At 37.4% G+C, this 57,671-nt stretch carries 50 protein-coding genes, 1 rRNA gene and 2 pseudogenes (1 of these 53 running past the window's edge); 11 read left to right on the top strand and 42 right to left on the bottom strand.

The genetic code is table 11. The features are described from left to right. From N0O92_RS20400 to N0O92_RS20425, 6 genes are all read right to left on the bottom strand, one after another. Positions 1-118, bottom strand: a 16S ribosomal RNA gene (locus N0O92_RS20400); the annotation flags it as partial. A gap of 1,138 nt (positions 119-1,256) precedes the next feature. Further along, positions 1,257-2,630, bottom strand: coding sequence for an MFS transporter (locus tag N0O92_RS20405; protein ID WP_315616487.1), 1,374 nt, complete (start codon positions 2,628-2,630; stop codon positions 1,257-1,259). A gap of 381 nt (positions 2,631-3,011) precedes the next feature. Beyond that, on the bottom strand, positions 3,012-4,556 hold the full coding sequence (locus tag N0O92_RS20410; RefSeq protein ID WP_315616488.1) for an ATP-binding protein: 1,545 nt from the start codon (positions 4,554-4,556) through the stop codon (positions 3,012-3,014). A 353-nt stretch (positions 4,557-4,909) separates the two neighbouring features. Beyond that, a complete protein-coding gene (locus tag N0O92_RS20415; RefSeq protein WP_315616489.1) occupies positions 4,910-6,643 on the bottom strand; it encodes a solute:sodium symporter family transporter in 1,734 nt (577 codons plus the stop codon). Between the two features lie 219 nt (positions 6,644-6,862). After that, positions 6,863-7,888: an inositol 2-dehydrogenase gene (gene iolG / locus N0O92_RS20420; protein ID WP_315616490.1), complete on the bottom strand. Its 1,026-nt coding sequence runs from the start codon at positions 7,886-7,888 to the stop codon at positions 6,863-6,865. Positions 7,889-8,333: 445 nt separating this feature from the next. Continuing rightward, a complete protein-coding gene (locus N0O92_RS20425; protein WP_315616491.1) occupies positions 8,334-9,779 on the bottom strand; it encodes a DEAD/DEAH box helicase in 1,446 nt (481 codons plus the stop codon). Between the two features lie 227 nt (positions 9,780-10,006). Here N0O92_RS20425 and N0O92_RS20430 point away from each other — a divergent pair, with 227 nt between their 5' ends. Then, positions 10,007-11,851, top strand: coding sequence for an SLC13 family permease (locus tag N0O92_RS20430; protein ID WP_315616492.1), 1,845 nt, complete (start codon positions 10,007-10,009; stop codon positions 11,849-11,851). Between the two features lie 150 nt (positions 11,852-12,001). On the opposite strand, the gene N0O92_RS20435 is transcribed toward N0O92_RS20430, so the two are convergent. The 5 genes from N0O92_RS20435 to N0O92_RS20460 form a co-directional block, all read right to left on the bottom strand. After that, positions 12,002-12,118, bottom strand: a complete 117-nt coding sequence (locus N0O92_RS20435; protein ID WP_315616493.1) for a DUF6254 family protein — start codon at positions 12,116-12,118, stop codon at positions 12,002-12,004. A gap of 422 nt (positions 12,119-12,540) precedes the next feature. Then, a complete protein-coding gene (locus N0O92_RS20445; protein ID WP_315616494.1) occupies positions 12,541-13,986 on the bottom strand; it encodes a glycoside hydrolase family 1 protein in 1,446 nt (481 codons plus the stop codon). A gap of 197 nt (positions 13,987-14,183) precedes the next feature. Then, entirely contained in the window at positions 14,184-15,542 is a 1,359-nt protein-coding gene (gene brnQ / locus N0O92_RS20450; RefSeq protein WP_315616495.1) for a branched-chain amino acid transport system II carrier protein, read from the bottom strand. Positions 15,543-15,875: 333 nt separating this feature from the next. Further along, positions 15,876-16,112: a hypothetical protein gene (locus N0O92_RS20455; protein WP_315616496.1), complete on the bottom strand. Its 237-nt coding sequence runs from the start codon at positions 16,110-16,112 to the stop codon at positions 15,876-15,878. 35 nt (positions 16,113-16,147) lie between these two features. Continuing rightward, a complete protein-coding gene (locus N0O92_RS20460; RefSeq protein WP_315616497.1) occupies positions 16,148-16,453 on the bottom strand; it encodes a hypothetical protein in 306 nt (101 codons plus the stop codon). Between the two features lie 206 nt (positions 16,454-16,659). On the opposite strand from N0O92_RS20460, the gene N0O92_RS20465 reads away from it, so the two are divergent. Together N0O92_RS20465 and katG are read left to right on the top strand one after the other, a co-directional pair. Continuing rightward, positions 16,660-17,820 (top strand): dicarboxylate/amino acid:cation symporter, encoded by a 1,161-nt coding sequence (locus N0O92_RS20465; protein WP_315616498.1) that lies wholly within the window; start codon positions 16,660-16,662, stop codon positions 17,818-17,820. Positions 17,821-18,335: 515 nt separating this feature from the next. Continuing rightward, positions 18,336-20,549, top strand: a complete 2,214-nt coding sequence (gene katG / locus N0O92_RS20470; protein ID WP_315616499.1) for a catalase/peroxidase HPI — start codon at positions 18,336-18,338, stop codon at positions 20,547-20,549. A 65-nt stretch (positions 20,550-20,614) separates the two neighbouring features. On the opposite strand, the gene N0O92_RS20475 is transcribed toward katG, so the two are convergent. From N0O92_RS20475 to kynU, 10 genes and pseudogenes are all read right to left on the bottom strand, one after another. Beyond that, entirely contained in the window at positions 20,615-21,058 is a 444-nt protein-coding gene (locus tag N0O92_RS20475) for an ASCH domain-containing protein (protein ID WP_315616500.1), read from the bottom strand. A 295-nt stretch (positions 21,059-21,353) separates the two neighbouring features. Continuing rightward, complete coding sequence (locus N0O92_RS20480) at positions 21,354-22,649, bottom strand: DUF2254 domain-containing protein (protein WP_315616501.1); 1,296 nt, start codon at positions 22,647-22,649, stop codon at positions 21,354-21,356. A 265-nt stretch (positions 22,650-22,914) separates the two neighbouring features. Further along, the gene (locus N0O92_RS20485; protein ID WP_315616502.1) at positions 22,915-24,882 is read right to left on the bottom strand and encodes a methyl-accepting chemotaxis protein; all 1,968 of its coding nucleotides are present in this window, start codon (positions 24,880-24,882) and stop codon (positions 22,915-22,917) included. A gap of 133 nt (positions 24,883-25,015) precedes the next feature. Beyond that, positions 25,016-25,631, bottom strand: a pseudogene (locus tag N0O92_RS20490) (FMN-binding negative transcriptional regulator). Between the two features lie 21 nt (positions 25,632-25,652). Then, the gene (paiA, locus tag N0O92_RS20495) at positions 25,653-26,171 is read right to left on the bottom strand and encodes a spermidine/spermine N(1)-acetyltransferase (protein ID WP_315616504.1); all 519 of its coding nucleotides are present in this window, start codon (positions 26,169-26,171) and stop codon (positions 25,653-25,655) included. Positions 26,172-26,195: 24 nt separating this feature from the next. Further along, entirely contained in the window at positions 26,196-26,648 is a 453-nt protein-coding gene (locus N0O92_RS20500; protein WP_315616505.1) for a MarR family winged helix-turn-helix transcriptional regulator, read from the bottom strand. Between the two features lie 141 nt (positions 26,649-26,789). After that, entirely contained in the window at positions 26,790-27,377 is a 588-nt protein-coding gene (locus N0O92_RS20505; RefSeq protein ID WP_315616506.1) for a hypothetical protein, read from the bottom strand. Positions 27,378-28,218: 841 nt separating this feature from the next. Further along, positions 28,219-29,052 carry a tryptophan 2,3-dioxygenase gene (gene kynA / locus N0O92_RS20510; RefSeq protein WP_315616507.1) on the bottom strand — a complete coding sequence of 278 codons (834 nt, stop codon included), beginning with the start codon at positions 29,050-29,052 and terminating at the stop codon, positions 28,219-28,221. Positions 29,053-29,067: 15 nt separating this feature from the next. Beyond that, on the bottom strand, positions 29,068-29,700 hold the full coding sequence (gene kynB / locus N0O92_RS20515) for an arylformamidase (protein WP_315616508.1): 633 nt from the start codon (positions 29,698-29,700) through the stop codon (positions 29,068-29,070). A gap of 13 nt (positions 29,701-29,713) precedes the next feature. Continuing rightward, positions 29,714-30,988 carry a kynureninase gene (kynU, locus tag N0O92_RS20520; protein ID WP_315616509.1) on the bottom strand — a complete coding sequence of 425 codons (1,275 nt, stop codon included), beginning with the start codon at positions 30,986-30,988 and terminating at the stop codon, positions 29,714-29,716. A 178-nt stretch (positions 30,989-31,166) separates the two neighbouring features. On the opposite strand from kynU, the gene N0O92_RS20525 reads away from it, so the two are divergent. After that, positions 31,167-31,784: a TetR/AcrR family transcriptional regulator gene (locus N0O92_RS20525; protein WP_315616510.1), complete on the top strand. Its 618-nt coding sequence runs from the start codon at positions 31,167-31,169 to the stop codon at positions 31,782-31,784. 225 nt (positions 31,785-32,009) lie between these two features. Here N0O92_RS20525 and N0O92_RS20530 read toward each other — a convergent pair whose 3' ends face one another. Then, entirely contained in the window at positions 32,010-32,279 is a 270-nt protein-coding gene (locus N0O92_RS20530; RefSeq protein WP_315616511.1) for a DUF4190 domain-containing protein, read from the bottom strand. A 526-nt stretch (positions 32,280-32,805) separates the two neighbouring features. After that, positions 32,806-34,011, bottom strand: a complete 1,206-nt coding sequence (locus N0O92_RS20535) for a Gfo/Idh/MocA family protein (RefSeq protein WP_315616512.1) — start codon at positions 34,009-34,011, stop codon at positions 32,806-32,808. A gap of 196 nt (positions 34,012-34,207) precedes the next feature. Here N0O92_RS20535 and N0O92_RS20540 point away from each other — a divergent pair, with 196 nt between their 5' ends. Beyond that, complete coding sequence (locus N0O92_RS20540; RefSeq protein WP_315616513.1) at positions 34,208-35,044, top strand: helix-turn-helix domain-containing protein; 837 nt, start codon at positions 34,208-34,210, stop codon at positions 35,042-35,044. 131 nt (positions 35,045-35,175) lie between these two features. On the opposite strand, the gene N0O92_RS20545 is transcribed toward N0O92_RS20540, so the two are convergent. After that, a complete protein-coding gene (locus N0O92_RS20545) occupies positions 35,176-35,337 on the bottom strand; it encodes a hypothetical protein (RefSeq protein ID WP_315616514.1) in 162 nt (53 codons plus the stop codon). 12 nt (positions 35,338-35,349) lie between these two features. Next, positions 35,350-35,976, bottom strand: coding sequence for a TetR/AcrR family transcriptional regulator (locus N0O92_RS20550; protein WP_315616515.1), 627 nt, complete (start codon positions 35,974-35,976; stop codon positions 35,350-35,352). Between the two features lie 163 nt (positions 35,977-36,139). Here N0O92_RS20550 and N0O92_RS20555 point away from each other — a divergent pair, with 163 nt between their 5' ends. The 3 genes and pseudogenes from N0O92_RS20555 to N0O92_RS20565 all read left to right on the top strand — a co-directional run bounded on the left by N0O92_RS20555 (position 36,140) and on the right by N0O92_RS20565 (position 38,413). Next, positions 36,140-37,603 (top strand): MDR family MFS transporter, encoded by a 1,464-nt coding sequence (locus tag N0O92_RS20555; protein WP_315616516.1) that lies wholly within the window; start codon positions 36,140-36,142, stop codon positions 37,601-37,603. Positions 37,604-37,903: 300 nt separating this feature from the next. Further along, positions 37,904-37,978: pseudogene (locus N0O92_RS20560) on the top strand (DUF6366 family protein); the annotation flags it as partial. Positions 37,979-38,176: 198 nt separating this feature from the next. Further along, positions 38,177-38,413: a hypothetical protein gene (locus tag N0O92_RS20565; RefSeq protein ID WP_315616517.1), complete on the top strand. Its 237-nt coding sequence runs from the start codon at positions 38,177-38,179 to the stop codon at positions 38,411-38,413. Between the two features lie 473 nt (positions 38,414-38,886). Here N0O92_RS20565 and N0O92_RS20570 read toward each other — a convergent pair whose 3' ends face one another. The 9 genes from N0O92_RS20570 to N0O92_RS20610 form a co-directional block, all read right to left on the bottom strand. Beyond that, entirely contained in the window at positions 38,887-39,168 is a 282-nt protein-coding gene (locus N0O92_RS20570) for a colicin immunity domain-containing protein (RefSeq protein WP_315616519.1), read from the bottom strand. A gap of 804 nt (positions 39,169-39,972) precedes the next feature. Beyond that, positions 39,973-40,635 carry a hypothetical protein gene (locus tag N0O92_RS20575; RefSeq protein WP_315616521.1) on the bottom strand — a complete coding sequence of 221 codons (663 nt, stop codon included), beginning with the start codon at positions 40,633-40,635 and terminating at the stop codon, positions 39,973-39,975. A gap of 517 nt (positions 40,636-41,152) precedes the next feature. Beyond that, a complete protein-coding gene (locus tag N0O92_RS20580; RefSeq protein ID WP_315616523.1) occupies positions 41,153-41,368 on the bottom strand; it encodes a hypothetical protein in 216 nt (71 codons plus the stop codon). Positions 41,369-41,545: 177 nt separating this feature from the next. Continuing rightward, positions 41,546-41,983 (bottom strand): hypothetical protein, encoded by a 438-nt coding sequence (locus N0O92_RS20585; protein WP_315616525.1) that lies wholly within the window; start codon positions 41,981-41,983, stop codon positions 41,546-41,548. Positions 41,984-42,121: 138 nt separating this feature from the next. Continuing rightward, the gene (locus N0O92_RS20590; RefSeq protein WP_315616526.1) at positions 42,122-42,997 is read right to left on the bottom strand and encodes a GNAT family N-acetyltransferase; all 876 of its coding nucleotides are present in this window, start codon (positions 42,995-42,997) and stop codon (positions 42,122-42,124) included. 129 nt (positions 42,998-43,126) lie between these two features. Then, positions 43,127-43,684 (bottom strand): GNAT family N-acetyltransferase, encoded by a 558-nt coding sequence (locus N0O92_RS20595; RefSeq protein WP_315616560.1) that lies wholly within the window; start codon positions 43,682-43,684, stop codon positions 43,127-43,129. A 109-nt stretch (positions 43,685-43,793) separates the two neighbouring features. Then, positions 43,794-44,294, bottom strand: a complete 501-nt coding sequence (locus tag N0O92_RS20600; protein ID WP_315616528.1) for a hypothetical protein — start codon at positions 44,292-44,294, stop codon at positions 43,794-43,796. Between the two features lie 377 nt (positions 44,295-44,671). Next, entirely contained in the window at positions 44,672-45,601 is a 930-nt protein-coding gene (locus N0O92_RS20605; protein WP_315616530.1) for an alpha/beta hydrolase, read from the bottom strand. Between the two features lie 51 nt (positions 45,602-45,652). Beyond that, complete coding sequence (locus N0O92_RS20610) at positions 45,653-47,281, bottom strand: flavin-containing monooxygenase (protein ID WP_315616532.1); 1,629 nt, start codon at positions 47,279-47,281, stop codon at positions 45,653-45,655. 411 nt (positions 47,282-47,692) lie between these two features. On the opposite strand from N0O92_RS20610, the gene N0O92_RS20615 reads away from it, so the two are divergent. Continuing rightward, positions 47,693-47,809 carry a YjcZ family sporulation protein gene (locus N0O92_RS20615; RefSeq protein ID WP_315616534.1) on the top strand — a complete coding sequence of 39 codons (117 nt, stop codon included), beginning with the start codon at positions 47,693-47,695 and terminating at the stop codon, positions 47,807-47,809. 177 nt (positions 47,810-47,986) lie between these two features. Here the strand turns inward: N0O92_RS20615 and trhO are convergent, their stop codons facing one another. From trhO to N0O92_RS20630, 3 genes are all read right to left on the bottom strand, one after another. Continuing rightward, the gene (gene trhO / locus N0O92_RS20620) at positions 47,987-48,958 is read right to left on the bottom strand and encodes an oxygen-dependent tRNA uridine(34) hydroxylase TrhO (protein ID WP_315616536.1); all 972 of its coding nucleotides are present in this window, start codon (positions 48,956-48,958) and stop codon (positions 47,987-47,989) included. Positions 48,959-49,119: 161 nt separating this feature from the next. After that, positions 49,120-49,368: a YuzB family protein gene (locus N0O92_RS20625; RefSeq protein ID WP_315616538.1), complete on the bottom strand. Its 249-nt coding sequence runs from the start codon at positions 49,366-49,368 to the stop codon at positions 49,120-49,122. Between the two features lie 105 nt (positions 49,369-49,473). Further along, on the bottom strand, positions 49,474-50,355 hold the full coding sequence (locus tag N0O92_RS20630) for a pirin family protein (protein WP_315616540.1): 882 nt from the start codon (positions 50,353-50,355) through the stop codon (positions 49,474-49,476). A gap of 370 nt (positions 50,356-50,725) precedes the next feature. Here N0O92_RS20630 and N0O92_RS20635 point away from each other — a divergent pair, with 370 nt between their 5' ends. Further along, positions 50,726-51,370 carry a helix-turn-helix transcriptional regulator gene (locus N0O92_RS20635; RefSeq protein WP_315616542.1) on the top strand — a complete coding sequence of 215 codons (645 nt, stop codon included), beginning with the start codon at positions 50,726-50,728 and terminating at the stop codon, positions 51,368-51,370. A 263-nt stretch (positions 51,371-51,633) separates the two neighbouring features. Here the strand turns inward: N0O92_RS20635 and N0O92_RS20640 are convergent, their stop codons facing one another. Both N0O92_RS20640 and N0O92_RS20645 read right to left on the bottom strand, forming a co-directional pair. Further along, positions 51,634-52,161 (bottom strand): Rossmann-fold NAD(P)-binding domain-containing protein, encoded by a 528-nt coding sequence (locus tag N0O92_RS20640; RefSeq protein WP_315616544.1) that lies wholly within the window; start codon positions 52,159-52,161, stop codon positions 51,634-51,636. Between the two features lie 85 nt (positions 52,162-52,246). After that, on the bottom strand, positions 52,247-53,479 hold the full coding sequence (locus tag N0O92_RS20645) for a benzoate/H(+) symporter BenE family transporter (protein ID WP_315616546.1): 1,233 nt from the start codon (positions 53,477-53,479) through the stop codon (positions 52,247-52,249). A gap of 456 nt (positions 53,480-53,935) precedes the next feature. Here N0O92_RS20645 and N0O92_RS20650 point away from each other — a divergent pair, with 456 nt between their 5' ends. Continuing rightward, positions 53,936-54,616: a hypothetical protein gene (locus N0O92_RS20650; RefSeq protein WP_315616548.1), complete on the top strand. Its 681-nt coding sequence runs from the start codon at positions 53,936-53,938 to the stop codon at positions 54,614-54,616. 177 nt (positions 54,617-54,793) lie between these two features. Here the strand turns inward: N0O92_RS20650 and N0O92_RS20655 are convergent, their stop codons facing one another. The 3 genes from N0O92_RS20655 to N0O92_RS20665 form a co-directional block, all read right to left on the bottom strand. Next, positions 54,794-55,819 carry a LacI family DNA-binding transcriptional regulator gene (locus N0O92_RS20655; protein ID WP_315616550.1) on the bottom strand — a complete coding sequence of 342 codons (1,026 nt, stop codon included), beginning with the start codon at positions 55,817-55,819 and terminating at the stop codon, positions 54,794-54,796. A gap of 82 nt (positions 55,820-55,901) precedes the next feature. Next, positions 55,902-56,693: an endonuclease/exonuclease/phosphatase family protein gene (locus N0O92_RS20660; RefSeq protein ID WP_315616552.1), complete on the bottom strand. Its 792-nt coding sequence runs from the start codon at positions 56,691-56,693 to the stop codon at positions 55,902-55,904. A 4-nt stretch (positions 56,694-56,697) separates the two neighbouring features. Continuing rightward, positions 56,698-57,671 carry the 3' portion of a PTS transporter subunit IIBC gene (locus N0O92_RS20665; RefSeq protein ID WP_315616554.1) on the bottom strand. It continues 679 nt past the right edge of the window, so the window shows 974 of its 1,653 coding nt (coding positions 680-1,653); the start codon falls outside the window, past its right edge; it ends in the stop codon at positions 56,698-56,700.

Genomic DNA, 57,671 nt, shown 5'->3' on the forward strand with positions numbered 1-57,671 from the left:
TTACTCACCCGTCCGCCGCTAACGTCATAAGAGCAAGCTCTTAATCAGTCCGCTCGACTTGCATGTATTAGGCACGCCGCCAGCGTTCGTCCTGAGCCAGGATCAAACTCTCCATAAAAGTGTTTGATTAGCTCAATTTCGCATTACGCTAGCAATGCAATAAATTAAGGATGAAATTTGCCCTTTCGGGTAAATTTCTTTGACGAGATATCATGTATCTCTTTTCGCTTGGCTTTTGTTCAGTTTTCAAAGAACTCGCGGTCACTGTTTCTTTTCTTTCAGCGACATTTACTATCATAACATAACATTTCATTCTGCGCAATAACTTTTTTGTGATTTATTTTTGCGATCGTTATGATACAAACAGTTGTCATCAGCGACAAGAACTAATATAACACAACGAAACATTCCACGCAACAACAAATACAAAATAAATTTTTGCGGCTAGATTTAATAATTTACCATACTTCGACAAGAAGAGCAACTATTACTTAGAGTACACACAAACTGAAAATGAACAAACACACTGTACCCCATCCTTTCATTTCCCTTCTATCAAAACATACGATACTAACTCACTTTCTATTGTTATGAGATTAAAGGACAACCAGAATTAAATCACAGAGCCCTCTACACTAATGTCCGACATATCTTTAATTAACTATAGCAGTTAATTATTATTCCAATATTACCGTTAGGCAAACAACATAAATTTATTGAGGTTATCTATCTTTGGTACTTGAAAGCAATCCTATATTTCCTACGCAATAGTAGTATAGTTTCAAACCCCGACATTCAAAATGTGACACCTCTTAGCAAGTAAATACAAAAACAGACACTACCTCTAATAGAAGGAAAGTGCCTAATTGTAACAAATATGATGACATACCACGCAAAAAACGTAATTCAAGAAAACAAACCTTTAACAATCCAATTACTATATTTAATAAAAGAAGCTAATGAGAACCTAAAGAGTTTACAAGTAGTTGTTGATTCGTTTCTATATTACAATCGCTTTTTCTTACAATGAACAAGTAGGCCTCTTTGATAAGCGTAAAAAGTCGAAGGAGACAACCTTTCTTATATTAATAATATAAAAGAGTCCCCTTAAAGACTAACCGAACATTCAAAGCTCTAATAATTAGTATGAAAAAGCCACTCTCTGAAGATCCTCAGTACATAACGCACCCTATTCCCGCAAAGATCAAAAAATCGCCATTCATTTTCAGAACAAAATCCAATAGCCTTACACAACCCTATTTTCTAAACGCAAAATAAAAATAACAACCATTTACAACCGTTAATAAAGCTAACCCAAGAAACACATTGCTATACATTATCGCATTCCCCTCTGCGAGAGAAACACGATTTAGCAACATTCCACTTTCGTAATCTAATATTTTTCCTATAATGGCTCCACCAACAGCACCAGACATGAAATTGAATAAATTATAAATACCCATTCCGACTCCGATTTCATTTTTAGGTAATGACGTTGAGATAAGAGTCGCTGTCCCTGTCTGGAGAAAAGGAAAAGCAATATAACTGATCATGACTACCGCCCCAATTACCCAAGAAGCTCCACCGATAAAAGTCGATAGCAATAAAAATCCCGTAACCATAAGTGCAAAAGCAATATAAACAACTTGTTTACTCCCGCGCTTATCAGTTAAAACCCCCGCCACTTTCCCAATAAAAGCAGCAGCCATCGCAGCAGGAAAAATAGTAAGTCCAATATATAATGTAGTTAAACCATTCACTTCACTTAACATGAGAGGCAGCATAAACATCATACCAAACATCGTCATAATCGCTAAAAAACCAGAGAAAATGGTCGTACGAAAAGGTCCATTCCTGAATAGATCCGGACGTATAAATGGGTATTCACTGCTAATGGCTCTTCCTGCAAACAAACCAAAAAACCCCACGCTACTCACCAGATACCACCAATGAAACATCGTAATAAAAAGCATCAGAGAAGCTACTGCGATTGCAATCAACAGAGCTCCCAACAAGTCGACTCTCCCCTCTTGTTTTTCTTCATCCGGCATCCACATCCAGAAAAATGGGATTGCAAAAATAACCAAAGCAGAAATTAAAAATAGAAATTGCCAGTTCAGGACACCAGCAACAAATCCACCAAGGACCGGTCCAATTCCAGAAGCAAAAGCCATTGTGCTTGAGACTATCCCAAGCACCCTCCCCCTCTCTTCCGCGAAATACCTAGTTGGAACAATAAAGACCAACGCAACGATAGAAGAGGCTCCCGCCGCCTGAATCACGCGTGCTAGAATTACAATTTCAAAATTCGGTGCAAAAAAACCTAAAATCGAGCCAGCTCCAAAGAAACTAAGACCAATCGTTAATAACGTCTTTAAAGGATAGATATCGGCTAACTTCCCATACATTAATGCTCCGATTGCATAAATGACAATATATCCCGTCACCACCCAACTCACTTGTGAGGGTGCAAGGGAAAACGATCGTGCAATATCCGGTACCGCAATCATGAACATCGTTCCATTCATAACAGAAAATAATAAAACTGAACAAATTAATACAATGACTTTCTTTTTCTCTGAGTTAGTTAAGCTTTTTTCCAATCCTATTTCACCAGTAATCGATGTCACTCTTTATCCTCCCTTCCTTAGCCATCTAAATTCACATCCTTCGTCTACGCACACATCACTTTGAATCATTATACTCCTGTTCATGAAATTTATCTCGTCTCCGAATTTTCCAAGATAATTGAATGTCTTATTTTCCCATTGTTATAGTACCACTATCCAAAAAAAGAAGTATTCATTCTATACTGCAAAAAAATGGAAAGATAAGAAACGTCGACAGCCCCTTCTCTTTCACCCAAAACAGTGATATACTATTCTAGCGATGAGCTAAATTGCATAAGACGAGATTGACCCGCCTTTTAGGCAATGCACAAATGTGGAGTGCTGTCTCTCGCAGCAATACGCACAAAGACGCCCTATTGGGCGTCTTTTTTTATATACATATTAATAAGGAAAAACAAGTTCAACCACCGCACTACCACTGCCTCTATTATTATATATACATAAATTCCCCTCATGAGTAGATTCAACAATTCGTTTACTAACCATTAAACCAAGACCATTTCCACCTTTTTTTGTTGTTACAAAAGGTTGTCCGACCTTCGTCAGTATATGGTCTGGAAACCCTTGGCCATCGTCCTCAAAACGAATGACAATTGTCTCTTGCGAAGAAACTTGGACAGAAACGGTGATGATTCCATTATGACCAACAGCCTCCACACAATTTTTAAATAAGTTTATAAATACTTGCTTTAATTGATTTCCATCACAATAAATAAGCGGAACATCATCAAAGTTCTTTACAAATTCAACATTCTTAGGTAAGGCAAGGCTTGATAGCAACACATCAATTTCAGCAAACAACGTGTGGATTGCATACCAGTCTTTCGAAAGAACAGTTGGTCTAGAAAGAGTAAGAAACTCATTTGTAATCTGATTAATCCGCTCAATTTCTTGAAGTAAAATAGGGGTAAATGATTCATGATAACGTTTTTCTTGAATCATTTGTATAAACCCCTTTATCGATGTTAATGGGTTTTTAATTTCATGCGCAACCCCCGCAGCTAACTGACCGAGGATCGTCAATTTCTCTGCATCTTGAATATAGGCTTCCGTTTGTTTGTACTCAGTGATATCGTAAAGTTGTAATAAACTACCTTCTAAAAAAGGAAAACAATCAACTAAACAAATACTAGTTTGAGAATCGCAAATTACGATTTCATAGTCATTTATTGATTGACCATGTTCAATTTGATCACGGATCTCTTCAAAAGATTCAATATCCTGTAAAAAGTGAACTTCCTGCCCCAGACCTGGCAATAACGCTCTTGCTTTCGGATTTGTTGTAACAATTTTGCCGCTCTTATCAATTACAATATAGCCTATTGTAGATTGTTCTAGCACCATCTGATTCATGTGATCTAAATAACGGTTTCGTTCACGTAAATCCAATTCTCTTTGAATCGAATCCACAACCGTTTCAAGCGAAGTAAGGATCATAGGATGGGCATAATCCATAAACGTCATCATAGAAATTGTCCCTTTTAATGTTCCGTTCACATGTAATGGCGCGCTGTAACAGGCAGCAGAATGAAGAAATTGATGATAGTGATCAGTTCCTAATAACTGGACCGGTTCTTCTAACTCAATGGCAGCAAGAACAGAACTAACTCCTGCCTTGTCTTCCGTAAAGCGAATTCCCTTTTGTAAACCTGTCGCTTGTACAACGGTTTTTTCCAGACTTTTATCTCCGATGTATTCAATAAACGTACCTTTAGTGTCCGTTACGGTCACCATTAACGGAATTCCTTCACTCTTAGATAAAAATTTATTCATAAAAAAAGAAACGACTTCTAATGTTTCCTTATATTCCATTCGAATCTCTTCTAATTCTTCCGCGGTCACCTTTTGAAGAATAGGAATGACCATTGGATCTACACCACATCGAGCGCAACGTTCTTTTACTTCAGCTATATAAGCCTCTAGCATGTATTGATCAGCCCTTTAAATCTATATTTGTATTCTGTACCACTAAATTAACTTTCGGTTCTTCTGCTATTCTAGCATGATTTTACTCCCTATCTTACAAAAACGAATAAAATATCCTCTGTCAATTTCAGGTTCAGGAAATTTCAACTCTACTAGTCCGCGATGACTAGGTTTGCCCCCTTTTTTCAGCAAAAAGGGGTGGCTCATGCTAAAGCAAGTACCTACGTTTCATCAAAATAATGCCTATTTCGAATCAACAATCCGAATGACGTAGAAATCGTCACAAAAAAAGAGTAGATCCTTTTCGGATCTACTCTCTCTTCTTCAGAAATCGTTTTCAAACAATCGTATTATTAGCCAATTTTTTTGTTGCTATCAACGTTGTCATCTGCATCTAATTTCTTGTTTGATCTATACCAGAACAAGGCCACTGACCCTACAATCACCAAGTTAACGATAAGGAAAACAACTTGAGATGGTGAGTATGCATTTGGCATCGCTTCTGCAACCCCAATTGGAGAGAAGAATGCATATACTCCTAGCATGATCACAACTAGTACTGCAGAAAATGCCTTTGCATGTTTCCAAGGCGTTAAATCCACTTTCTTCGAATCATTTAATACAAATGGCGTTTTACGAGGATCAACTCTTCCTAGAACTAACATGACAAAAATATCAACCGCTAATAAAATCGATAGAACATACAGGAAGTTCACATCTGCTAAGAAAACTTTTGATAACGAATACAAAACAATGTGAACGACGATAACCACTTTCCCTGCATAAGCTGGAACTCTCTTACTAAAGAAACCAACAAGGATCATCGCAATAATTGGCAAGTTATAGAATCCGTTCATTTCTTGTAGATACGCATATAAACCTGATGGCGCATACATAATGAATGGAGCAACGATAACTGCCGCAAACGCTAACATAAAGGCAAAAATCCGACCTACTTTAACGAGTTCTTTATCTTTTGCATGCGGTTTAAAGATTGGCTTATAAATATCTAACGAGAACAATGTAATTGCACTATTTAACGTATTGTTAAATGAACTTAAAATGGCCCCAAATAACACAGCAGCTAAAAACCCTGATAAAGCAATTGGAAGAACATCAACAACAAGCGTAGGGTAAGCAGCATCATTATTGCTTAAGTTATCTCCATATAATAAGAACGCAATAATACCCGGTAATACTAAGAATGTCATACCAAAAACTTTAAATAAACCTGCAAATAAAACCCCTTTTTGTCCTTCTGCTAAGTTTTTCGCAGCAAACGTACGTTGAATAATCGATTGATTCATCGCCCAATAGAAAATGTTATTAAATAACATACCTGTAATTAGTACTGGCCATGGAACAGATGATGTCATACCCCCGATGGAGTTTAACTTTGTTGGGTTTGCATGTAACAATTCATGAACACCCGTAGATAAATTTCCACCTCCAAGAGCAATTAAAGCTAAGATCGGAATTAGCAAACCACCAATAACTAAACCGATTCCGTTTATAGTGTCACTCATTGCAGCAGCTCGAAGTCCACCAAGGATGATGTAACCTAAGCTAATAATCCCAATAGCTGCAGAGATAATGAGCACAAGCATAAATGGACTCAAAGTTGTGTAAGATGTCAATGAGAAAATACTATCTAATACCAATGCGCCCGAATAAAGTACTACTGGTAAAAACGCAACAGCGTAACTAATTAAGAATAAGATGGACGCAATTTGTCTTGTTCTTAAATCATAGCGTCTTTCAAGAAAATCAGGGATCGTTGTTAATCCAGCTTTTAAATACTTTGGCAAAAGAATTAATGCCATAATAATTAACGCAAGTGGTGATGTTACTTCCCATGCCATAACAGGCATACCTTCACCAAAAGCCTGTCCGTTAAGTCCAACTATTTGTTCGGTTGATAGATTGGTTAAAATAAGTGATGAAGCGATTACAATACCAGTTAAACTTCTTCCTCCTAAAAAGTAACCATCCGTTGTTGATAAATCAGTTCCCTTTGTTTTGTACCACGAAAACCACATGACAAAAACAGTGTAAAGTAGGAACGTTGCCACGATTACCCAAATCATAAAATAGTACCTCCTCATCAAGAGAATATGTGCGACTAGGCATCCTCTTAATTATGCTAAATGTTAAGAACCTGATGTCGGTTACTTCCTATTTGTGAAATGCTATCTTTTTTACCGGATCCCAAACACGCCCTTTTCCATTAAGAAGTCACATTCAAGTAAACTGTAACACTCTTATAATTTACGACATGCTTGGAATCGATTTCATCAACTTATTTATTAGTTTGTTACTTTCAAAGACTGGCGAGCTAACTGTACCGGTCTCCCTGTTTCAAGTGATTGTTTAGCTGCTTCTGCAATTCTCTCTGCTTGTAACCCATCAAATCCAGTACAAGTAATTTCAAAGTTTTCTAGACAAGCCTTCGCAAATTCTTTTACTTCATTAATATATGCTTGTGTGTAACGCTCAAGGAAGAAGTAAAGCGGCTTCTCTTTTGTTACGCTTTCAGAAGTGGACACTTCAACATTCGTTGCACGATTATTCTCAGCTTGAGCCGCTCCCTTGTCACCAAAGATTTCCACACGTTGGTCATAGCCATATACCGCTTGACGACTATTGTCGATAACACCAAGTGCACCATTAGCAAACTTCAACGTAATAATAGCTGTATCGATATCCCCCGCTTCACCAATCGCTGGATCCACAAGAACGTTCCCATGAGCGGATACTTCTACCACTTCACTATCCATAACAAAACGTGCCATATCAAAATCATGAATCGTCATATCCATAAATAATCCACCTGAAGACTTCACATAATCAACATTTGGCGGCTCAGGATCGCGCGAAGTAATTTTCAAAATATGCGGATTTCCGATTGTACCATCTTGCACAAGCGAGCGAATTTTTTGGAAATTCGGATCAAAACGACGGTTAAACCCGATCTGGATCTTTACTCCAGCCTTCTCAACTGCAGCTAAAGCGTCTTCCGTTTCTTCTACAGAGAAACTAACTGGTTTTTCACAGAAAATATGTTTTCCAGCTTGTGCAGCTTCTTTAATTAGGTTAGCATGCGTCGTTGTAGGAGAACAAATAAACACAGCATCAATTTCTGGGTCATGTAACAATTCTTTGTAATCGGTAGTTAACACTTCGATTTGTTTTTCAGCTGCCCAAGTTTGAAGATGATCAATCACAACATCCGAAACACTTTTTACTCGAATTTCTGGAACTAATTTTAAATTATCTACATGTAATCTACCAATTCGTCCTGCACCAATAATACCTAATGTTAATTTACTCATTTATTAAAACCCTCCCACTTTTATGTTAAGCGCTTTCCCAAAACAAACAAAAAATAAAGCGTTTTCTTAATTCCTTTTATAATCCCCTTATCACTCATATCATAAGAATAAATTATATTTTTTACCACTAGTACCTTCAATTAGCATCTATTTTTGAATAAGCTATGTATCTTTTTCACTTCTAGTTCCTACTTTCCCCCTCCATTTGCCCTTAATATCGATTAGAACTCACAAGAATCTGGTAAAGCGCTTTCCTTAATTGTCATTTTATCGCAACAACTTTAAATGTTCAATCTTTTTTTAAAATTTTTATTTATATTTTATAATGAACGACCGTGTTCGGTATAGGAACGGGGATCCTCTTAGACTACTAATAAAAACGCATTAAGTAAGATTTCACACAAAAAAAGACGATTATACCGGGGGATAATCGTCTTTTTTTTACTCATTTGATTGCCTTACTCACTCTTAGCTTCTTTCCTTTAATCGTGGCATTCTCCATTGCTTGCAAGACTAACGAACCTTTTCCATTTAGAACATCGACATACGTTAATGTATCCTGAATCGTAATGATTCCAATATCCTCTGCTGTTACTCCTGGGATTTTTGCAATCGTTCCAACAAAATCTACAGCACGAAGCTTTTTCTTTTTTCCACCGGTAAAGTGAAGTTTCATGATATCTTTGTTAATTCGTTCTGTTTTATTGTTTTTGACAATTCGGCGCCCACTCATTTTTTCTTCAAACTCAACTTTTCCGGCAATCACTTCATGTTGGCTCGGGATTTCCATTGAAGGTATTTTAAAACCAATATAATGTTCAATTGATTTTAAATATTTCCCTTCATTTGTAGTGGCAAAAGTAATAGCTTTACCTGCATTACCAGCACGACCTGTCCTTCCTGTCCGGTGAACGTAACTCTCTTTTTCCATCGGTACATCATAATTAATAATTAATGTCACATTGTCAATGTCGATTCCTCTAGCTGCTACGTCTGTTGCGACAAGATAGCGGAAATCTCCTAATTTAAAGCCTTTCATTACCGCAAACCGCTCTTCTTGTTCCAACCCTCCATGCAGCCTTTCACAATGATAACCAGCGTTCTTTAATGTATCATGAACAGTATCTACTTGGTCTTTCGTATTACAAAATATGATACAACTATCTGGATTTTCAATAATCGTAACATCTTGAAGCAAAGCGAGTTTCCCTTCTTCTCTCACTTCAATTACATGATGTTCAACGGTAGAAGTGGTAATACCAGTCGCTTCAATTTCAATATGAATAGGATCTTTCATATATTTATGACATAAGTTTTCTACATCTTTAGGCAATGTAGCAGAAAACACCATCGTCACTCTCTCTATAGGAAGTTGTTTGATGATCGCTTCTACATCGGTAATAAACCCCATATTCAGCATTTCATCTGCTTCATCGATAATCAAATATTTAATTTTATCTAGATCAAGAGTTTCTCTTTCAATGTGATCCATAACGCGACCAGGGGTACCTACGACCACATGTGTTTTTTGTTTCAACTCTTCTTTTTGCTTTGAGAACGGCTCTTTCCCATATACAGCCATAGCTTTAATTCGTTTATATCTCCCAATGTTCGTTACATCCTCTCGCACTTGAACGGCAAGCTCACGTGTCGGAGTCAGAATTAACGCTTGCGGCTTTCTTTCTTCCCATTCAATCAACTCACAAACAGGTATGGCAAAGGCAGCCGTCTTCCCACTTCCTGTTTGCGATTTCACAACAAGATCATTATTTTCTATCGCTTTTGGTATAACTTCCCTTTGCACTTCTGTAGGTAGGTCAAACTTCATCACACCAAGTGCTCGTCTTATTTCATCACTTAACTGATAGTCATCAAACTTTCGGTTACTCATGTCGTTCCCTCATTTTTTATATTTTATTTATTGTCTCACTGAAAATCTTCATATAAAAAGCCTAATCTTACTATAGATACTCAGTCTACATTAATATTTGTTCTAACGCGCAGACTAATTATAACCTATCTTTCTGTAAGTTACTTAGAATAGAAAGGATCCGTACTTTTTATTCAGCTTACTCTACATTACCATTATTAATAGAAATTGAAAGGATATTATTCATTATGATAACAGATATGCAATTGGTTTTTCTCATATTAGTCGTTACGACTATTTGCTTTTTAGTACCCCGATTTAGAGCAGATCTAGTTGCGATCAGTTCTTTGCTCGCTTTATTGTTAACCGGGCTCATCACCGTACCAGAAGCGTTCGCCGGATTTTCAAATAGCGTTGTCATCATGGTTGCCGCTTTATTTATCGTTGGCGCAGGCGTTTTTCAGAGTGGGTTAGCGCAAAAAGCCGGTGATTTGCTCATTAAGCAAACGAAAAACAGCGAATGGAAATTAACGATTTTTATGCTGATTTTGGTGGCTGGCTTAAGTGGTTTTATTAGCAATACAGGGACGGTTGCCATTCTTCTTCCAATCGTGGTCAGTTTGTGCAGACAAATGAAACTTCATCCTGGAAAACTTTTGATCCCCTTGGCCTTTGCTAGCAGTATGGGTGGAGCTCTGACATTGATTGGTACGGCACCAAACTTAATTGCCAGTCAAAGTTTACACGAGGCTGGTTATGGCGAACTTTCTTTTTTTTCGTTCACCCCCATTGGGTTAACGATGCTTGCAGCAGGAATCCTATTCTTATGGTTTGTCGGGCGAAACATGCTTAATAAACCCGCAGAAGATAAAACAAATACAGAGGCAGAATTTAATGCAGCTGAGCTAGTGGAACAATACGGAATTTCAGATTATATTTTTGCCGCACAAGTACCTAAAGAAAGCAAGATTATTGGTCAAACGATGAAACAACTTCGGTTACCAAGTACGTATAATCTAACGGTGTTAGAAGTGATCAAGGACGAGACAACGCCACTTTCGCGCCTAACTAGACGTAGTCAGTCGCAACGAATTACAGTGGAGCCTGGCTACGTGGTTGAAGCCGGGGATATATTCCTCATCTACGGAGAACAAGAAGCCTTATCAACATTCGTTGGTGATACAGGTTTGGTATCCCAAAAAGGAGTCACTTATCAACTCGAGGAAGGTCACCTCGCCGAAGTGATTTTAACTCCACAGTCTAGATTAATTAATCAGACCATCAGGCAAGTTCAATTTAGAGAAAAGTACGGGTTAACCGTTTTGGCCATGAAGCATCAATTTAGAAAAGCGAAAAAGGCCTCAGCAGATGAAACGTTACTTTACGGAGACTCCGTTCTTGTTCACGGAAAGTGGAAAGATATTACCCTTCTTTCCGCAGAAAAAAATGACACGGTCGTATTAAAATCAGCTGCTGAAGAGACGGATCTAGGCAATCAGACACACCTTAGTGTCATGGCAGGACTGATCCTGTTTGGAATGCTTCTAGCTATGGTATTTGAATGGGTTCCAGCTGTCGTATCCATTGTAGTCGCTGCGGTACTCATGGTGTTGACTGGATGTATACGACAAACAGAACAAGCATACCAATCCATCAACTGGCAAACCGTTGTCCTTATTGCATGTATGTTGCCAATGGCTACAGCATTGGAAAACACAGGCGGTGTCACGTTTCTGTCAGAAAGCCTCATTCAAAGTTTAGGGGCAATTGGACCACTCGCGGTTCTTGCAGGATTATATGGTCTCACATCATTATTTAGTCAATTTATTAGCAATACCGCTACGGCCGTTTTGTTGTTTCCCGTTGCGATAGTAACCGCTGAACAAATGGGTGTTAGCCCATTTCCAATGGTGATGGCCGTTGCCTTTTCATCAAGTATGGCGTTTGCTACACCTGTTGCTACTCCACCAAATGCGATGGTCATGGCTGCAGGGAAGTACACCTTCCTCGACTTTGTTCGTGTTGGTGTCCCTTTACAGCTACTAATCGCCGTTATCGCCATTCTATTGCTGCCGTTGTTTTTTCCTTTTTAACGTTTAAAACGGTGATCATGGTTTCTGAATAAACTGTTTCCTCCTAGTTAAAAAGCCTACTATGAGTTAGCTTCACATAGTAGGCGAATTCCGAACGAAGATGGATACGATAAAGGATAATGAAAGGATCGATTTACCCTTAGTTGATTGTTAGTCTTTTTTCGTTTCGTCAGCTATCTTCTTTAAAGACCTAATCTTTCCATGAGGGTTTTGTGCTTCTTTACGTGCTCGAAATTGACGTTCTTCTTGTGATTTTGATTGAGTCATTAGCTCTACTTCCTTTGCGTTTTATTTGATCGTGCATTTTATATTTTGTAATGAAATCTTGATAATATTCCATACAACTTTCATTCATTTTTGTCCCCTAAGTCTCTCTCCCATATTGTGTACTAAAAAAGACTGCAGGAAAAACCATCTCCCTACAGCCAATCTTCCGTTCATGATTTACAATTCTTGCCCATTCGTTGCAATTACTTGTTTATACCAATGAAAGCTTTTCTTTTTCACACGTTTAAGTGAACCAGTTCCTAACGGCGCTTTTGTTTCCCGATCTCTCCCCCATCCAACTTTTCGGGAACCTAACGACGCTTTTGTTTTCTAGTTTCTCCCACATTCAACTTTTTCGGGAATCACCTCTCACTCGATTCTTAAACATCCACCCTCGTGCTCCTGCCCCTATTGCTCTTCTTCTATAAAACCTCTCCATTGCTCTCAATGACTTTTTTATACCAATGAAACGATTGTTTCTTCTTACGGTCTAGTGTCCCGCTGCCGTCATCATTTTTATCAACATAGATAAATCCATACCGTTTGGACATCTCACCAGTTGACATGCTAACTAAATCAATACAGCCCCAGCTTGTATAACCCATGAGTTCGACTCCATCTTGTACAGCCTCTCCCATCGCTTTTACATGTTCACGTAAGTAATCAATCCGATAGTCATCGTGAATCGAACCATCTTCCTCCAATTTGTCATATGCACCTAATCCATTTTCAACAACGAATAATGGGATCTCGTATCTTGAGTACAGTTTATTTACGCTGATCCGTAGCCCAATAGGATCGATCTCCCACCCCCAATCACTTGCTTTTAGAAATGGATTTTTCACTCCACCGACAATATTTCCTTGTGCGGTTTCTGCTTGAGTCTTCTCTTTTTTATCGGTACGAGACATATAGTAACTCAAACCTATGTAATCGACGGTGCCTTCTTTAATGATTTCCAAGTCTCCCTCTTGAATCTCTAATGTAATCTTTTTCTCCTTAAAGAACCGCTCGATGAAAGCTGGGTACTTTCCACGCACGTGGACATCTGAACAGAAAAAGTTAAACAACTCTTCTTCCTTTAAGGCATACATCACGTTTTCTGGATTGCTGTCGTACGAATATACCGGAGCAAAAAGGATCATACAGCCAATTTTCGCCTCAGGAATGAGGTCCTTACATGCTTTTACAGCAAGAGCACTTGCAACAAATTGATGATGAAATGCTTGGAATGTCTCTTGGTAACGACTTTCTTCACTTTGAGGAGAGAATCCCATACTCATGATCGGCATTTTCAACGCACCATTAATCTCATTAAATGTCATCCAATATTTCACTTTCTCTTTGTAACGCGTTAAAATAACCTTCGCGTATTTTTCAAAAAAGGGAACCACTTGGCGACTTCTCCATCCCCCATACTCTTTCACTAAGTGCAACGGCATTTCATAATGGGAAATTGTCACGACTGGTTCAATTCCGTACTTATGCAATTCATCAAAAACTCGGTCATAAAAAGCCAAACCTTCTTCATTCGGTTCGCTCTCATCTCCGTTTGGAAAAATCCTTGTCCAAGCAATCGACAGACGAAACGCTTTAAAACCCATCTCCGCAAATAAAGCAATATCTTCTTTGTAACGATGATAAAAATCAATGGCTTCATGGTTCGGGTAGCGATAGTTCTCATGATCAATCTCAAAATCAAATCCAGCAGACATTAATATATTCAGACGCTCTTTCCCACCAGGCAAAACATCAGCAATATTTAACCCTTTATGTCCCGCATTGAATCCACCTTCAATTTGGTTCGCTGCTGTAGCACCACCCCATAAAAAACCTTCAGGAAATCTCGTTTTTTCATTATTATACATTTCTCTTAATCCTCCTACTTGATCGAATAGGCAAGCAAACAATGAATAGTGTGCCCATTTAAAGTTTGGTAAATCAATACAGATTATAGAGTGTCTCAAACATATGATTATAAAAAAACTTCCTTCAGAATCATCTACTTTTCGTTTCCACAAAAAAAGCCACCTAACACCTTTTTAGGCATTAGATAGCTTTCCAATCATCCGGCTATTTTTTCTTCAGTTACCGGGGAGCTCTTCTCATCATCATTATTAAATAAACCAAATAAATATCCAATTACACCACCAACGATTGCTGGGGCAACCCATCCTAGTCCAACCGTATATAATGGCAGGATCGCCCTAAACAGATTATCAACAGCCTCAATTTGGAGACCGGCTGCATTTAACCCTTCGAACAAACTAACAATAAACGTAAACAAAATACTAATCTGATATACTTTTTTCTTCCCTTTAAATAATGGATGCAAAAATGTTAAAACCATTAAGCACATTGCCAACGGATAAAGCATGTATAATACAGGAACGGAAAAAGTAATTAATGACGACAAACCAAAGTTCGAGATCACTGCACTAAAGATCGTAAAAACAATGGCCCATTTTTTATAAGAAAACGTAGGTGCAATCTTACTAAAATAAGACGCGCATGCTGTGATTAGCCCGATGCTTGTCGTTAAACAAGCAGCAATTACGATTAGCCCTAATACGACCTTACCAAATGGCCCAAAATAATAATTTGAAACACTCGCTAAAATCGCGCCTCCATTGTCAAGATGGCCAAGCTCAACCACACTACTTGCCCCCATAAATGTAAGAGACGAATAAATAATCGCAAGAAGTCCCCCAGCAATAATAGCAACTTTTAAAGTAGAAACCATCAGTGCCTTCTTCGTCGTAATCCCTCTGTCCTTCATGATGTTAATAATAACAATCCCAAAGACAAATGCAGCTAATACATCCATTGTTAAATAACCTTCTTGGAATCCTTTGAAGAAGCTATTTTCGGTAAATGATTCTACAGGTGCTTGGACTTGCCCAATTGGATTCACGAATGATACCACGATAAGAATTCCAATGAAAATCAATAAAAGCGGCGTTAAAACTTTACCGATAATATCAACTAGTTTGCTAGATTGCAATGAGAAGACTAACGAGATCCCAAAAAATATAATGGTAAATAGAAACAATGGGAAAAAACTCTCCGTTTCCCCTAGAAAGGGTCTAACCCCCATCTCAAATGAAACTGTATTTGTTCTTGGTATCGCAAAAAGCGGCCCAATCGCTAAATAAAGAGCAACGGTAAAAACAATGCCGTACACCGGGTGTACACGATTCGCAAGTGATTGTAAATCACTTTTACCTGAAAAGGCCATCGCCAAAATTGCCAAAATCGGCAACCCTACCCCTGTTACAACAAATCCTACATTAGCAGATAGAAAATTCTCTCCAGCCATTTGACCTAGCATCGCAGGGAAAATCAAATTCCCAGCACCGAAAAATAAAGCAAATAACATAAACCCTACAGCAATAAAATTTGTGAATGATACTCTTGATGACACGTTTTTCTTCCTCCTACTATCTTGCCTATACGGTTAACAACCAATCAAACCATATAAATAACCAATTTATAAAATTTTGCCTTTTATCAAAAAATTCTAACGAAACTATTCCTTTTTTGGAAAGACACGCAGGATAATATAACATAGTAAAATAGAAAAAAGCAATATATATTCCGAAAATAGTAGAAAAAAGTCGAAATAAAGCGGTTGCGTCAAACCATCATTACGCACGCAAAATCAAGGTGATATTCATTTACCATATGCGGAACAACTCCAATGGGTAGAGTTTGTTCCATTTTTTAATTCTTCTCCGGTGAATAAATGAAGGTAGAATTATGTACACCCACACTCATATTCCTTGAACGTATATTCTTTAAACAATTCTAACTCTTTTAAATCACTTGTCTTCGATTTGTAAATCTTTACTAATGGAGCAAAGTCTCCTTTTGCGATGTCCCTTATTTGTTTATCTAAATCAGCTGACAGATCTAAAGGATATTCGTTCATACTTTCATATAGATCATTGTGCTCGCAAACATCGTAAGTAACAGCTATAAAATAATGATTCATTTTTTCTCTCCTTTTGCTTACCTCTTTCTTGCTCGTTACCCTTCCCCATAAAATTCAACAAGATAAAAAAAGGCATACTTTCGAACCAAATAATTTCTTAATTCTCCTTGTGTCGCTTTTTCAATAGGAGGTCTCGTTAGTGTGTATGCTTTCGCGTTTAGTTCGGCAAATTTTTCTTTGTCCACTTTATTATGATAATCGTCATCAATAATGCCGGTTGTCATAGCAGCGATGGGATGTCCCGTAAAAAAGACATAGGTTCTCACTGCTAAATGTGGTGTGGAATGCAGCATAAGAATGATCCCGATCATCACTACCATCCCTACTAATTTGTTTTTCATACGACTCCTCCCTATCACAACTCTTATTACCATTATTATACAGCATCAATGATCGTTTAGCGTTCTATTTTCCATGTTTTAAAATTACCTCTTACATTCATATTTTTCATTTTTTTTCCTCATTTTAAAAAATACATTAACTATTCTAAAAAATTATTGTATAATCTCATAATGTTACGAATTTTTTATAGATTAGGAGAATAAGTATGAAACGTTTTGGACTTTTGCCACGTATTATTTTGGCAATCATTATTGGAGTTTTAATTGGAAAAGTAGCTCCTGATTGGGCTGTACGAGTACTCGCAACCTTTAACGGCTTGTTCGGGAATTTCTTAGGCTTTATCATTCCTCTTATTATTATTGGATTTATCGCACCTGGGATTGCTCAATTAGGAAAGGGAGCGGGGAAACTACTAGGAATAACCGCTGGGTTTGCCTACCTTTCTACCGTTACAGCTGGACTTTTAGCTTTTTTTGCTACTTCCATTGTCTTTCCTTCTATTTTACAGGTTGATGGATTTCTAGCATCGTTTGAAAATCCTGAGGAAGGTCTTCTTTCCTCCTTTTTCACAGTGGACATGCCTGCGATCATGGGTGTTATGTCGGCATTGCTTCTTGCCTTTTTGCTAGGATTAGGCGTGACATTTGTAAAAGGAGACGCCTTAACGAATGTTCTCGTTGAATTCCGCGGCATTATAGAAAAGGTGATTACAGCTGTCATTATTCCACTCTTGCCAATCCATATCCTTGGCATTTTTGCGAATATGTCAAAAGCAGGACAAGTAGAAACGATTATGTCTGTTTTTGCAAAAGTATTTATTTTAGTTATTATTCTTCATTTAGTTATGTTGTCGTTGCAATATACAGGTAGTGGAATTTTAAATAAGAAAAATCCTTTTGGCATGATAAAAGGAATGCTTCCTGCCTACTTTACGGCTCTAGGTACACAATCGTCTGCCTCGACAATACCAGTAACATTAAGACAAACAAAGAAAATTGGTGTTCGAGAAAGGATTGCAGACTTTACCGTTCCTTTACTTGCTACCATTCATTTATCAGGTAGTACCATTACACTCGTTAGCTGCTCTATGGCGATCATGTTTCTTATGGGAGAGACTCCTACGATCGGTTCTGTTCTACCATTTATATTAATGCTTGGTATTACGATGGTTGCGGCTCCTGGAGTTCCTGGCGGAGCAGTTATGGCTGCACTCGGTTTGCTAGAAACGATGCTTGGCTTTGACCAAACGATGATCACCCTTATGATTGCTTTATACCTTGCACAAGATAGCTTTGGTACAGCATGTAACGTTACCGGGGATGGAGCGATTTCGGCTTCGGTAGATCGGCTAAGTAAAGCTAGCTAGGTTCGTTTTTTCAATTATGAACTCTTTATAGATAGAAAAAGCATCTTTTAAAAGGGGTACTGAATAAGGTTAAGTTGTTACCTTTTCAGCACCCTATCAAAGATGCTTTTTTTAGTTTTAAAGAACGATTATCATCCTGACAAATAGGGCTAGTACATCAGCTCTATTTATTTTCCCACTAAAACAATGGTTATCTTTCCCCCTTTTGGAACTGGGTCCGGTCCTTTCCAATAATTCCCTCCTATATTCTCATCAATAATCTTCTTATTGACTATAGGAAAACCCTTTCATAAAATTCGTTCAAGAAAATAGTAAGTCGTATCCACCCTACCAATCCCACTATGAAGCAATTTGAAAGTCTTCTAAAAAAATACCAAGTAATATTTCTTTCTTTTTATTTAATAGTTTATTATAATCATTACATAATAATAATTATCGCAATCTAGTTTGTCATGTTTTTCAACTGTTCGCATAATTATTTATTACTTAATCCAATTAGATAGGAGAATGTAACTATGGATACTAAAAATACTGAAAACGTAGGAAAATGTCCATTCATGCACGGGAGCGCTACTAGTAACAGCTCTACTGTTACAACAAATAAAGATTGGTGGCCAAACCAGTTAAACTTAAATATCTTACATCAGCACGACAAAAAAACGAACCCTTTGGGTGAAGAATTTGATTATGCAGAAGAATTCCAAAAGCTTGATTACGATGCTCTTAAGAAAGACCTTCATGATTTAATGACAGACAGTCAAGATTGGTGGCCTGCGGATTATGGTCATTATGGCCCAATGTTTATTCGTATGTCTTGGCATGCTGCAGGTACATATCGTACTGGTGACGGACGTGGAGGCGGCGGAACTGGTAATCAACGTTTTGCTCCACTGAATAGCTGGGCTGACAACGCGAATATTGATAAAGCACGTAGACTTCTATGGCCAATTAAACAAAAATACGGGAACAAAATTTCTTGGGCGGATTTATTGCTCTTAACAGGAAACGTCGCACTTGAATCAATGGGCCTTAAAACGTTTGGTTTCGGAGGTGGCCGTGCTGATATTTGGCAACCTGAAGAAGATATCTATTGGGGAAATGAAAAAGAAATGCTTGCTGAAGACCGTTACACAGGCGATCGTGAGCTTGAAAATCCGCTCGCTGCTGTTCAAATGGGTCTAATCTATGTAAACCCAGAAGGTCCAGACGGCAAACCAGATCCGATCAAAAGCGCTCGTGACATTCGTGAAACGTTTGGACGGATGGGAATGAACGATGAGGAGACTGTTGCCCTCATTGCTGGTGGACACACGTTTGGTAAGGCACACGGTGCAGGAGATGCTGATGCTCATGTTGGACCGGAACCAGAAGCTGCACCTCTTGAAGCACAAGGTTTAGGTTGGCTAAGCTCTTATGGTAGTGGCAAGGGCGGTGACACAATCACAAGTGGTCTAGAAGGTGCTTGGACTGCGAACCCAACCCAGTGGGATAACGGATACTTTGATCTACTGTTCGGATATGAGTGGTGGTTAACGAAGAGTCCTGCAGGGGCATATCAGTGGATGGCCGTAGATCCTGATGAGAAAGATCTTGCACCAGATGCTGCCGATCCATCTAAGAAAGTTCCGACAGTGATGTTTACTTCTGATTTAGCATTGCGTCATGATCCAATCTACGAAAAAATTTCTCGTCGTTTCCATGAGAATCCAGAAGAGTTTGCTGATGCTTTCGCACGTGCATGGTTCAAACTTCTTCACCGTGATATGGGTCCTAAAGCTAGATATCTAGGTCCAGAAGTTCCAGAAGAAGATCTTATCTGGCAAGATCCTGTTCCAACTGTTGATTATGAATTAACAGATGCAGAAGTAGCAGAGCTGAAAGAAAAAATCTTAAACTCAGGACTTACATCTAGCGAGCTAGTAACAACAGCTTGGGCTTCAGCTAGCACGTTCCGTGGTTCTGATAACCGTGGTGGTGCTAATGGTGCACGCATCCGTCTTGCTCCACAAAAAAATTGGGAAGTAAATCAGCCTGAACAACTTTCAAACGTTCTTTCTGTATATGAAGAGATCCAAAGCCAACTTGACAAAAAAGTAAGTATCGCTGATTTGATTGTACTAGGTGGTAGTGCAGCAGTAGAAAGAGCGGCACAAGATGCAGGCTTTGATGTAACAGTTCCATTTGCTCCTGGACGTGGCGATGCTACACAAGAGCAAACAGAAGTAGAAGGCTTTGACGTATTAGAGCCTGTGGCTGATGGTTTCCGTAACTATCAGAAGAAGAAATATAGTGTAAGTTCAGAAGAGCTTCTCGTAGATAAAGCTCAACTACTAGGCCTAACTGCATCTGAAATGACCGTTCTTATTGGTGGTATGCGCGTTCTAGGCACAAACTTTGCTAATACTGAGCATGGCGTATTCACGGATCGTGTTGGTACCCTTTCGAACGACTTCTTTGTTAATTTACTAGACATGGGAGTAGAATGGAAGTCTGTTGACGGAGACGTATTTGAAGGACGTGATCGCAAGACAGGTGAAGTTGTACGCACAGCTACAAGAGTAGATCTAGTATTTGGCTCAAACTCTGTATTACGTGCGATTGCTGAAGTTTACGCTCAAGACGATAACAAAGGCAAGTTTGTAAATGACTTTATTGCTGCTTGGGTAAAAGTCATGAACGCAGACCGTTTTGATCTTAAGCTTAAAAAAGCTGAGTTAGCTAGTAACTAAGTTTAAGAAAAAACCGCCGTCAGTCTGGAACTGAACGGCGGTTTTTCTATTATTCGATAACAGCTTTATCTAGAATAAACCTTTCTAAACCGTTCACAGACCACTAACATGTCTGGTGAAAACTCCAAATTTAATTCTTTTAATAATTCAGTAAAAAACTCTTCGTGTGCATCCCACCAATACCGATAATCCCCCTCACCTTCTGCTAAAGCGAATTCCTCTGTTACCTTATTCATAGGAACAACTTCAACATCTTGAACTTGAATCACTGCAACAGGATCTTCCTGACCATTTAAAACAATATAATATTCACCAACTTTAGGGATCGCTTCTTTTTCTAGCTCATAAAACACAAATCCTGAGGTAGTCGCTGTCTTCTTTCCTTCCACAACTAAATTGGCTAACCAATCAGCAGAAACTCCAAATTGAAAAGCATCTTTATATTGAATCCCATCCTTTTGAAGCGTCGTACAGAAATCATTCCAAAATGTTTGTACCTTCGTATTCATGTAACGTCCATCCTTTAAACATAGTAGGAAACCTTCTTTTTTTAGAACTCCTATACGATGTGAAGGTTAACCCTCAACTTACTTTATAATCTAAAAACGGATAATTTCGCAACTAAACTAGCTTTTTTATCTTTGAGAATCTTAGATTATCTCTTTCCCCATCCTCTTTTCTCTTCGATAACTGTAATAGTAGCATCATCAAAGAGACCGCAATGGCTTTAAGGGCACTGAAAAAGGAAATGACGCCCTTTTTCAGTGCTTTAGCCTTTTCTTTTGAACAACCATATATCTAATACTAATTCTTTGCCCCTTCTGTCACCTCTCGTAATGCTGCTATCTTCTCATGTAAGTAATGTAAGTCTAATTCTTGGCAAGTATCTGTATTGAAACTTTTATACAAATACCTACTAAATGACCATATTTTCTTTTTTATAGATTCATCATTTTCCTCGGCCACCATAATTAGCGCATCATAAGTAGCAAGTATAATCGATATATCATCACGACCGTAATGACATATTTGATAAAAGGTAGTATAAAGCAATTCCTCTACTGTTTTTTTAGGAGCAAACACTCTAACTTCCCCATCATCTAAATATAAAACATAGCTTCCATTTTGTTTGCAAGCAGTAGCAAGCAACTTCCCTAAATGAAGTATCCCATCAATAGCTGTATTTGGATCATTCATCCCAGGTGATAAAGCTCGAACCACTACTTCCACTATCTTTTGGATCCCGAAATCAACATCTTGTAAAATGGTCCGATTAGTTCCAAACTCAATAAACTTATGCATGTTTATGGTAGGCATATCTTTTTCATAATAGATTTTAAACATCACTTTATTCGTCGTAAGAAACGAACCCATCGTTGGAACAATTTCTATCACAAAATTATGTTTTTTAGCTAGTTTAAATAAATCATCAACTTGAATTAATTGAATATAACCAAAGGATTTACTTCTAACTTGTTCCACTTTATACGCACCCAACTCTATCTTAGGCTTATCATTAGCTAGAACAATGACTTCATTTTTAACATTTGGCTTTAAACGTTCACGAAAGGCCTGTAACGTATGATGTGTAACCCCAAAAATGAGTTTATTCACTTGTATCGACGTAGCAACATGGTGGATAAAGTACGCAAAAAAGGCTAAACATACAATGGATAAAAGAACCCCCAATGTACCAGCCATTACTTCATGCTCCAAATCTTCTCTCATAAAGAGGAGAGAAAGAATAGAATACATGAAGCCCCCCATATATACCCCAAGAACCCTCATAGTCACCTTATTCGTAACAAAGTCAGACAGTGTTCGGGGTGAGAACTGCGTAGAATATGTAGTTAACACAACCATAATGGTAGAAAACGTAATCGTAATCATCGTTAATAAAGCAGCAGCAAGTATACCTAAAATCGTTTGCGCTAACTCAACACTTATTAATAAAGTAGCGGGAACCATTGCTTCTATCTTCTTCCCATGAATCGTATCTAACCAAATGACAGCAAACGCAAGGAGAGAAGCTACCAAGCAATAGGCACTCGGAATAAACCAAATGTTCTTTTTAACCTTTAAGGTCAAGTTGTAGAACAAGAAACGCCCACCTCTTTCAAAAATAAGGATCTCTTTACTATGTCCAGATCTGAAGAAGTTAAACCATTTAAAGTAACGTGAATAAATTGACACCATGAGAATTGTAACAGCCCCTTGTACTTGAACTTTTTTGGTAGGGGGAGGGGATTTTCATAAAATACATCTCTCCCCTTTTTCATGAATCAGCACCCTTTAGGAACCAGTGGCTAATCTTCCACATGAAAAAATAAACTGGAGCTGCCAAATGCAACTCCAGTTCAAACGTTTAATATCTAAATTTAGAGATAATCAACTTCAACTCTTCAGCCATTTCTGATAAGGATTTAGCAGAGCTAGCAATGTCCTCCATTGAAGCAAGCTGTTCTTCCGTAGAAGCGGCAACTTCCTCCGAAGTAGCTGAATTGCTCTTAGCGATTACTGCTAGTTCATTAGCAGTTGAATTCACTTCTTGTACGCCTGCAGCCATCTGTTCGGCTGTTGCTGAAACTTCTTGTACTTGTGGAGTGATTGCTCTCATACTTGAAAGAATTTCAGAGAATTTAGCAAGTGCTTCATGTGAGATTGTCATTCCATCTTTTACGTTACTAGTCACTAGAGACATTTTTTCAACAGATGTTTCTGTATCTTTTTGGATTCCCTGGATTAAGTCAAAGATTTGTTTAGCCGAGTCTTGGGACTGTTCAGCAAGTTTTCTCACTTCAGCCGCAACTACAGCAAATCCTTTTCCATGTTCTCCTGCTCTTGCTGCTTCAATCGCAGCATTTAAAGCTAACAAATTGGTTTGCTCTGCAATGCCCGTTATTACATCTAATATAGTAGAAATCTCTTTCGACCGATCTGACAGTGATTGAATCATCACATTCGATTCAGAAACCGATTCTTGAATCGAATTCATTTGGGTAATCGTATTTTGGAGAGCTTTATTTCCATCTTCAGCCTGCATCGTAGTATTTTGAGTCAATTCTGCTACATTTGACGAGCTTTCTGCGATTCTTGCCACTCCAATTGATAATTCATCGAGTGATTGTGAGTTTTTATCCAACCCCGTTGTTTGTGCTTCTGCACTGCTTGCTACAGATTGAATAGAACTTGCCACTTGTGAAGTCGCTGTACTCGTTTCTTCTGCGCTTGCCGTTAATTCTTCGGCAGAAGCTGCTACTTGGTCCGCGCTACTATCCACTTGTTGAATCAGAGTTCTAAGGTTCGATTGCATTTCATTAAAAGCTGCCCCAAGCTGTCCAATTTCATCATTTGAATGTACCATTATTTTTTCTGATAAATTCCCCTGACTTACTGTTATCGCTGTATCTTTTAACGATTTGATTGGATTAATAATGGAACGAATGATAAAGAAGACCACGATGCCTCCAAATACAATGGCGATTCCGATCACAATGAGCGTTGTGTTGAAGATAGAGGACGCAGCCATATCAATTTCTTCATCAAACATCGTCCCACCTATTTTCCAACCGGTTACCTCATTTGTCACATAGGTCAAATGCTTAAGGTGTCCATCTAAGTTATAGGAAAACTGCCCTGTATCTCCTACATACATTTGCTCATAAAAACTTTCACTTGCTTCTGTTCCACCTGCTATGGTTGGATGAGAAATATACTTTTGATTTTTATCAAGCAGGATCGCATACCCTTCATCTCCAATTTCTACTGAATTGGTCAGTTCTTGAAGGTGGCTAAGATGCACACTAACGGCAACCACACCAGATCCATCTTGAATGGCTTTTGAGACCGTTATAACCATATCATCAGTACCGGCTGCGATATATGGTTCTGATATAATAATCTCCCCTTTTTGTTGCATAGCCTCGCTATACCAGGCTCTCACTCTTGGGTCATAATCGGGATCCATCGCCACTCGAGGTTCTTGAATAAATAATCCATCCTCCTCTGTCCCTACAAAAATACTCGTGGCTTCAGGGTGAAGCGTAGCGTATTGTGCAAACTGAGTTCTTAACTCTGGACTAGCATCTTCTTCATATAAAGAAGCAGTAATCGTCTCCGAAAAAACATTCATATCATTTATTTTCGGATAAATAGTACTGTCAATGAGTGAGTTTAAGAGATTTATATTTTGTTTGGCAGCATCCATCATTTCAAATTCTACTGCATTTTTAGCAGAGTTGTAGGCTAGTAAGCCAATGCTAAATGACGGGATGATGAGAATTAAAGCAAAAGAAATAAGCAGTTTCGTTCTTAAGTTGTTAAAAAAATTCATGTTTGCCTCCATTATATTGATAGTTGAAAATCCTAATATAATATCGGCTTAAATAGAAATTACTTTAATCAAATTTTAAAAAATCATTCATGACGAGTACTTGTATCGTTTCAGAGTATTTGATTAAAACACATTAGTTTTTATTCAAATTTGCCCTCATTAATGAAGAAATCTGTTGCTCGTCTGTTATTTGAACTTTGTTCTAGTTGCTTAACAACTAGCTGCTGTCGCTGTTCTGAATGGTTTTGACTTAACTTAGCTTTTCCTTCTATCTTATTGATTTTGATCTTAAAACCTTGAATCCCTTTGTTCATACCAGCGATAAACTCAGAATCTACATCCTGCAATTTATATGAACTGTCAGAAGTTTCATATTTCCCTACCATATCATGTAAGGAATTCATAACTTCTTTTTCGTCCTCTAAAAGCTCGACTTCTCCATAGACATGGACGGTCACGTAATTCCACGTTGGCACTGCTTTATTCGTCTCATACCAAGACGGGGAGATATAACAATGGGGACCATGAAAAATAGCGAGAACGATTTGATTGTTACTATTTTTCCACTGAGGATTTGGACGAGCAAAGTGCCCATATAAATATGTATGTTCCTTGTTCAATAGTAACGGTAAATGAGTGGCAAATGGCATTCCATTGTGATGTGAAACAAGAGTTGCAAAGCTATTTTCTTTCATTATATTGTAATTCATTGATTCATCTGAGATCTTAAAATGAGAAGGAATATACATGCTAATCCACCTTTCACAAAGTTAAATGATTGTTTTTGTCATGATAAAATCCACTTGTTCCTCATCACCCATATAAAAAGAGTGAGCCCCCGTTTGAACAAATCCCATATTCTTATAAAAGGCAATAGCATTTTCATTCTTTTCCCATACCCCTAGCCAAACTTTCTTTTTATTACCCTCCCTCGCCATTTCCATCGCTTTATTTAATAGATATGTACCAAGCCCACATTTTTGAAATTTGCTCTTTATATAAATCCTTTCGATTTCAAGAGATTCCTCTCCCATTTCTTCTGACTGAGCATGATCGGTATTAACCTTTACATATCCAGCGACTTCATTATTAACATAAACAAAGAAGAATTGCGAAGATAGATTTAATAGTTCTGTTTCTAATTGTTTTACGGTAAAAGCTCTTTCCAAATAGGCTTTCATATTCTCAGGTGAATTCTGATCTTTAAATGTATCGTTAAAGGTTTCGATACTTATTTCTTGAAGTAGTGGTAGATCTTCACGAGTGCACTTTTTTATTTTTACAGTCATTGATTACGTCGCTCCTCTACATTATTAATAGGTTCGTTTGTTTCCCTTCTTTACAGATTCCCAGTCTTTTTCTATATTCTTTCTTACTCTTTGAAGAAGATCGAAAATGGTTTCAGCTTCGTCTTTCGAAAATCCTTGTAATGCGACACTATTCGAATGTTCATTCTCTCTTTTTATAAAAGGATAAACATTTTCCCCTTTCTCGGTTGGAAAGAGTTTTTTTATCTTTTTGTTATGATCATCTGCTTTCTTATCAATAAAGCCATTCATTTCAAGCTTTTTTATCGCACGAGCTGCTGTTGTTCGGTCAACTTTTACCATCTCAGCTACCTTTTCTTGAATGATTCCCGGGTTTTCACATATTCGCACAAGGTACAAATACTGCCCTTTGGTCAGGTCATATTCTTTAAACTCTATATTGCTTATCGAATCTAATGCCCTTGCCGTCATTCCGATTTCACGAAGAATTTCCTTCATAATTATCTCCTTGTATGTTTTTATTGCAAATACAACAAAATTCATTGAAGTTAAATGTACGTTATTTTTGTTGTATTTGCAACATTTCAGAAAGAAAAATACAATCCTCTCTTAACTAAGGATTGCAACCCGTTCAAAATCCTAATCTTCCCAATAAAAAATCGCATCCATCCATAAATACTCGTTCGGTTTCCGGTAGATTGTTGGAATTTTCGATTGAAATGGAAGAGGTTGAGTCAACTTTTCAGCTTCTAATAGTTCATAACCAAACTCTTTCAGCGTGTGCTTCACCTGTTTTCCCACTTTTTGTAATGGTTCTTTTATATCGAATTGCTTGCCATCAAGTATAGTACCATATGCCCCACGTACTACTTCGTTTGTTTTAATACGAATGGTTTTCTCTCTCTCATCTTCGCCCATAATTACAACAGGTGCTAAGCGACAAATATCAATAATAATTCCATTTGTCTTGATCTCTTGAATTCCGTACTTCTCTTCCTCGACTGTCACATCTTCCTTTCGATAACAGAAAAATTCAACAAAGGAAGCATAGCCACTGCCAAAATGATCCCACTCTGCTTCGCATACTATATTAGGACTACGATTTATTCTATAAAATAACTGTCTAATATGAGCTTCAATTTGCTGCTCATTATTTGTATCATAAGGATACTGATTCCCAATAATTTTTCCTTCAATTAAGGCTTGTAATTGTTCATTAGAAAACATATATGAAACACCTTTCCACTATGACCCGCTCTTTTTTTACATGAATATTGTAAATCCTCTCCTATTTCCTTACCCTGCTTACATTTGTGAAATGAGTCTCAAAACGAATACAAGAAATAACCAACCCCCTCACTTTAATGAATTTACCTTAAAACTTTTTCTGCTCATTCGTATTATAAGGGTAACAGATAACTATATACCAGAATTTCTCTCTAAATCTATTTTTAACCAAATACGATAAAACCTTCCGTAGTTGTAAACGTGTACGGTTAATGATCAATAATAAGAAAAGCATTCCTTTTTTTAGGCGTTGCTCTTGTGAACTTACTAGACATTTTATAAATGAAAGACATTTCTTCCCCCGTCCTTCGCTATTTTGTCTTTCATCACCTTCATGAAGGACATTTCTACTCCCGTCCTTCACTGTTTTGTCTTTCATCACCTTCATGAAAGACATTTCTTCTCCCGTTCTACGCTGTTTTGTCTTTCATCACCTTCATGAAGGACATTTCTACTCCCGTCCTTCACTGTTTTGTCTTTCATCACCTTCATGAAAGACATTTCTTCTCCCGTTCTACGCTATTTTGTCTTTCATCGCCTTCATGAAAGACATTTCTTTACCCGTCCTTCACTGTTTTGTCTTTCATCACCTTCATGAAAGACATTTCTTTCCCGTCCTTCACTGTTTTGTCTTTCATCACCTTCATGAAGGACATTTCTACTCCAGTCCTTTACTGTTTTGTCTTTCATAGCTATTAAGGCTACTACCTTTTTCCGCCTCTCTAAAAAACAGACAAAAAAAGTGAACCCAGACACTAGGCTCACTTTGTCATAATTGCCACTATAATTCCGTTCGAACATTCCATAATTCAGGGAAGAATCGTTGGTCTAGAACTTGTTTTAAATAATTAACTCCCGAAGACCCGCCTGTTCCTACTTTAAAACCAATGATTCGTTCCACCGTTTTCATGTGACGGAAACGCCATTGCTGCAAACTGTCTTCGATGTCTACAAGCTTTTCTGCTAGTTGATACAAATCCCAATATTGATCTGTATTTTGATAGACAGTCGTCCACGCTTTTTGTACGCTTTCGTCTTCTTGATACGGTTTCGTCACGTCACGATTCAGAATATCTTCGGAAATGTTAAAGCCGCCTTTGTGCAGAGCTTGGATTGAAATATCATATAAGCTCGGGGCTTGATACGCTGCGAGTAATTCCTCTGATAGCTTCGGATCCTTTTCATAGATTTTTAAAATATAGTCTGTTTTGTTTCCAAGAGCAAATTCGATTAGACGGTATTGATACGATTGAAATCCTGATGAGCTTCCTAATTTATCTCTAAATTCAAGGTACTCAGACGGGGTAAGAGTAGACAGGACATCCCAAGCCTTGATGATCTGAGATTGAATTTGGGAAACGCGAGCAAGTTTTTTAAAACTTACTTGTAACTGGTCTTCTACTATCGCTTGTTTCGCGGCATTGATTTCATGGAGAATCAGTTTCATCCATAATTCACTTACTTGATGAATGATGATGAACAGCATTTCGTCATGATGATCTGATAATCTTTTTTGACTAGCAAGCAAAGAATCCAGCTGCAAATATTCTCCGTATGTCATTTTTTCTTTGAAATTGGTTTCTATGTTTTTCTCGTTATCTGTTGGTCTCGTCATGGTTTCATCTCCGTTCTAATCCTTTATTGGCTTGATTGCTGCTCGAACCGGACTTCCATCTGCATCATCAATAGGAAGAGGAAGTGCTGTTAATTCATACATACCTGGTTCAATATGATCAAGAACCACATTCTCAAGAATATAGATCCCATAATCATGAAGACGGTGATGTCTCGGCAAATCCTTGCTGTCGATTTGATCAACAGAAGGCAAATCAACGCCAATTAATTGAATTTCTTTACTATGCAAATAATCAATCGCTTCTAAAGTAAGGAGAGGAATTTGCTTAGGAAAAACGGTCCGATCTTTAATTGCTGACGTTCGTAAAAGCACTCGCTCTATGCCTTCTAGTTCATACTGCTGGAGGGTATCCACATCAATTAACGGTAGATTAGATACATTGATTACAAAGCAACGTCCGATGAAAACATTTATATCTAAATCTGTCACACGAGTTCCATCATCCAAGAAGTGAAAAGGAGCGTCGATATGCGTACCCGTATGCATGCTCGTTGTTATTTTCCCGATATTAACTGAGCCTGTTTCACTCTTACGGTAAACCACTTCGTAGGAAAAAGGGGTATCCCCTGGCCAATGAGCCGTATCTGCTCGCAATGGCTGAGAAATATCAATCCACTTTTCTGTCATTTCTGTCACCTCTTTAGGCAATAATTTCTCGCGTATTGTTAAATTTTTTGTATTCTTCTGTTTCCATAATGTTCTTCAAGGTGTCCACCGTTTTCCAGATATCATAGAATGAATTATACAATGCAACAGGACCAAGTCGGATAAAGTTCGGCGCCCTAAAATCAGGAATGATATGCTGACTTTTTAATGCCTTACATATACTTGCTGCATGTTCGTGCTCTAGCAAAATATGTGCTCCCCTTTTTTCTTCTTCAAGAGGACTAGCAATCGAGAAATCATATTGTTTTAAATGAAAATTGACCAAATCGATAAAATAATTCGTAAGTTCTAGCGATTTCTTACGAATGTTCTCTATACCCACTTCATTAAATAGCTCTAGTGAACCTAGCAATGGCGCCATACTTAGCACGTGCGGTGTACCAATTTCATAGGCACCTGCGTCAACATCGGCTTCCAAGTCATGACTCATGTCAAATTGAACGTCTTTTCTTGAACTAAACCAGCCTGCTAACCCAGGTTCTTGTCCAAAGTGCTTCTCGTTCACGTATAAACCAGCTACCGCCCCCGGTCCACCGTTAATATGTTTATAATTGCACCAAACAGCAAAGTCTACATCCCATGCATGCAAGGAGTGAGGAATGGCTCCGATTGAATGACATAAATCAAACCCAATTACGATGCCACGTTTTTGAGCTTCCTTCGTTACTTTTTCCATATTTAAAATCTGTCCGCTTCGATACAAAACACTTGGCAAGAAAATGAGCGCAACGTCATCAGACATTTGATCAATAATTTCTTGCTCATCTAATAATCCTTCTTTGCTTTTCACCCGAACAAGAGCTTCTGTTGGATCATATCCCTTAATCTGAATTTGACTTTTCAGTGCATAGATATCTGAAGGGAATGTAGCATCATCGGCCAAAATCTTATACCGCGTCTTTGTTGGTTGATAGAAAGTGGCAACGAGCTGGTGAATATTAACCGTTGTGGATCCTGTTACAATGACCTCACTAGGTGAAGCTCCAACTAACGGTGCCATCTTCTCTCCTAGTTGCTGAGACAAATAAAACCACGGATGATCTCCTCTCATCCATCCATCAATTCCGTATTCTTTCCACGCGTTAAACACATTCATTAGTGTCTGTTCAGCCCTCTTTGAAAGAAGACCTAGTGAGTTTCCATCTAAATAAATTTTATCCCCGATATAAAATTCATCTCGGTACGTAGCTAAATGATCATTTTTATCCTTTTTCAAAGCATAATCGACTGTATTCACGTTCGTTCCCATAATGACATTCACCTCTTTTGAAAAGTCTGAATTATATAATTCTATTATATTTTCAAAACTGATATCATGTCAATGACTATATATCAACGAAAGGTTTTTCTTTTTTGACAATACTTTCTTTTTAAGATAGAGTGTGATATTTTAAATCTTAAAGTCTCACTCTATAGATAAGTAGGTGATGAAACTGACGACGAAACGTCAAAAACAAGCAATGGAAACGAAGAAAAAATTAGTAAAAGCGGCCGAGAAAGTCTTTTTTGAACAAGGCTTTCAAAAATCAACGATCCAACAAATTATTAAAGTAGCTGAAACCGGGTACGGGACGGCTTACGTTTATTTTAAAAATAAGGATGACTTTCTCGTTGAAATTATGCAGGAGACGATGGAGGAATTCTATCAAGTTGCCACTCAGCCGTTTAAACCTTCCACTCAACTTGAAGCCGAGCAGCTCATTTCGAATCAAGTAAAGCTATTTCTATCACTAGCATTAAAAAACAGAGAATTAATGAAAATTATGAAGGAAGCCATTGGCATTTCTGAGATTGTTCAAAACAAATGGCAAACCATTCGAGACCGTTTTATCTCTAGCATTACAAATGACATCTCGTATGCTCAATCGCAATCGTTAGCGAACAACGAGCTCGTTCCCTCAATTGTTGCTAGGTCATGGTTTTATACGAATGAAATGTTTATGTGGGAATTAGTGGAAAGCGACAGTTCGAACCTTGATGAACTCGTTTCGCATATGACGATTTTGTATACTCGAGGATTATATTCTTCTGTTGAATCTTCGTAATTCTTTTTTATTAGCAAAAGAAGCAGGGGTGCCCCTGCTTCTTTGCATTTCTTAACTAGTTTTCAATACGAATTAATAATTCTCTCCAATTGATTTTACAATTCATTATTTAACCAGAAAGTTAAATAACATCTTATTAATTTTTTTGGCATTAAAATGGGTCTCAGAAAAAAAGCATCTACTGTTATTCCAGAAATGCTTTCGTACGCACATATATATGAGCGCTTAAGAAATTACTAATCTAAAATCCGCAGGAGTCAAAAATAATAAATGAATAATCATTATAATTAAAGGAATAGTGATTGCCAATGTATTGCAGGTTAACCCGGCAATAGCTACTCTACGTCCTTGTTGACCCGTCTTATGTATCTCTCTCAAACTTAAAAAACCTATATAGAACCCTACAATTGCAAAGATAAATCCAAGTGGCGTTAAAAAAGTAAGAATTATTGAAACACTACCTAATATAAGAGAAAAAATTGCTTTAGTATTCAATGAGACCTCCCCAAGTTAGATACATAACTGTATGTGATTTAATAGGTTTTACAAACTTATCTATATCTGTCAGTTTTATTTTTTATTATTTATCATTTTGTACAACTGGTATATTCCCCACCCGCAAAACAACATAAGAAAAACAAACCCTCCATAAAACACTAAAAAATCCATAAAACACCTCAAATTATTAGCCAAATAAGATTCTTTAATACCTCTCCTAGTCCTCGTTATACTTTAACATAAAATTCCAAAACATTTTTGAATATACGGAAATAAACATCTAAAAATTACAGGCCTTTTCGTATCGTAATTATTGAGTCGATAGTAGCAATAGCCACTCGTTAGCATGCTAATTCCCGTGTCAAAATAGCGTATTTCCATTGTTGGAACACTAAAAGACCAAATCGCATGATTTGGTCCTGAATGAATGTTGTTATTTATTGTTTTCTCTCCCTAAACTGAACCCTTTACTTTTACGAGATACTACTCTTTACTCTTTAAACGAGACATTCTCATATTAATATTAATTCACCTCTTGCGCTGTTGGCACATCCTCAAAATCAACCCAAATGGCACCTTGATCTGCTGAGCGAACACAGTTTTCAATCCAGCGTACTCCTTCAAGCCCTGCATTGATATCTGGATATATCAGATTCTCTAACGTTTCGTGATCCCCACGGTTTTTAGCATCAATAGCGATCGCGAATTTAAGATAAATATTCGCCCACGCCTCTGATAAACCTTCCACATGTAACGCAGCTAAGCGTTCGTCTGCATTGCAGCTATCATCCAAATACGGCATTGCCCGAATTAATTTTTGCGCAGGTTGACCTTGGATTTCATAGGATAGTTCACCGGGCTTGCTATCCCACCATTCCAGGCTTGCTTTTGAACCGACAATGCGAATGCGTTGACCATCCATACATCCAGCATTCACCGCAGACGTCCAGAACCGTCCAACTGCTCCATTTTCATAATGCATCATCACAAATGCATTGTCCTCAAGTGGCGCCCGACTGCTTATGAAACTTTGGCGATCACAAAGAAGTTTCTTAATCTTCATATCGGGCATAATAAGCTGGGACATATAATACGTGTGTGTAGACAGATCCCCTAACACGAAACTCGGCCCAGAGATTTTCGGGTCTACACGCCACTTTTGCGCATCGCTGAATTTATCTGCCTCTTCTGTTGAACTAAAACCGTGAGTGTACTGTAACTCGACGATACGAATATCGCCAATGTCCCCTTTTTCGATCATGGCCCGCATTTGCATCATCATTTGATTGCCAGAGTATCCATACGTCACTCCTAGAATTTTGCCTTTTTGCTCGGCAAGCTCTTTAATTTCTAAGACTTCTTCCGTTGTAAAAAATAACGGCTTTTCACAGATCACGTGTAAGTCAGCTTCCAAAGCTGCTTTACAAATTTCATAGTGTGTTCCATTAGGGGTTGCAATGGTAACTGCTTCAATGCCATCTTCACGCTTATGTTCCTCCAAAAACATCGTCTTATAATCAGGATAACAACGTTCTTCATCTACACCAATATTTACACCAAACTCTTTTCCTCTTTCATAGTCGATATCAAATGCTCCTGCTACTAATTGAAAAGCTGTATTGTCACGTAATGCCCCCGTGCGGTGCTTATAGCCAACCTGACTCAATCTTCCTCCACCTACCATGGCCCAGCGAAGTGGTCTAGAAATCTTCTTTTCTCCATTCAACATATCATACATCCCCCTATTCAATCGTCGAATTTTCCAATGTTGCTGTTTATTACAGCATTTGCCATTGCCTATGTTCTGATTATAGAGAAAATAAAAGCAATCAAAAATACGCAAGATTGCTTTATCGTTCATTAATCTTGCTTTTTTGAAAGCGTAATCATATAATCGTAGAAAATAAGGTAAAAGGAGTGTTCAAATGATTCTTAATGAACCAGGAGTGATGAATGGTTCTCATTATTATTTTTTTACACCTTCTGAAACAATTAAAAAACTATACTATCACTTGATCTGCTGTGGCCATTATTATTGTAATGCAGACTACAAAATTAAACGGGACTATTTCCCTTACTTTTTATTAGTGTACATTCGAAATGGTGAACTCCATGTAAATTACCGTGACAAATCCGTAACAGCAAGGAAAGGTGATATTCTTTTACTGAACTGCCATGAACCTCACCATTATTACGGTTCAGATGGACTAGAGTTTCTCTATATCCACTTTGATGGACCAAATTCTCATGAATTATGCACCTATATCATTAAACAGCACGGTTTTCATTTTCAAAATAAACACAATATCGAGATAGGCAAACAACTTTACCAATTGATTTACACGCAATACATGGAACAAGATATGTCAATTTCTGAATCTACTTGTATGATTTATAACATGATTAACGGCCTTTCAATAAAACAAGAAAAACAACAAAATGAAACATCCCCCGTTGATCAAGCGATTCAATTTATTAAATCCAATATAGACCGGCAAATTACGCTAAAGGAAATTGCCAGCCATGTGAATTTAAGCCCTTTTTATTTTTCTCATATTTTCAAAGCTGAAACTGGATATGCTCCAATTGAGTTTTCAACAAAAAACAGAATCGACACGGCCAAACATTTATTAAAAACAACGTCACTCTCTATAGCTGATATAGCGTTCCACGTCGGATATAGCAGCAGCTCCGGATTTATTAACATTTTCTATAAAAAAGTAGGCTTTACTCCGACGGAATTTCGAAATCTTACTATATAGCTGTAAATAGCACACTAAAAGCATCCCTTATTTGAACTTGCCCCCTAATTGTTAGTTGTGTCTAACAAATTGGGGGGCAGTTCATTATTGGAATGCTTCTTTAACTAGCTTATAAAAAACTGGGAAACGAGTTATCTTTTCTCTTCTCGAACCGATCTGATCTGAACCTCTGCCCCGTATTCTAAACGAATGGTTTTTCTAGCATCCACAGGGGTTCTAGCCGTTACAGATTTAGTCTGTTTTTCTCCCTTTATTTCTATTTCCACAATAAAGCATTTTGAACCGCACCTCATGTAGCACCTTCTTTAATCGTCTAGTAACACTGATTTTATGAGAGGCATCATCATGGTATCGACGATTTGCTCTCCATAAGCACGGTCAAATGGTTTCCCTATAAATATCCCACGATACATAATTAAGGCTGGCCCCATATCCGTTAACAGATCCCATTCGGTCTCGGACCATGTATCATGATTCTTTATAAAAGGTTTTACAATTGATTCAATTGCATGTTTCGTACGCCAATAAAAATCTCTTTGAAGCTCTTGTTCTAATTGCTTATTAGAAGAAGCCGCTGCATGAATAGCCGTCATTGCGTTTTGATATCTATTGTTATCAAATTGAAAAATAAAAGTAAACATATTGATTAATTGATCACGCAACTCTTGATTGGTATCAACTCTTTCCCATAGCTTTTCAAAAGGGCAAATGAAAGCAGCTGCGTCAATGACCAGTTCTGTTTTGGAAGACCACCTTCTATAGATCGTCGCCTTCCCAACTTTTGCTTTTGCGGCTACCGCATCGATGGTTAACGCATCAAAGCCACTCTCTGCGAGTAAATCGAGAGTTGCTGTTAGAATCACTTCATTTCGAGACTTATCAAGAGGTCTCCCTCGTTTGCTTTCTTCTTGTTCTTGCTTTTGCATCGACATCGTGATTCACACCACCTTTCATCACATGTCCTTTACTCGTAGTGTATCATCGCTTCTGTTTTTTTACAAATACGAAACGGTTGCGTTTCGTATTTGATGGTGATAAGATAATTTAGCGAAACGAACTCGTTTCGTATTTATAGATTGAATGGAGGAATTATATATGGCTGTTATAGCTCAAGAAAGCAGCGCAGCAACTACGGAATCAAATCAACCGACGGGAAACGTGATTCCAATCATAGCTGTGCTACTTTCAGGTGCCTTTGTCGCCATTTTAAGTGAAACGATATTAAATGTTGCCCTGAACGCCATTATGGCTGATTTCGGAGTTGCTTCGAGTACCGTACAATGGCTCGTCACTGGATATATGCTTGTCATTGGTACGCTAGTCCCGATTTCTGCCTATTTCATGCAACGCTTTACGACACGCCAGTTGTTTATTGCTGCGATGTCCCTTTTTACATTAGGTACTCTGATCTCTGGTTTCAGCCCCGTATTTACTATCCTTTTAGTAGGCCGTTTAACTCAAGCCATCGGTACAGCGATCATGATTCCGCTCTTGATTAACATAATTCTGACCGTCATCCCAGTCGAACGTCGCGGTGCTGCAATGGGAATGGTTGGTCTTGTTATTATGTTTGCACCAGCTATTGGACCAACAGTTTCAGGTCTGATTGTTGAAAATTTCACTTGGCGTTGGTTATTTTACTTTATCCTTCCAATCGCTTTACTTTCCCTTCTGTTTGGAATGAGAGTACTAACGAATATTTCAGAGACTTCAAAACCGAAACTCGATGTGCTTTCGTTTGTTTTATCAACACTCGGTTTTGGTGGGATCGTCTACGGCTTTAGTGCAGCAGGTAAAGGAGATGCGACTTTTGCTGATCCGGTTGTCTTCTCAACTTTACTGGTTGGCTTTGTGGCACTCGGTCTATTTAGTTGGCGCCAATTAAGGCTTGAAACACCACTGCTTGATATTCGCGTTTTTCGTTATCCTATGTTTCTACTAGGACTCGTCCTCGTCATGCTCGTTATGATGACCATGTTTGCAATGATGCTCGTTATGCCGATTTATATGCAAGGTGCGTTACTATTCAGTGCTGTCTTAACCGGGCTCATTATGTTACCGGGTGGGTTACTGAACGGGGCAATGTCACCTTTTATGGGCCGCCTATTTGATAAATTTGGACCGCGTCCTTTATTAATTCCAGGTACAATCATTCTTGCTGCAATTGTCTTTACTTATCGTTACACCGTTCCTGGCATTCCGGTTTGGATCGTTATCATCCAACAAGCCATCCTGATGATTGCCGTTGCCATGATCATGATGCCTGCACAGACAAATGGATTGAACCAAATTCCTTCAAAACTGTATCCGCATGGCACAGCGATTATGAATACGTTAATGCAAGTATCTGGAGCGATCGGAGCAGCATTGTTTATTTCCGTCATGGAGACAGGACAGCAAAGCTATTTATCTAGCAATAACATTGTTAATCCGACGGGAGAAGAGATGATTGCTGCTCTAACTTATGGATCTCAGCAAAGTTTTTCAACTGGTTTTTATTTAGCTTTGGCTGCAGTTGTATTGGCCCTCCTTGTTCGTAGAAGTAAACAAGCGGTATAAATTGATATCGGGGTCCGTGTTCATTAGTAATATCCCCACCAAAAGAAACGCATTGGCTTGAAGCCAATGCGTTTCTTTCATTTTGATTTCACGTAGAATCGTCTAACCAAAAGACAAATCAGTCTTCTGGTTAAAGGATCGAATTACAATGAATCCAGTTTACCTTTACAAGCTCGTCATCTACTAAAGAAAGTCTCTTTGCACTTCTTCCTCCGTTAAATGATTTCATGTCGTGAAGGGAAAGAAACTCCAGAAAGACTTATAGAAAGAATAAGACAAGAGGATTGAAAGAAAAATCAAACTGGTAATATGAGTGATCCTCTTAATAGGGCGAACAGTGATGGTCTTGTAGATTTAGTTAACAGCTTAGGTTGAAAAGGAACAGAGATACTTATTCTTGTAATCATACTTGGCTTTATCACAGTATCATTCTTCTTCAACTAACGAGAGCACTCCTTCCACAAGGGATGCTTTTTTCTTTACGAACGAAAAGGAGAGAAATTGTTGGAAATTAGGATAAAGCGAAACCTTATTTTTTGTTGTTCGTATAAAAATTTAAGGGAGTGAGAAAAATTGAAAAGATATATTGTATTTATAGTTAGTTTTGTTCTGCTATATATAGTCGTACAAATTTTATCAGGTTGGGTTCTAACAGCTTTCTATACACCTGATTTACCTTTAACGAACAACAATGTAAGTCAAGAAATAGGATTTGGGCAGACTTCAATAATTCCATTGCTGGCAACTTTATCAATCGCAACTTTAGCTTACTTTATGTCTCAAAAAATATTTGTAACGAGTACAAAATAACACTATTAACGGGGCAATGCTTAACAAGGCATTGCTATTTTTGTTGGTCATGTTTTTTTATTAAACGAATGCTCCCTATAGTTGATTATATATAGAAATAGATTCACTTGATTAATCAAATTAAAACTGTAAAAATTCTAAATTGAAATAGGTATTATATATTATTCATCAGCAATTGTAGCAGTTCCATCACTGTACATGCTAAAATCCGATCCGTTTTGTCCTTCATCGACTTTATGAAGGACACTCGCCCCCCCATTTCTAATCGGGCTTGTCCTTCATCAGCTTTATGAGGGACTTTCCCACCGGATTCATCACTGTTTTTGTCTTTCATTGGCTTTATGAAAGACACTTCCCCTGCATTTCTTCCGGTTTTGTCTTTCATTATTTATAGAATTGGCATTTAGCTTATTCCAAACTTCTGGTCGTTAGCTTTCGTACATTCTTTCACTACCCCATCCCGTAAATAACATTTAAGGGTTATTCAATAAATTATTTAATTTAATTAACGCTTCACACACTTCTTTTCTTAGTTGTTGTTCGGATATGTCAAAAGCAGTTTCTTGTCCATAATGACATTCATGCCAATAACAATCAACTGCTTCAAATACCCTATTTAAGATTTCAAATAGGGCGTTATCCATTCTTTCCGTCTCGTTTTTAAATGTTTTCAGATAGGCACGTTCAAAATCCTCAACATTTATTACATCATCTATAAAACCCTTCATTAACATTTTATACTTATAAGCAAGCATTTCATTACCCCATTTATAAATTTACTTTCAATCCATGATATTCCTACTCGTTAGCGCAATAAGTCAATTAAGCTGCCATTAATTGAAGAGTTAACTTATTACCACCATATCTCGTCTATTTTCCAGCCGTTTTCTTCAATCATTACAAAGCTATATTCTCTACATTCATCATTACTAACCATAATATAATTGAGTATAATTTTATTTTCTTCTTTTGAAAAACTTCGTAATTTCTCTATTCCCGATCCTGAGCAAAAGACATAAAAAGCAGCAAAAACGACATTGTGACCAAATAAACTTTATTGCATACTTCATTCTACCAACCACCAAAACTATTTTTGTACTACTCGATTAAACCACCAGTATCCAAAAATTGTAAACGTGTTTTTTGATTAACTGGATTGTTTTTCCTGTTTTGTAGTTGTTGAAATTGAATTACTCTGTTACTTGTAATATGATGGTATAAATTTTCAAATAGGAGTTGTTGGCGTGAGTTTTATTCAAAAACAGGGGAGTGACTGAAAGTAAAAGAATAATAAATTAGGTCGACATATTTCTGGACAATTAGTTTACCCTAGAATAGTTCCTCGTTTGTCTCAACATTCAAAAGTAAGTGGATAAGACTTTCGTAATATGGAAGAAATTCTTCATTTTTGATTATCGTCAAAATTTCTTCCTTACTTGCTCATTTCACGTTTGGACCTCTTCATACTGTAAAGTGAGCATGGATAATTGCAAACCTTCGTTCGGCTAACATCCCGTAAATAAAGCGATAACCTTTGTTAAGCTATCGTACCTGTTCGCTCAATATTCAATGTTACCCTTAATGTCATATTTTGTTTTATCTACTCTGATAGATACTTCTGTATGAGTATAAGTCATTGAGAAGTTACTAGGTTTCTCCAAATAATAGTTACCTTCTTCTGTTTCGATTATAAAATAACGAGTTAATATGTTGGGACTACCATCGAGATAGAGAGTACCGTCAATTAAAATGTTAAAATGATTGTCTCCTGAATAATGAATATCAATACTCATAGTCTTATGCTCTCCTTTCTCTTTCGCTTCATCTAATAGAATAGAAAAATCATACGCCTTAAAAACATTGGTTAGTGCAGTTGAAACATAGTTTTCATCTAATTTTTGAAATGTACGATATAAATCTTCTAAATGAACTATTTCTTCATTGGTCAATATTGGTTCGACTCTCAATAATTTATTATAAAGAGTTTGATGGTAAATTAAATCATAATAATGAGTTGAGAATTCTATTCCATATTTAGTAACGTTTGCAACTTTCTCATCAGTTGGATTTTCCATAAACTCATTGACTGCCATTTCATATTGGTTAAAACTTTTAATACCCTCTGGAAAAGTAATATCAATACCTTTTGTTCTTCCCTGCAACAAAATTATTATAATAACAGCAATTACAAATATAATTGACCTTATCAAATATCGCTTCACATTTTCTCTCCTTACACTATTTCATTTATTAAAACACTTGAACATCTTGTAGTGTGTAGCCTATATTTCTACTAACAATTTCTATTTTGTCATCTTGCTAACCGCCCAATAGCTGAAGAAGCGACAGCCCTGTTCTGGTATCGCTACCGTTAGTAATATAAAAGAAAATATTTCTGGTTGACCTTATTTTTATGGTCGAATGATAGCGGTAGTCGGGGGAGAATGTCCCTCCCGTTGGACTCGAGAAAATCTTATCGTAAAAGTTTTAGTATTCAACATACTATCGAAGGATTGGGGAACCTAGTAATACTAATTATTAATTAAAATTCGATGCAACGTTTTTCTCGTAAGAAGTAGAGTATGAAAGAATGAACAAGACCCTATAATACCAACAAACATATAAAAAACGCTATTCCCCCATTCGTTGTTAATAATTGAAATATAAAAGTAGTAATTAAAAAAGATACCAGCAAACGCGTATAAAATTAAGGCTAAAGGATAATATGCTATTTCCTTTTTAAATTGTAGTTGTTGCAGTATTCTCTCGACAACCAGCGAAGACCCAATACCACCTATTAAAAAAAGGCAATGAGTATTTAACAAAAATAATAAATAAAGACGAAAGTGTAAACCCTTCTATTTGTTGGAAAGGAATATCTAGTAATAAAGACAACTCCAACGATATAATTATCGTACAAATCAAAGCAGCGGTTACAATTTCAATAATCTTCAATTCGCCACCTCTTTTTCAAATACTATTATTGCTTTTTCTTCAATAATCCTGCCTCGTTTGTTATATAAGGTAGGTAAATGAAAACCTTCAATAATATAAGCTTCAATAGTAAAGCGCTGCCTACTACTGCTTCAAAAAACGCTACCCTTTAGCTTAACCACCCGTTTGTTCATTAAATTACTCACTCGTATAATGCAATTCAAATGATTCTTCATAGTCATTCCATTTAACATTTACTGTGATAACTTCATTCTCACTTACCTTTGCTCCATTTTCCGTACTTCCTATACTCTTAAATGTGACCTCTGTGGGTGGTTCATTGAATTCTCTTGTACCACCTGCTCCTCCAGCAGAGGTTTCATAATAATATTCAAGGGATTCTAACGAAGAAAGGTCATTTAAAGACCCTTTGTATGTTAATACAAATTCATCGCTATTTTCGTTAGCGTAGTTGGTTCTTCCATCTTTTTCTTCCCATATTTCTGTTCCGCGAAAAGAAAATTCAGCTTCCCAATATTCACCTTCTCCATTGTATGTATAATCATAGTGTTTTTCTTCACCTGAACACGCTGTTAAAACTATCATTACAAATAATATTGTGAGTATTTTTTTCAATTTAACCGCCTCCTCAAATTATGGCTTACTAACTATCAAATACCTTTATGACTTTTAATTGAATGATTCTGTCACGTTAAATCAACAAGAAAAAGGTGATATCCTTTAGTAAGATCACCTTTGTTAGCTTACTAACTTTTATAAATCTTTAGTGAAAAAGCATAACTCATGTTTCTGTTGGAACCCTATTTTTTTATACAAATTTATAGCATTTTGATTACTTGAATTAACACAAAGTGTAATAGAATCGATACTTTCAATAGTGAAAAGCCATTTTAGAGCTACGGTTAATAGTTCTCCTCCTATTCCTTTTCCTCTCTCACTTTCTTTAACAGCGAAAAATTCAATACTTGCTTCGCCATAAACTGGGTCAGCCTCTACATAAATATAGCCACATAATTGACCGGCATTTATGCTAATAAAAACTTTTCTATTCTCATTAAGTCGGTTAATGATTTGTTGACCATTATAATACGTATTAGGAAAAGAGTTATTATGGAGTTGTACCATTTCTACATAATATTCTTCAGTTAATTCTAAGAGAGAAACCTTTTTTAGTTCCTTTACTTTATTTCGAGGGAATTTCAATATTGTTTGATCACAGTGTCTATTAAAAGAAAGGCCTTTAGCGAGTTGCAAAACTTTTTTGTTTTCTTTATTTGGAAAAAGACTAATAGTCTTTATTTCTTCAGGTAGTAATTCAATCATCATTTTCCACATGCTAATCACAATGTCCCACTTATGTTCTTTAATAAATGGTCCCCAAACTTCAGCACTATTGTTCTCAAGGTCTGCATCAAATCCTAATACACCAACTAGTCCTCCTTCATCATACACTGTAAAAAAACTTTTATTGTAAGGAATATCTGTGAGGTCTTCTCTTAATGAATGAGCTATTTCTAACCAATCTTGACCACAGTAGCCAATATGTGATCTTTCAGTTTTGTTCATATCTGAAATGAATTTAGCAACACTATCAACCTCTTTATTCTTCATTAAAGCTATTTCTGTCATACCATAACCACCTCCCACTTCACTTTCATTATTACTGAATATTTAATATTAGATAAAATACCAGTTTTTTAACTCTTCTGCTCTATAGCAACATAGCGACAGTCCATTACCAGATTATGAAATCGCCCTTTAAATTACAGACTCCTTTGTTACATTGAATTGTTCCCACTCGTCTCTTAATAGACCCATTCTGATAGAGTCATAATATTCTCCATTATAGTAACGACATTTTCTAAGTCTAGCTTCCAATGTCATTCCTAGCTTTTCTCCTACTTTGACCATTCTATGATTACCCGACCATGTGGTGAATCCTACTCTAACTAGAGGTATTGTGTTAAATAAATGGTTAATCCATAACGTAAGAGCTCTAGTCCCAATTCCTCCATTCCAATATTTTCGATCATATATGCCTATACCCATTTCAAGCCAATTTGAAGGTTTGTGTTCCCAATAGTAACTAACCGTCCCTATAATGTTCCCGTCTACTTCTATAATCCAATAATCATCTTGATAAACAAGGTTATCTTTATTAGTTAAATACTTCTCATAGGAAATTGACTTATGTTCAAAATAAGGAGCATCCCACTTTTTCCATTCAGGTGACTCTTCTTTATAGGTTAACTCCCAAAGAGCGTATAAATCATCTGTTGTTACTGGTCTTATCTTTAAATCTCGATCGCTATACATAATAAACATAAACCTCTCTTTCGTTATTTTCTAAACAATTCTATCGTTAATAGAAAATTTCCCCTTTCACCTTCCTGTTATTTAAATATAAAAATAAATAGCATCTAATTTATGACCATTTGTCTCCATCATCAATCCATTGATTGTTTTTTAAGTCATAAGATTTATAGTCATCCGAGAAAACAAAATACAAGGGTATATCGATTGAACTTCCATCTGCTTTTTTCCAACATTCTAAGAACCAATCAGTAAATGCTTTTTGTTCTTGTACAGCTAAAGTTTCTTCGTTCTGCTCGTAAAAATCAAAAAAATCATTTAGCTGAATTTCGTTTAAGTGATAATAAGCCACTTCTGGAAGTACCTCGATACTACCAGCAAAAACCGTATTGTCTATTCCATTATAGAAAACTTCGTTGGCTTCCTTATCCATCGAAAACAATCTAATGGCTAATTCAAATCTGGTAGGCTCAATGAATGCGGAGAAATCGAGCAAATCTATATTTTTGGAAAAATTATATGTACCGACTTTTTTTAAGCTTTCTACTAATATGTCCGACTGTTTATCAAGATTAGATTTAATTGAATTAATATAGCCATCAACTGATACCATAATTAAAACCTCCATTTTATTAAACTAACGCTCCAGTTTGAGTGTATTCCTTCACAATCTGTTGGATGTACTTACTATGAAAAAGCTCTGTTATTGAGATTATTCTTTCTTTATATATCACTGGTGTGCAGCTCAACTGCTTCTTCGTTGAATAGCACGGAATACTTTATATAATTTTAACATTAATTTCCTTTTAATTGGGTGAATTAAAAAAAAGCGTTCCTGCCGTTATGGTAGGAACGCTCCACGTTATCTATACCTATAAAAAGACCAAATCATTACGATTTGGTCCTGAATTAATAGTGCTATTTATCGTTTTCTCTCCCTAAACCAACCCCGTTCCTCAAAATAAAATGCCTCTCCTGTCATATTTCCTTCTACTTATCAAAAGCCCTTCTCAACGCTGACGCTGCTTGCTCAATGCATTTCTTCCCTTGATCAATAACACCTGGCATCCAGAAAAAGCCGTGGATCATCTCATCGTAACGCGATTCTTCCACTTCTATACCAGCTTCTTTCAATCGTTTTGCATATGCCTCTCCTTCGTCACGCAGTGGGTCATATCCAGCTGTGACGACTAAAGCTGGAGGCAATCCACTAAGGTCATCTGCTTGTAGAGGTGAAGCATACGGATTTTTGCCATCTTCTTCATCACGTAAATAATGATTCCAGAACCAAATCATCGAATCCCTCGTCAATAAATACCCATCTGCATTTTCTTTGTAAGAAGGTGTTTCATAAGAATGGTTCGTGACTGGATAAATCAGCATTTGATAAGCTAAAGAGAATTCGCTTTTATCTCTAGCCATTAACGATACGACCGCAGCAAGATTTCCCCCTGCACTATCACCTCCAACAGCAACACGTGTTGGATCAACCTGAATTGACGGACCATTTTCTACTACCCATTTTGCCGCAGCGTAGGCATCATCAATCGCAGCTGGAAACTTATGCTCAGGTGCAAGCCTATAATCAACTGAAACAACCACGCAGTTTGCACGTTTGGCTAAAAGACGACAAGGAACATCCACCCCATCAAGGTCACCAATGACCCAACCACCACCGTGGTAGTACACTAAGGCTCCAAATGGACCTTCTCCTTCAGGTGTGTAAATCCGTACAGGAATATCTGCAGCAGGACCTGGAATGGTTCGATTCTCTACGTTACCCACCTCTTCTGCCGGTCCAGCTAAAGCGGTGAAATCAGCTCCAGCTCTAGCTTCTTCTGGTGTTTGCTCGTGCATAGGCGGTGCCCCTGCCAACTCCATTTGTTCTAAAATAAACTTCGCTTGAGGATCAAGACCCATCATAAAAACCTCCTTATATTTTAAAATGATAACGCTTTCAAAAATGTCTTTTTAAACAGATTTTAACGTGAAACCTTCATACCCCTTTTCTGCTACATCATCACAAATTTGACGATACGGGCCATATCCTCCAACATAAATTTGAAATCCGCCTGGTTTCCCTTTTATATTTGCCCCTGTATACCAAGAATCCGTTTTGATATAAAGCGTTTGATCAGCTAATTCTCTACAGTGCTTACTCCAATCATCTTCTGCCTTCACATTCGCTTCTATCACCTCAACTTTTTTCTCTTGTAGATATGCAATGCAATCCATTACCCAATCAACATGCTGTTCAATTGCGGCAGGCATATTTCCAAGAACAGAAGGGCTTTCTGGGCCTGTGAGCATGAACATGTTCGGGAAACCAGCCGTTGCTAATCCGAGGTAGGTTCTCGTCTTCGCACCATTTTCCCACTTTTCTTTTAATGAGATTCCATCTCTTCCACGAATATCTATTTTAAAGAGTGAACCCGTCATACCGTCAAAGCCTGTAGCAAATACGATTGCATCAAGCTCATATTCTCCCTCTTTTGTTCTTATTCCTTTTGCTGTGACTTCTTCTATTGGCGCTTTTTTCACATCGACTAAGTGAACATTTTCTCGGTTATACGTTTCAAAATAGTCCGTATCAATAATCGCTCGCTTTGTTCCATAATAATGAGTTGGAGTAAGCGTCTCAGCCGTCTCAGGATCGTGAACAATTTCGCGTATCTTTTCGCGTACGAAGTCCGCTACTAGTTTGTTTCCTTCCTCATTTATTATAAGATCATTATAGGCAAACAAGATATGCCAACCACCCTTTTCCCATGCTTCCTGTAAAACTCTTTGCCGTTCTTCAGGAGTATCATCGAGAATAGAGCGCTCTCTATATTGAAATGCCATTCCAGCAATGGACTCTTGCATTTGCCGTCTAATTTCACTATAGTTTTCTTTGGCCTTTTTAAGATATTCCGGATCATATGGATGGTTTTTGGCTGGCACACTAAACTGAGGTGTTCTCTGAAAGACAGTAAGATGCGCTGCTTCTTTGGCAATAACAGGGATAGATTGAATACCACTTGAACCTGTTCCGATCACTCCAACTCGCTTCCCACTGAAATCAACTTTCTCGTGTGGCCAATGTCCGGTATGATACCAGTCCCCTTCAAAACGATCCAACCCTTTTACATCTGGTAGATTTGCAGTAGAGATACAACCGACTCCTGTAATGAAGTATTTTGCTGATACCTTCTCCCCTTGGTCCGTTTCAATGTTCCATCTACTAGATTCCTCATCATAATAAGCAGATTTCACACGTGTATTAAACTGAATGTTAGGACGCAATTCAAATTTATCAGCAACGAAATTTAGGTAACGCAATATTTCTGGCTGTTCTGGATATCTAGATGACCAGGACCATTCTTTATAAAGCTCTTCTGAAAACGTATAATTATAGAAGAGACTTTCCGAATCACAACGCGCACCAGGATAACGATTCCAATACCAAACACCACCGACACCACTAGCAGCCTCGTAAACTCTTGTTGATAAGCCAGCCTCACGCAGACGATAAAGCATATACATCCCAGAAAACCCCGCACCAATGACTACCGCGTCAACAACTTGTTCGTTATTTTGATTATCTTGAGAACACCCCATAGTCTACCTCCCTTATTTTCCCCTCTCGAAAAGACAGCGCTTACATTTTTTTGTGAAGTAACTACCATTTGTAAAGGTTGAAAGGTTGAAAGATTCACAGTGTCATTGGACAGCTACCAACCTTCAACCTCAATATATGAGATAGTTTCCTTCTTAGAACTATTTTTTTAATTCAAATGGGACAATATTTTTCTAAAATTAAGAGACTATCCCAATGTATTTCCAGATTTGCGAGCTACACTATATAAAAATTACCTTGTACTTGAAAAACTTTTTATAAATTGAATAAATCCATAACTTCGCCTAAAAATACACGATCTAGAAACACAACTGAACCAAAAATGAAAAGTTACATATGATGCTACTGTGAAATTGAATAATTTCATTAATAAAAGTTAAGGAGTTGTTACAATGGGTGCAGGTGTTGGAGGAGGAATTGCTTTAATCTTAGTCTTGTTTATCCTTCTAGTTATTATTGGTGCAAGTTGGATGGGTACTGGCTACGGCGCTGGATATGGAGCGTATTAATATAATAAAGGGGCCGTTATCCGGCCCTCTCTTCTTTAAAAAAAACATAACCATTAGTTAGTTGAGCTTTTTCACAAATGATCTTTAATTCGGTATTAAAACTGATAGCTTTAGTACAAAAAAAACCTAACCAGACAAGACCAATTCGGCTTCTAGTTAGGTTGGAATAACAATACCTTATGATTGTTCTACCTTTACAAACTCCTCACCTAACAGAGCAAGTCTGTCTTTCACTTCTTCCTCTGTTAGATTGTTTTCCTTTACATAACGATTTCTTTCATGCACCCTGCACTCATGTGTACATCCACGCAAATACTTATGTTCGCTCTCTTCTGAACATAGGATTTTCTTATTACATTCAGGATTTCCACAGTTTACATAGCGCTCACACGGTTCACCTGTAAAGTGATCTTTACCCACTACTACGTGTTCCGTTTGGTTAACTGGTACGCTGATGCGCTCGTCAAAAACATAACATTGACCGTCCCATAACTTGCCTTGAACTTCAGGATCTTTTCCGTACGTGACAATCCCTCCGTGCAATTGTGACACATCCTCAAAGCCTTCTTTTACTAACCAACCTGAGAACTTCTCACATCTGATTCCACCCGTGCAGTACGTTAAAATCTTTTTGCCTTCGAATTGATCCCGGTTTTGTTTAATCCAATCAGGAAGTTCACGGAAATTGGTAATTTCAGGCTTGATCGCTCCTCTAAAATGACCGATTTCGTACTCGTAATCATTTCTAGCATCGATGACAACCGTTTCTGGATCTTGCATCGCTTCGTAAAATTCTGAAGGATTTAGATAGTTCCCTGTTAATTCAAGTGGATTAATGTCATCCTCTAGTCGAAGGGTAACAAGTTCTTCACGAGGTCGTACGTGCATCTTTTTAAATGCATGAGTATCAGCTTCATCTACTTTAAACACCATATCAGCAAAACGAGAATCTGCCTTCATCACTTTCACATATTCTTCAGTCTGTTCCACTGTTCCTGACACCGTTCCGTTTATTCCTTCTGGAGCTACTAAGATTCTTCCCTTTAACCCCAACTCGTTACAAAATTCCAAGTGATCCGCAGCAAATTTCACTGGATCTGCAATATGAACATACATGTAATATAGCAATACTCTATATGGTTTATTCATTTCAAACTCCCACCTACATTTATAGTAAAAGACCACTTTATCTATATTAGTCTTTCTTATCTGTACTATTATTATATTAAAAAGTATAAAAACAATAGTAATTACAACATATATTCATAAAAAATGCAATCTATTAGATAAAATATAGCTCTTCAGACGTATCATCCCATTAACACAGCTAATTCTTCCTTAATATTATCTCTAATTTTCTCCAGACACTCTACCGTTGTTTTAGCAAAGATTCGTTTCCCATTTACTATTGCATAAGGCCTTTTTGCACACATCCCACAGAAGGATAAGCAGCTACTTTCAATAACAGCAACTTCTGGGAACTCTGTTTCAAGTATATTTTCTACATCTATCTCTGTAATTAAACTCCCATCACAAATCTCCACAACGACAATTCCCATTCCTCTTCCCCCTTTCTGTAACATGTAATTTAGTTTTCATTTTTGCAAAAAAAGAATGACTAAATACGACTCAACTGAATCACATTTAGCCATAAACTGCTTATATTAAATTGCAGGCGGTCCAAACTTACCATCATGGTAATCTTTATACGCCTGTCTGATCTCTTCCATTGTGTTCATCACAAAAGGTCCATAAGGGACGATCGGCTCTTTTATCGGTGTACCAGAATAGATCAACACTTTGGAACGTCTGCTATTGGATTGAATGGTGAATTCGCTTTTCTTTGATCCCTCTCCATCATCTTTATACGTTAAAGTGGCAACCCCATGCTTGGTCAAATTAACAGCGTTATCCTCTGGTCCAAAAGTAAGATCCCCAGATAACACATACAAGAACGAATTATGGTTCTCCGGCAAGGTATGAACATACCTTGCTCCTTTTTCAAGGTTAATTTCCGTTAACGTAATGGGAACAATAGAATCAAGTGGCCCTTTTATGTCTCCAAATTCTCCGGAAAACACCTTGACTGTACCCCCATCGATTTTCAAGACCGGAGCTTGTTCAGCATAAATGTTCTGATACGATGTTTCGGTCTTTCTTAAACTTTTCGGTAAGTTCAGCCATAATTGGAGTGTATGGGCAATGTCATCTTCGATCCCTTCTTCAGCGTGTCTCGCTGCCCACCCTGCATTCATATATTGCACGTCACCAGGCTCTAAAATATCGCGTCCTCCCCCGTTATCAATATGTTCCAACCTTCCATCAATAAGATAAGTAATTGTTTGAAACCCACGGTGAGGATGATCGGAAAACGCTCCTTTTTTAAACCAGTCTTCAGCCATCAAAATAAACGGATCAAAATCAGCCCACCGATCTACTGGCAATACCCAGCCTTTCTGAATAAAAGGAAAGGAAGCCTGCTCATACTTCACGTACCAATGGTCTTTCACTGTTCGTTGATAAATTGTAATATCATTTGACCCCATTTTTATCACTCCTCATGAGATAAAATTTTTTCTTATCTAAATGCCAGTTGAACATTCCTATCCTTACTATCCGTTAAAACTAACATCTAATACACACTTTGTTGCTATAGCAACTTTATAATCAGTCCTGTTTATCCAAATAATACAACCGTTACACTATCACTCATACTAAACTACTTTTTATACCAAAATATATAAAAACTATTTAAAAGGATAGACTACTCTAACTAAAGATGCAAATCATTAGCTTTAAATTTAATAATAATGCCCATAACCCTTATTATTCCCTTTTTTTATACTATCAAGTATAATTAACTCCCAAAAAAAAAAAAAAAAAAAAAGAATCCTAGATGAAGAATCGAGGAGACTGATGAGTTCAACTAAGAAAACGACAAAAGAGAAAATACTAGAAGCGTTAAAAATAAATGTATCATTAACAGTAATGGATCTAACTTATCGTTTAAACATAACCCACATGGCAGTAAGAAAACACTTAAGCGCACTTGAAAAAGATCAATTAATTCAATCAAAAGAAGTAAAACAGCCGATAGGCAGACCGCTCCAATTGTATACGCTCTCTTCCAAAGGTGAGAGTTGGTTCCCAAATAACTATGAAGGAATTAGTGTTGAACTTCTTCATGACATTCAACAACTATACGGAGAAGAATCTATTGAGCACTTGTTTAAAAAAAGAGAACAGAGGCTAACATCCGAATACAAAAAACGAGTCCAGGAAAAGACTAAGCCCGAAAGGATTTATGAGCTCGCTACCATTCAAAATGAAAAAGGCTATATGACCGATGTGAATCAAATCGATGACCAAACGTATGAATTAATCGAACACAATTGCCCTATATTTACGATTGCCAATGAATTTAAAACCGCTTGCCATTTTGAAACCGCGATGTTCAAAAATGTAGTTGGAACTGAAGAAGTCAACAGAGTAAGCTGTAAAACAGCGGGAGACGATCATTGTAAATTCCTCTTTAAAGTTGAGAAGGAGGACAGACTTTAAGTGTGTCCTCCTTTTTCTACTTTTTATTGGGCTTCCTTTACAGAGCCTAGCTGTTTTATTTCCTCAAAACTCCTCCTCTACATTTTTCAAGAATCCTAACTCCTTTTGTTTCCCCAAAATTCCTCTTCTACATCTTTTCAGGAATCCAAACTCCTTTTGTTTCCCAAAAATTCCTCCTCTACACCTTTCCAGGAATCCAAACTCCTTTTACTTCCCAAAAACTCCCCTCTCCAACTTTTTCAGGAATCCATCCCGCTTTCACCCTAAAAACAACTCTCATCCATCCACTTCATCGTCTCCTCAATACCTTTGTTATACGGTGTGCGAGGCAATGAATGAATGTTGGTTTCATACTTCTCCCCACTAAGAACAACTGGCTGTTCTGTTAAATACATCATCTCCACCAATTCCTTCATAAAAGGTGAGAAAATTCCCATGAAGCGAATCACCTTGCTTGATACAGGCCTAACCGCTTTTTTGTAGCCAGTAATGTCTCTAATAATACCTATCAATTCTTCTCCTTTGATTGGGTGTGCTGATGGTATGTTCCAATTTTGATTGTACGTTTCTTCACGAAGTGCTAGTTCGACTAGCACTTTTGCTCCATCCAGATTATAGAGATATTCTCTACCTACAGTTAGATTTCCAACAAAGTTAGCTTTTTTATTTTTAGCGACGTTTTTTAGAGTTTCGTGGAGAATGGTATTTCCACAATTGGGCCCATATAGGTCAGGCATATGAACAATTAGTGCTGGCACGTCACTTTCCAATAAACGATTTTCCATGACCAATCTTATTTTTCCTTTTTTCGTATGAGGCTCCTTTTTCGTCTCCACCCTATACATGACATAAGTCTTTAAATAAAATTAAATTCACCTAAGCAGCCTTTGTTTCTTTGGAGTCTTTCCTTGTATCTTTTTCAATAAATCTTGTGATAAATGTACCTATTAACAATGCCCACACCGGGGCGCCGACATGAAAGACCGTAATATTTGAGACAGCAATAATAAACGAGAAAGCAGCACCCAATTTCATGGTAGGGTTTGAAAAACTAAGATATAAACTATTTGCAAACACACCGATTAAGGCAAATCCAATTAAAATCGATACAAAGGCTTCTGGCAACGAAGAAATTAACGGAACTAATTTATAAGAAAAAACCCCAAATAAAATAGTGATAACACCAGAAACAACAGCCCCCATATATCTCTTTTCTCTTGGTCCTGCTTCTTTGTCAGCACAAATTGCTGTCATCATTCCGGCTACATTAGCCGATTGTCCACCAAAAAAACTCGTAATCATAGAAAAGATCCCGCTTGATGAAATAATTCGGTTTACTTGCGGACGGAATTTATTTTGTTCTAAAGCCCCTATCCCTACTGCTGCATCATTACTTAAAATTAGCAGAGCCAACGGAATAGAAACAGAAAGAAAACTTAATAGATTAAAAGCAGGTAATTGAACTATTGGAAAAACAAAAGCTGTTTGTACGGAGTCAATCGTTAGCGTTTGCGTAAAAAAAAGCATTATAAATGCAGTTGTAATCGCTGCTAACATCGGTGGGATTTGCTTCAACCATTTGCTCACCATAAGGTAGACAAGAAGAGACACTCCCCCAATCCCTGCCAACTGCTCAACCGAGCCTATAAAGTCCACCATATATTTCAAGATCATGCCTGCTAGCATCGCCGAAAGGACTTCTCTTGGAACATAGTGAATGAGTTTTCCAAATAATCTAAAGTACCCAACCACAAAGATTAACAGGCCTGAAAAAAGATAGGCACCTAATAGTTCATAATAAGTAAATTGGGATGTTACAGTTGCTAGAAAGGCAAGTCCGGTTATGGTGTGCCCCCCCACGATTGGGATGCGGTAATATAGCGGGAGCAAAATACTATAAACTCCACCCATAACATAAATCGAAAACACCCAAAGAATGGTCTGTGTCATTGTGAAATTCCCATTATCTGCCGCTTGAAGTAGTAGTACTGCCGGTCCTGTCATGACAAGTAAACTCGCTACAAGCCCTGCTGAAACATTTTTATAATTTAGATCTTTTAGAGGGTTAGTGTCTCCCCTCTGACCCAGGAGTCTTCTAAATATGTCCATTCTCGCTCACCTTCAATTTTATTAGTCTCTACAATTCTTCAATTATACACCTTTCTTAAATGACTTGTACTCTTAAATCACCCTCTAATTTTGAATTTTTAGTTTTTTATATAATCCCATGATCGAAAATGGTAAAATAAGGAGGAAGTAAATTTGTTACTCGTACTGATGATAGATAAACTTTTTTTGACTTTTAAGTTGACTTGAACACTCTGACTAAAGAGTGACTTTAACGAGATTTATATAATTAAAAAGCCTAGGGGGGGATGAGATATTAAAACGTACATATACACGCTTATTAGTGCAGCAGTTGCTATTCTCATTATACTTTCTGCAGTAAACTATTTTCAGGTTAAGCGCATCGATCAACAGCTTCATGCACTTGATAGTTTGCAAAGTAACATTCAAGAAATCTCCAATTCCGTTTATACTGTTTCTTCTCAAGTGGATATGAAAATGGATGAATTTTTACAAGAACAATTATGGATCATGAAAAAAGAATATAAAATAATGAATGTTGATATTGAAAATAACACTATTAATGTACTATTAGAATGGGGCGTGCGGGAGCTTTCAGAACAGGAAGAACTATCATTTATGTACCGAGAGGTCGATTCCAAAGATTGGACTGAACTGGAAGTAACGAAGCGGAACGGATTAAATTATTCTCTTGAATACACTTTTCCTTTAAAAGGCAACTATGAAACTCAAATACTTGCCACCTCAACAACAGGAAAACGAAGCGAGACCTTATTAAATTTAGAATTTAAGAACCTACTTGATACTCGAATTACGACAGATGCTTATTTGCATTATAGCGGAAATGGATCTGTTGATTTCAACGTGAATATTCACAATTTCATTGAAGGAGAATTAAACCTGACAGGTTCCAAAGACACCTTCAAAATTAAAACAGCTAAAGCCCTTTTATACGTAAATGGTAATATAAACAGAGAGTTTGATATATTAGCTAACGGTCAAGATTATCATAGTGACGAATACAGCGAATATGTGAATTATCATAATTATGTTGATTTAGGCGAGGTTCAGGAGTTGCATGAGGTTGAACTTCGAGTCATCGTTGAAGATGGTTTAGGCTTAACGTACGAAACAATCGCAGAAGCTATGCAGTATTAATGTCACAAGTCCCATACACAATCCCCCTTGTCTCCAAGCGACTTACTCTTATGTGAGTCGCTTGGAGACGATTTTTCTCTCTAGTTATTAAGTGCTACGCTATCACACTTTTTCTAAGAAGCATCAACAACCCGATTCATAATGTTTGATTGAGTGAAAAAGCTCAAGGAAAAACCATCATCCCTTGAGCGCTTTACATGAACTTCTCTTAATAATGTTATACGGAACCGTTACTCGATTAGGTGGTATGTCTGGCTGCTGAATTTTTTCTATTAAACATCTCGCCGATTCATAACCTAATTGATAAATATTAATATCAACAGAGGTAAGAGGTGGGCGTGACATTTCTGCTAAAAGTAAATTATTAAAACTGATGATTGAAATATCCTCAGGAACTCGTACCCCCATCTCATCTAGAGTATGAATCATTCCTAATGCCATTAAATCATCCGAAACAACAAGAGCGGAAGGTGGGTTTGGTAAAGATAGCAATTCAGCAATGGCTTGATGTCCGCCTTCTTTCATAAACTCTTCGTAGACGATGTATTCTTCTTGAATAGTTAAACCCGCCTCTCGAATCGCTGACTCAAATCCACGCTGACGATCCACTGTTACAATCAAGTCACGATTTCCACCGACAAACCCAATTCTCTCATGCCCTAGGCGTATGAAATAGGATGTAACATCGTAAGTAGCCTTGGCATTATCGTTATCTACATATGTAATAAGCTCGGGATGATCATAAGGCTTCCCTACTAACACAAAAGGAAAATCTTTTTCTAGTAGAAAGTTGGTCACTTTATCGTTTTTTCTTGAATAAAGCAAAATAACCCCATCTACTCGACCACTTTGAACCATTTTCACCGTTCCATCGTATATCTCTTCTTCTGTTTCTCCAGTAGAAATATGTAGGGCATATTCCATTGTATGAGCAAACTTACTAATCCCTCGGATGACCTCAGGAAAGAAAGGATTTTGAAATACTTTATCTGTTGAATTAGGCATAACGAGTCCAATCGTTTGTGTGGAACGATTCACTAAGCTGCGCGCTTTAAAATTCGGCTGATACCCTAGCTCTTGCATTACTTCTCGGACTTTTTCTTTTGTTTTTTGACTGATTCTTGGGTTATCTGCAATGACTCGCGAAACAGTCGAAGGAGTTACATTGGCAACGCGAGCTACATCTTTAATTGTAATTGGCATTTAATCACCTCTTATCAATTAGTATAGCATCTAAGCAAAAAGACCGCTTCCTTTTAAGCGGTCTCTTCTAATTATTATGAATTTAAACCAAAATCTCCACTTCTACACCAAAATGATCGCTAATCACAGGCTTGTTTTCTCCATTAAACACAACAGCTGAATTTTTCACCTGTAACCGTTTGTTTGTAAAAATATAATCAATCCTTAAATCTCTCTTGTTATCATCCCAGCCCGTTATTTTTCCATCAACGGTTATGCCACTGTCTTTTTCAAGCGCTAACTCATACGTATCACGATAGCCTTTGTTTAAAAGATAATGATACCCTTCTTCTTGAATCTGTGCTGCATTATTAAAATCTCCCATTAAAAACACAGGTTCATGATCTTGAACATACGAGCATAAGGCATCCGCTTGCCCAGTGAAAGGCTCCTCTTCATCTTGCCACCAGCCAAGATGACAAGAATAAAAGGACATAGGTTTATTTTGATAAAGGATTTCTAATCCAACAATTCGTCTTGTTTTAAAATTAGCTGGATCTTTAGATTGAGACACAACAAAAGAATGTGTTTTTCGAATGGGATGTTTGGTTAAAAGGGCCACCCCTTCTTCATAAACATCAAAGCCAATATGAGCAAAATCCCAAACATAATGATAGTCCGTGACTCCCAGAAGATGTAACTCTTTTATTAATAGAAGAAGATAATTATCTTCTTTTAACTGGTCATCTACTTTTTTAGCTTCCATTAATTGACTGACCTCTTGCAAAGCAATCACATCATACGAGCGCTCTGCAATTGTTTCAGCTAGAATTCTAATTTTTTCTCTTTGATTTTCTTCTTGCCAGGAATGACAATTTAACGTTAGTACTTTCATGTTGTTATGCTCCTAACCGATCTTGAATATCTGATTTTAACACATCAGCTTTCGGACCATATATCGCCTGAACTCCTTTATCTTTTAGGATCAATCCTAATGCGCCATTTTTCTTCCATTCTGCTTCTGAAGCTACAGCTTCTGTCGTTTTAACCGTCACACGAAGGCGTGTCATACAAGCATCGACATCCTCTATATTCTCTTTCCCACCTAACAACTCAATGATAGTTGCAGCTAGTGAATCCGCAGACGTACCACCTTTCGTTTGTACCGTCCCTGTTGTTTGGGATCCTGTTTCTTCTTCAATATAGTTCCCTAAACGTCCAGGAGTAGCATATTTAAACTTCTTAATCATAAAGTTTGCAACAAAAAAGTTTAATCCAAAGAAAACGAAACAAGCGATTACAAAATTAACTAAGTCTAACCAGAGACCTGCACGTATGATCATTGGCGTTCTCGTCAAAAGTTCAATCACACCAAAAGCATGTACACGAATATCAATGAGATCAACCACCGCAAATGCAAGCCCTGTCATAATTGCGTAAGCAACATACAATACCGGTGCAACAAACATGAACATAAACTCAATAGGCTCCGTTACCCCAGTTAGAAAAACAGCAAGCCCCGCTGAGAGAAACATCGATTTATACTTCGTACGTTTTTCTGGATCCACATTTCGATACATAGCCACTGCAATACCTAATAAGGCAGCACAAGAAAGAATCATCTGACCGACTTTAAATCTAGCTGGAACCACTTCTGCTAATAGTTGAGAATAAGCGGCCATATCTCCAGCTGCACGCAAATTGTTTAAATCCGCAATCCAAGCTAACCATAATGGATCTTGCCCTGCAACGATCTGCCCTGCATTTGACCCAGTTAAAATCGTGTACGTCCCACCTAATTCCGTGTAATTCATTGGAACGGTTAACATATGATGAAGTCCAAATGGCAATAGCAAGCGCTCTAATGTTCCAA

The organism is Alkalihalobacillus sp. MEB130 (genome assembly GCF_032335535.1).
GTDB lineage: Bacteria > Bacillota > Bacilli > Bacillales > Bacillaceae_D > Halalkalibacter.

Coding starts and splice junctions, on each gene's coding strand:
- N0O92_RS20410 (WP_315616488.1), bottom strand. CDS start 4,556: ATGCTAGAGGCTTATATAGCTGAAGTAAAAGAACGTTGCGCTCGATGT.
- N0O92_RS20415 (WP_315616489.1), bottom strand. CDS start 6,643: ATGATTTGGGTAATCGTGGCAACGTTCCTACTTTACACTGTTTTTGTC.
- iolG (WP_315616490.1), bottom strand. CDS start 7,888: ATGAGTAAATTAACATTAGGTATTATTGGTGCAGGACGAATTGGTAGA.
- N0O92_RS20425 (WP_315616491.1), bottom strand. CDS start 9,779: ATGAGTAACCGAAAGTTTGATGACTATCAGTTAAGTGATGAAATAAGA.
- N0O92_RS20430 (WP_315616492.1), top strand. CDS start 10,007: ATGATAACAGATATGCAATTGGTTTTTCTCATATTAGTCGTTACGACT.
- N0O92_RS20435 (WP_315616493.1), bottom strand. CDS start 12,118: ATGACTCAATCAAAATCACAAGAAGAACGTCAATTTCGAGCACGTAAA.
- N0O92_RS20445 (WP_315616494.1), bottom strand. CDS start 13,986: ATGTATAATAATGAAAAAACGAGATTTCCTGAAGGTTTTTTATGGGGT.
- N0O92_RS20455 (WP_315616496.1), bottom strand. CDS start 16,112: ATGAATCATTATTTTATAGCTGTTACTTACGATGTTTGCGAGCACAAT.
- N0O92_RS20460 (WP_315616497.1), bottom strand. CDS start 16,453: ATGAAAAACAAATTAGTAGGGATGGTAGTGATGATCGGGATCATTCTT.
- N0O92_RS20465 (WP_315616498.1), top strand. CDS start 16,660: ATGAAACGTTTTGGACTTTTGCCACGTATTATTTTGGCAATCATTATT.
- katG (WP_315616499.1), top strand. CDS start 18,336: ATGGATACTAAAAATACTGAAAACGTAGGAAAATGTCCATTCATGCAC.
- N0O92_RS20475 (WP_315616500.1), bottom strand. CDS start 21,058: ATGAATACGAAGGTACAAACATTTTGGAATGATTTCTGTACGACGCTT.
- N0O92_RS20485 (WP_315616502.1), bottom strand. CDS start 24,882: ATGAATTTTTTTAACAACTTAAGAACGAAACTGCTTATTTCTTTTGCT.
- paiA (WP_315616504.1), bottom strand. CDS start 26,171: ATGACTGTAAAAATAAAAAAGTGCACTCGTGAAGATCTACCACTACTT.
- N0O92_RS20500 (WP_315616505.1), bottom strand. CDS start 26,648: ATGAAGGAAATTCTTCGTGAAATCGGAATGACGGCAAGGGCATTAGAT.
- N0O92_RS20505 (WP_315616506.1), bottom strand. CDS start 27,377: ATGTTTTCTAATGAACAATTACAAGCCTTAATTGAAGGAAAAATTATT.
- kynA (WP_315616507.1), bottom strand. CDS start 29,052: ATGACGAGACCAACAGATAACGAGAAAAACATAGAAACCAATTTCAAA.
- kynB (WP_315616508.1), bottom strand. CDS start 29,700: ATGACAGAAAAGTGGATTGATATTTCTCAGCCATTGCGAGCAGATACG.
- kynU (WP_315616509.1), bottom strand. CDS start 30,988: ATGGGAACGAACGTGAATACAGTCGATTATGCTTTGAAAAAGGATAAA.
- N0O92_RS20525 (WP_315616510.1), top strand. CDS start 31,167: ATGAAACTGACGACGAAACGTCAAAAACAAGCAATGGAAACGAAGAAA.
- N0O92_RS20535 (WP_315616512.1), bottom strand. CDS start 34,011: ATGTTGAATGGAGAAAAGAAGATTTCTAGACCACTTCGCTGGGCCATG.
- N0O92_RS20540 (WP_315616513.1), top strand. CDS start 34,208: ATGATTCTTAATGAACCAGGAGTGATGAATGGTTCTCATTATTATTTT.
- N0O92_RS20545 (WP_315616514.1), bottom strand. CDS start 35,337: ATGAGGTGCGGTTCAAAATGCTTTATTGTGGAAATAGAAATAAAGGGA.
- N0O92_RS20550 (WP_315616515.1), bottom strand. CDS start 35,976: ATGTCGATGCAAAAGCAAGAACAAGAAGAAAGCAAACGAGGGAGACCT.
- N0O92_RS20555 (WP_315616516.1), top strand. CDS start 36,140: ATGGCTGTTATAGCTCAAGAAAGCAGCGCAGCAACTACGGAATCAAAT.
- N0O92_RS20570 (WP_315616519.1), bottom strand. CDS start 39,168: ATGCTTGCTTATAAGTATAAAATGTTAATGAAGGGTTTTATAGATGAT.
- N0O92_RS20590 (WP_315616526.1), bottom strand. CDS start 42,997: ATGACAGAAATAGCTTTAATGAAGAATAAAGAGGTTGATAGTGTTGCT.
- N0O92_RS20595 (WP_315616560.1), bottom strand. CDS start 43,684: ATGTATAGCGATCGAGATTTAAAGATAAGACCAGTAACAACAGATGAT.
- N0O92_RS20600 (WP_315616528.1), bottom strand. CDS start 44,294: ATGGTATCAGTTGATGGCTATATTAATTCAATTAAATCTAATCTTGAT.
- N0O92_RS20605 (WP_315616530.1), bottom strand. CDS start 45,601: ATGGGTCTTGATCCTCAAGCGAAGTTTATTTTAGAACAAATGGAGTTG.
- N0O92_RS20610 (WP_315616532.1), bottom strand. CDS start 47,281: ATGGGGTGTTCTCAAGATAATCAAAATAACGAACAAGTTGTTGACGCG.
- N0O92_RS20615 (WP_315616534.1), top strand. CDS start 47,693: ATGGGTGCAGGTGTTGGAGGAGGAATTGCTTTAATCTTAGTCTTGTTT.
- trhO (WP_315616536.1), bottom strand. CDS start 48,958: ATGAATAAACCATATAGAGTATTGCTATATTACATGTATGTTCATATT.
- N0O92_RS20625 (WP_315616538.1), bottom strand. CDS start 49,368: ATGGGAATTGTCGTTGTGGAGATTTGTGATGGGAGTTTAATTACAGAG.
- N0O92_RS20630 (WP_315616540.1), bottom strand. CDS start 50,355: ATGGGGTCAAATGATATTACAATTTATCAACGAACAGTGAAAGACCAT.
- N0O92_RS20635 (WP_315616542.1), top strand. CDS start 50,726: ATGAGTTCAACTAAGAAAACGACAAAAGAGAAAATACTAGAAGCGTTA.
- N0O92_RS20645 (WP_315616546.1), bottom strand. CDS start 53,479: ATGGACATATTTAGAAGACTCCTGGGTCAGAGGGGAGACACTAACCCT.
- N0O92_RS20650 (WP_315616548.1), top strand. CDS start 53,936: ATGGATGAATTTTTACAAGAACAATTATGGATCATGAAAAAAGAATAT.
- N0O92_RS20655 (WP_315616550.1), bottom strand. CDS start 55,819: ATGCCAATTACAATTAAAGATGTAGCTCGCGTTGCCAATGTAACTCCT.
- N0O92_RS20660 (WP_315616552.1), bottom strand. CDS start 56,693: ATGAAAGTACTAACGTTAAATTGTCATTCCTGGCAAGAAGAAAATCAA.